At 71.9% G+C, this 44,351-nt stretch carries 38 protein-coding genes; 23 read left to right on the top strand and 15 right to left on the bottom strand.

The window, feature by feature from the left end; translation table 11 throughout:
* Positions 1-1,201, bottom strand: a 1,201-nt coding sequence (locus Q0741_RS18420; RefSeq protein WP_298234647.1) for a sigma-54-dependent Fis family transcriptional regulator, incomplete at its 3' end; no start/stop codon positions are given.
* Positions 1,202-1,459: 258 nt separating this feature from the next.
* On the opposite strand from Q0741_RS18420, the gene Q0741_RS18415 reads away from it, so the two are divergent.
* Positions 1,460-2,059 carry a hypothetical protein gene (locus tag Q0741_RS18415; RefSeq protein WP_298234646.1) on the top strand — a complete coding sequence of 200 codons (600 nt, stop codon included), beginning with the start codon at positions 1,460-1,462 and terminating at the stop codon, positions 2,057-2,059.
* A gap of 33 nt (positions 2,060-2,092) precedes the next feature.
* Here the strand turns inward: Q0741_RS18415 and Q0741_RS18410 are convergent, their stop codons facing one another.
* The 3 genes from Q0741_RS18410 to Q0741_RS18400 all read right to left on the bottom strand — a co-directional run bounded on the left by Q0741_RS18410 (position 2,093) and on the right by Q0741_RS18400 (position 3,668).
* A complete protein-coding gene (locus Q0741_RS18410; RefSeq protein WP_298234645.1) occupies positions 2,093-2,893 on the bottom strand; it encodes a hypothetical protein in 801 nt (266 codons plus the stop codon).
* A gap of 278 nt (positions 2,894-3,171) precedes the next feature.
* On the bottom strand, positions 3,172-3,360 hold the full coding sequence (locus Q0741_RS18405) for a hypothetical protein (protein ID WP_298234644.1): 189 nt from the start codon (positions 3,358-3,360) through the stop codon (positions 3,172-3,174).
* A 14-nt stretch (positions 3,361-3,374) separates the two neighbouring features.
* Positions 3,375-3,668, bottom strand: a complete 294-nt coding sequence (locus tag Q0741_RS18400) for a PqqD family protein (protein ID WP_298234643.1) — start codon at positions 3,666-3,668, stop codon at positions 3,375-3,377.
* A gap of 153 nt (positions 3,669-3,821) precedes the next feature.
* Between Q0741_RS18400 and Q0741_RS18395 the strand changes: the two genes are divergently transcribed.
* Positions 3,822-4,892 carry a nucleotidyltransferase family protein gene (locus Q0741_RS18395; RefSeq protein WP_298234642.1) on the top strand — a complete coding sequence of 357 codons (1,071 nt, stop codon included), beginning with the start codon at positions 3,822-3,824 and terminating at the stop codon, positions 4,890-4,892.
* A 263-nt stretch (positions 4,893-5,155) separates the two neighbouring features.
* Entirely contained in the window at positions 5,156-5,761 is a 606-nt protein-coding gene (gene petA, locus Q0741_RS18390) for a ubiquinol-cytochrome c reductase iron-sulfur subunit (RefSeq protein WP_298234641.1), read from the top strand.
* 249 nt (positions 5,762-6,010) lie between these two features.
* On the opposite strand, the gene Q0741_RS18385 is transcribed toward petA, so the two are convergent.
* On the bottom strand, positions 6,011-8,773 hold the full coding sequence (locus Q0741_RS18385) for a histidine kinase dimerization/phosphoacceptor domain -containing protein (protein WP_298234640.1): 2,763 nt from the start codon (positions 8,771-8,773) through the stop codon (positions 6,011-6,013).
* Between the two features lie 186 nt (positions 8,774-8,959).
* Positions 8,960-9,949 (bottom strand): zinc-dependent alcohol dehydrogenase family protein, encoded by a 990-nt coding sequence (locus Q0741_RS18380; protein WP_298234639.1) that lies wholly within the window; start codon positions 9,947-9,949, stop codon positions 8,960-8,962.
* Positions 9,950-10,239: 290 nt separating this feature from the next.
* On the opposite strand from Q0741_RS18380, the gene Q0741_RS18375 reads away from it, so the two are divergent.
* The 8 genes from Q0741_RS18375 (at position 10,240) to Q0741_RS18340 (ending at position 20,295) form a co-directional block, all read left to right on the top strand.
* Positions 10,240-10,545: a hypothetical protein gene (locus Q0741_RS18375; RefSeq protein WP_298234638.1), complete on the top strand. Its 306-nt coding sequence runs from the start codon at positions 10,240-10,242 to the stop codon at positions 10,543-10,545.
* A gap of 241 nt (positions 10,546-10,786) precedes the next feature.
* Positions 10,787-11,512 (top strand): ABC transporter ATP-binding protein, encoded by a 726-nt coding sequence (locus Q0741_RS18370; protein WP_298234649.1) that lies wholly within the window; start codon positions 10,787-10,789, stop codon positions 11,510-11,512.
* Positions 11,513-11,524: 12 nt separating this feature from the next.
* Positions 11,525-13,897, top strand: a complete 2,373-nt coding sequence (locus Q0741_RS18365; RefSeq protein ID WP_298234637.1) for an FtsX-like permease family protein — start codon at positions 11,525-11,527, stop codon at positions 13,895-13,897.
* A gap of 4 nt (positions 13,898-13,901) precedes the next feature.
* Positions 13,902-15,110, top strand: coding sequence for an HlyD family efflux transporter periplasmic adaptor subunit (locus Q0741_RS18360; RefSeq protein ID WP_298234636.1), 1,209 nt, complete (start codon positions 13,902-13,904; stop codon positions 15,108-15,110).
* A gap of 163 nt (positions 15,111-15,273) precedes the next feature.
* The gene (locus tag Q0741_RS18355; protein ID WP_298234635.1) at positions 15,274-15,585 is read left to right on the top strand and encodes a hypothetical protein; all 312 of its coding nucleotides are present in this window, start codon (positions 15,274-15,276) and stop codon (positions 15,583-15,585) included.
* A gap of 59 nt (positions 15,586-15,644) precedes the next feature.
* A complete protein-coding gene (locus Q0741_RS18350; RefSeq protein WP_298234634.1) occupies positions 15,645-16,700 on the top strand; it encodes an ATP-dependent 6-phosphofructokinase in 1,056 nt (351 codons plus the stop codon).
* Between the two features lie 127 nt (positions 16,701-16,827).
* Positions 16,828-17,640, top strand: coding sequence for an ABC transporter substrate-binding protein (locus tag Q0741_RS18345; protein WP_298234633.1), 813 nt, complete (start codon positions 16,828-16,830; stop codon positions 17,638-17,640).
* A gap of 30 nt (positions 17,641-17,670) precedes the next feature.
* Positions 17,671-20,295 carry a diguanylate cyclase gene (locus tag Q0741_RS18340; RefSeq protein WP_298234632.1) on the top strand — a complete coding sequence of 875 codons (2,625 nt, stop codon included), beginning with the start codon at positions 17,671-17,673 and terminating at the stop codon, positions 20,293-20,295.
* A 223-nt stretch (positions 20,296-20,518) separates the two neighbouring features.
* On the opposite strand, the gene Q0741_RS18335 is transcribed toward Q0741_RS18340, so the two are convergent.
* A complete protein-coding gene (locus Q0741_RS18335) occupies positions 20,519-21,430 on the bottom strand; it encodes a glycosyltransferase (protein WP_298234631.1) in 912 nt (303 codons plus the stop codon).
* Between Q0741_RS18335 and Q0741_RS18330 the strand changes: the two genes are divergently transcribed.
* Together Q0741_RS18330 and Q0741_RS18325 are read left to right on the top strand one after the other, a co-directional pair.
* Entirely contained in the window at positions 21,429-21,650 is a 222-nt protein-coding gene (locus tag Q0741_RS18330; RefSeq protein WP_298234630.1) for a hypothetical protein, read from the top strand. The genes Q0741_RS18335 and Q0741_RS18330 overlap by 2 nt on opposite strands.
* A 437-nt stretch (positions 21,651-22,087) precedes the next feature.
* The gene (locus Q0741_RS18325; protein WP_298234629.1) at positions 22,088-23,587 is read left to right on the top strand and encodes a sodium:alanine symporter family protein; all 1,500 of its coding nucleotides are present in this window, start codon (positions 22,088-22,090) and stop codon (positions 23,585-23,587) included.
* 163 nt (positions 23,588-23,750) lie between these two features.
* On the opposite strand, the gene Q0741_RS18320 is transcribed toward Q0741_RS18325, so the two are convergent.
* The 3 genes from Q0741_RS18320 to Q0741_RS18310 all read right to left on the bottom strand — a co-directional run bounded on the left by Q0741_RS18320 (position 23,751) and on the right by Q0741_RS18310 (position 27,869).
* Positions 23,751-25,910: an ATP-binding protein gene (locus Q0741_RS18320; protein WP_298234628.1), complete on the bottom strand. Its 2,160-nt coding sequence runs from the start codon at positions 25,908-25,910 to the stop codon at positions 23,751-23,753.
* 104 nt (positions 25,911-26,014) lie between these two features.
* Positions 26,015-26,728 (bottom strand): PEP-CTERM sorting domain-containing protein, encoded by a 714-nt coding sequence (locus tag Q0741_RS18315; RefSeq protein WP_298234627.1) that lies wholly within the window; start codon positions 26,726-26,728, stop codon positions 26,015-26,017.
* Positions 26,729-26,954: 226 nt separating this feature from the next.
* Entirely contained in the window at positions 26,955-27,869 is a 915-nt protein-coding gene (locus Q0741_RS18310; RefSeq protein ID WP_298234626.1) for an SDR family oxidoreductase, read from the bottom strand.
* 143 nt (positions 27,870-28,012) lie between these two features.
* On the opposite strand from Q0741_RS18310, the gene Q0741_RS18305 reads away from it, so the two are divergent.
* Positions 28,013-28,279, top strand: a complete 267-nt coding sequence (locus Q0741_RS18305; protein ID WP_298234625.1) for a type II toxin-antitoxin system Y4mF family antitoxin — start codon at positions 28,013-28,015, stop codon at positions 28,277-28,279.
* A gap of 32 nt (positions 28,280-28,311) precedes the next feature.
* Here Q0741_RS18305 and Q0741_RS18300 read toward each other — a convergent pair whose 3' ends face one another.
* The gene (locus Q0741_RS18300; protein WP_298234624.1) at positions 28,312-29,574 is read right to left on the bottom strand and encodes a putative zinc-binding peptidase; all 1,263 of its coding nucleotides are present in this window, start codon (positions 29,572-29,574) and stop codon (positions 28,312-28,314) included.
* A 251-nt stretch (positions 29,575-29,825) separates the two neighbouring features.
* On the opposite strand from Q0741_RS18300, the gene Q0741_RS18295 reads away from it, so the two are divergent.
* The 3 genes from Q0741_RS18295 to Q0741_RS18285 all read left to right on the top strand — a co-directional run bounded on the left by Q0741_RS18295 (position 29,826) and on the right by Q0741_RS18285 (position 32,072).
* Entirely contained in the window at positions 29,826-31,358 is a 1,533-nt protein-coding gene (locus tag Q0741_RS18295) for a bifunctional aminoglycoside phosphotransferase/ATP-binding protein (RefSeq protein ID WP_298234623.1), read from the top strand.
* Positions 31,359-31,517: 159 nt separating this feature from the next.
* On the top strand, positions 31,518-31,913 hold the full coding sequence (locus Q0741_RS18290; protein WP_298234622.1) for a ChaB family protein: 396 nt from the start codon (positions 31,518-31,520) through the stop codon (positions 31,911-31,913).
* Between the two features lie 12 nt (positions 31,914-31,925).
* The gene (locus tag Q0741_RS18285) at positions 31,926-32,072 is read left to right on the top strand and encodes a hypothetical protein (protein WP_298234621.1); all 147 of its coding nucleotides are present in this window, start codon (positions 31,926-31,928) and stop codon (positions 32,070-32,072) included.
* Between the two features lie 13 nt (positions 32,073-32,085).
* On the opposite strand, the gene Q0741_RS18280 is transcribed toward Q0741_RS18285, so the two are convergent.
* Both Q0741_RS18280 and Q0741_RS18275 read right to left on the bottom strand, forming a co-directional pair.
* Complete coding sequence (locus tag Q0741_RS18280; protein WP_298234620.1) at positions 32,086-33,183, bottom strand: hypothetical protein; 1,098 nt, start codon at positions 33,181-33,183, stop codon at positions 32,086-32,088.
* A 123-nt stretch (positions 33,184-33,306) separates the two neighbouring features.
* Positions 33,307-33,858, bottom strand: a complete 552-nt coding sequence (locus Q0741_RS18275; RefSeq protein WP_298234619.1) for a dihydrofolate reductase family protein — start codon at positions 33,856-33,858, stop codon at positions 33,307-33,309.
* A gap of 147 nt (positions 33,859-34,005) precedes the next feature.
* Between Q0741_RS18275 and Q0741_RS18270 the strand changes: the two genes are divergently transcribed.
* The 3 genes from Q0741_RS18270 (at position 34,006) to Q0741_RS18260 (ending at position 37,706) form a co-directional block, all read left to right on the top strand.
* Positions 34,006-34,482: a (2Fe-2S)-binding protein gene (locus tag Q0741_RS18270; RefSeq protein WP_298234618.1), complete on the top strand. Its 477-nt coding sequence runs from the start codon at positions 34,006-34,008 to the stop codon at positions 34,480-34,482.
* A gap of 1 nt (position 34,483) precedes the next feature.
* Positions 34,484-36,748, top strand: coding sequence for a xanthine dehydrogenase family protein molybdopterin-binding subunit (locus tag Q0741_RS18265; RefSeq protein WP_298234617.1), 2,265 nt, complete (start codon positions 34,484-34,486; stop codon positions 36,746-36,748).
* Between the two features lie 562 nt (positions 36,749-37,310).
* Entirely contained in the window at positions 37,311-37,706 is a 396-nt protein-coding gene (locus tag Q0741_RS18260) for a hypothetical protein (RefSeq protein WP_298234616.1), read from the top strand.
* Positions 37,707-37,982: 276 nt separating this feature from the next.
* Here the strand turns inward: Q0741_RS18260 and Q0741_RS18255 are convergent, their stop codons facing one another.
* Together Q0741_RS18255 and Q0741_RS18250 are read right to left on the bottom strand one after the other, a co-directional pair.
* On the bottom strand, positions 37,983-38,591 hold the full coding sequence (locus Q0741_RS18255; RefSeq protein WP_298234615.1) for a histidine phosphatase family protein: 609 nt from the start codon (positions 38,589-38,591) through the stop codon (positions 37,983-37,985).
* A gap of 41 nt (positions 38,592-38,632) precedes the next feature.
* A complete protein-coding gene (locus Q0741_RS18250; RefSeq protein WP_298234614.1) occupies positions 38,633-39,196 on the bottom strand; it encodes a hypothetical protein in 564 nt (187 codons plus the stop codon).
* A gap of 253 nt (positions 39,197-39,449) precedes the next feature.
* On the opposite strand from Q0741_RS18250, the gene Q0741_RS18245 reads away from it, so the two are divergent.
* From Q0741_RS18245 to Q0741_RS28910, 3 genes are all read left to right on the top strand, one after another.
* Complete coding sequence (locus Q0741_RS18245) at positions 39,450-40,802, top strand: SAF domain-containing protein (protein ID WP_298234613.1); 1,353 nt, start codon at positions 39,450-39,452, stop codon at positions 40,800-40,802.
* A 118-nt stretch (positions 40,803-40,920) separates the two neighbouring features.
* Entirely contained in the window at positions 40,921-42,213 is a 1,293-nt protein-coding gene (locus tag Q0741_RS18240) for a pitrilysin family protein (protein WP_298234612.1), read from the top strand.
* Between the two features lie 233 nt (positions 42,214-42,446).
* On the top strand, positions 42,447-44,129 hold the full coding sequence (locus tag Q0741_RS28910; RefSeq protein ID WP_367184138.1) for a pyrroloquinoline quinone-dependent dehydrogenase: 1,683 nt from the start codon (positions 42,447-42,449) through the stop codon (positions 44,127-44,129).
* Positions 44,130-44,351: the final 222 nt, after the last annotated feature.

Below are 44,351 nucleotides of genomic sequence, written 5' to 3'. Positions count from 1 at the left end.
GCTGGCTGCCGCGCCCGGACAGCGCCCGCGTCTCGGTCGGGGGCTGCACGCGCGCGGGCGGCGCGGCCTGGCGCCGGCCCACCGCCAGCGCCTGCTCGATCTGCGCCGCCTCGATGGCGTTGCCGTCGGTGAGCAGCGCCGCGCGCTCCAGCACGTTGCGCAGCTCGCGCACGTTGCCGGGGAAGTCGTGGGCCGCCAGCCGTGCCAGGGCTTCGCGCGAGAGCGTTAGCTTGCGCGGCGCCACCCGCTCCAGCAGCGACTTCGCCAGCAGCGGGATGTCCTCGCGCCGCTCGCGCAGCGCCGGCAGCCGGATCGGGAAGGTGCTGAGCCGGTAGTACAGGTCTTCGCGGAAGCGGCCGTCGGCCACCATCGCGTCCAGGTCGCGGTGCGTGGCCGAGACCACGCGCACGTCGGCGCGGCGCAGCTCGGTGCTGCCCACGCGGCGGTAGGTGCCGTTCTCCAGCAGCCGCAGCAGTTTGACTTGCATCAGCAACGGGATGTCGCCCACCTCGTCCAGGAACAGCGTGCCGCCGCTGGCGGCTTCCACCAGGCCGGGCTTGCTGGCATGCGCGCCGGTGAAGGCGCCGCGCTCGTGGCCGAAGAGCTCGCTCTCGAACAGCGTCTCCGGCAGGCTGGCGCAGTCCACCACCACCAGCGGCCGCGTGGCGCGCAGGCTGACCTCGTGCAGCGCGCGCGCCACGAGCTCCTTGCCGGTGCCGGACTCGCCCAGCAGCAGCACGCTGGCCTGCGACGGGCCCACGCGCGCCACCAGCGCCAGCATCTCCTGGAAGGCCGGGGCGCGGCCGATCATGCCCTTGGCCGACGGCGTGCCCTCGGCCACGCGCAGCGGCTCCATCTTCTCGACGTAGAAGGCGACCTCGGCCGAGGCGTCGAGCACCGGCGTGAGTTCGATGTTCACGTAGGCCTCGCCCTGCGGCGTGTGATGCAGGTGCAGCACGCGCTCGCGCTGGCCGCTCTGGCGCGAGCGCGCCAGCGGGCAGCTCTCGCCGGCCTGGTCGCAGGGCCGGTCGAAGTGGTGCGACACGTCGTAGCAGGTGCGTCCGATCACGGACCCGGCCGGGCTGAACTGGCGCCGGTAGGCCGCGTTGGCCGCCACGATGCGGTACTGCCGGTCGAACACGATGTGCGGCTCGGACAGGCTTTCGAGAAAGGAGACGAGCTCCGGCAGGACGCTGGACATGGGCAGCCTGAAAGTCAGTCGGGGCGCCGGACCGGTTTCGGGCGCCAGCGCAGCGCGCTGCAGTCTACTGCCAGCGTTGGCAGCCCAGGCTGGCAGCCTGGTGCCGGCCCTTGCCGGACCGGTGTGCCAAGTGGGCGTGCCGCAAGGAGTTTTGCTACGGAGCCGCCTTGGCCTGCTTCTTGATAGCCCGGGCGCATCACCAGCGATGCCTGAACGCCGCCGCCGCAACGCGGTTGGCCGAGCGGCATGGACTCCTCCATGTACTTCCGTTTGCTGCATGACGAGGCCAGCGGGGCGATGAGCTACCTGCTGGCCGACCTGGATGCCCGCGAGGCGGTGCTCGTGGATCCGCGCGGCGCCGACGTGGCGGTGCTGCGCGCGATGCTGGCGGAGCACCGGCTGCGGCTGCGCTGGCTGCTGCGCACGCACGAGCACGATGCCGCGCTGCCCGAAGCGGAGCGCCTGGCGCTCGACACGCTGGCCGCGCCGCGGGTGCAGGGACGGCCGCTGCCAGACGGCAGCGTCACCTTTGGCGGCGAGGCGGTGCGCACCCTGGCGACGCCGGGCCACACGGCGCATTGCCTGAGCTTCCTGTGGCGCGACCGCCTGTTCTGCGGCGGCCTGCTGGCGGTGGATGCCTGTCCCTTCCAGCCGCGGCCGGCCGTGCCCGAAGCCCTGTGGGACAGCGTCACGCGCGAGGTGTTCACGCTGCCGGCGGAGACGCTGCTGTTCTGCGGCCACGTGCGCGCGTCGCGTGCCGTGAGCCAGGTGCATGAGCAGCGGCGCACGCACCCGTGGTTTGCCGGTGCCAGCCGCGACGAGTTCCTGGCCCGGGTGGCGGCGCTGCCGCCCGCGTAGTGGCGGGTGCCGGCCGTGGCGGGCGTCGCGCCCTCAGGCCCGGCGGCGCTCGCGCATCAGGCCCTGCACGAGCTCGCAGCTGTCGGCCAGCCCGGCGCTGGCCAGCGACCAGGAGGGCAGGCGCTGCGCCAGGCAGGCCACGGCGTCGAGCCCGTGGCCGGAATGCGCCAGCGCGTTGAGCGTGGTCACGTACAGCCGCGCCCCGGCTTCGGCCGCCTGCAGCGGGCGCAGCACCGGCTTGTGCAGCAGCGGGTCGTGCCGCACGAAGATCAGCCCGGCCAGGGGGCAGGGGGCGTGCGCCGCGTCCGCGGGCAGGGCCGCCACCGGCACGTGCAGCGTGCGGCCCAAGTCCAGTACCTGGTCCTCGGGAAAGGCATAGGGGCCCGGCGGGCGGCGCTTGAGGCACAGCGCATGCGGATAGGGATGCACCGCCAGCGACTCCAGGTCCACCGGGCTGAGCTCGTCGCTGAGATAGCGCAGGCCGTGGTGCAGCAGGCCCCAGGTGGTGGTGGATTTGCCGGCGCCGGAGTCGCCGATCAGCAGCCAGGCCCGTCCTTCCCACGCCAGCGCCGCGGCATGCAGGTGCAGCAGATCCGGGCGGCGGGTCTGCAGCGTCACGATGAGGTCCTTCTCCAGGTGGAACAGCAGTTCGCACGGGTCGTCGGCCGCGATGGGCGTGCGGCCCTGGCGGTGCAGGAGGTAGGCGTCATGCCCCGGATGGCGCGCCGCTGCGTAGGCCAGGTCGGGGGCGGCGTTGTCCGGCGCTGCGGGCATGGCGGCGAAGTTGCCCGTCACGATGCGCGCGACGGTGGGATCGGCATAGGCGATGCGCACGGTCTGCCCCAGAAGCTGGAAGGTCAGTGCGGGAGGCGGCTCCCCGCGCGCGGGGCGGAACGAGTTCGGATGAGGGCTCGGCACAGGCGTCGCTCCGTGGCGGCTTCAGGGGCCGGATCACGCGCCACGCCGTCGCCCGGTGTTCGCGGTGTGCCGGCGTGTGCGGTGGTTCGTGGGGAAGGCGCCCGGTGCGTTGGCAGGGGCCGTGTCGCACGGCGGGCGCCTGGGAAAAGGAAAGACCGGCGCCGGAGGGCCCGGTCACGACGGTGGCGGTGGCGTCAGTGCCCGCCCTTGCCCGGCTTGCCTGGGTTGTCCGGCTTACCGGGTTTCTCGGGCTTGCCTGGAGGGGCGGGCTTGATGGAGCCGGGCTTGGCGAAGGCCGGCGCGGCGGCCAGGGTCAGGATGGCCGGCGCGACGTAGGCGCCGCGCTTGACGAAATCCCGCCTAGAGCGGTCGGGTACTGCCATGGGTTTGTCTCCTTTCACGCCAGGGGCTGCGTGGGCGTGCTCTCACACTCGTCCAGCAGGTTCAGGGATTCCAGGCGCTGCAGCGTGGTGTGCACGTCGGCAAGCGCCTGGACTTCATCGACCGCGAAGTCCGCGGCCAGGATCGCCGCAATGGCTTGCGGCGTTGCGCCGTCGCGGCGCATGCGCCAGACGATGCTGGCGGTCTCATTGAGTTGGTGGATGTGGTTGGAAGCCGTGTCCAGGATCAGCAACTCGCCATCCACTTCACGGACGATCATTCCCACGGATGTGGGGTCGGTTGTCTGCATCTCGCCCTCCCTTCCTTGCGCCGCGCGCCCTGGTGCTTGGGCATCGCGAGTCCCAACAGCGAAACTGTTGCGAATATTCATATCCGACGCGTTGCAATCGCCCCGAGGGAGGCCCCCGAAAGTGTGTGTGACTAGCTACAAAATGTGTATCGCATGCGGTCCACGCTGACCGGCCTGTTGCTGGCCCACGCGGCCACCGGAGCGCCGCTGCGCCTGGACGCGGCGGATCTTGCGAGCCAGCCCGAAGCGGTGCGGGAGAGGCAGTTCCGCTGGCTGATGCACGGCGGGCTCGGTCCGCTGCTGCACCACGCCCTGCGGGCGCAGCCCGAGGGCGTGCCCGCGCACTGGCGCGAGGAACTGCTGGCCGCGGAGCTGACGGCGCGGGTGCGGCAGTCGGCGCTGGTGCAATCGGCGGCGGAGCTGATCGACACCTGCGCCGGCCTGGGCGTGGAGCTGACGCTGCTCAAGGGCATCTCCGTCAGCGAGCAGCTCTGGCCCGCGCCGCACCTGCGGCCGATGTCGGACATCGACGTGCTGCTGCCGCGGCATTTGCTCGATCAGGTTGAGTCCGCACTCACCGCCCCGGACGGCGGCCACGAGCGCATGGAGTTCCCCGTGCGCCCCGGGCTGCACCATGACGCGCCGCTGCGCCATTGCCGCCACGGCACGGTGGTGGAGCTGCACAAGGCGCTCTTCCCCGAGGACTCGCCTTTCAGCGTGGGACGGCTGTTCGCGCCGCAAGAGGTGCTCGCGCGCACGGTGGCGTCGAGCTTCCAGGGCCGCGGTGTGCGGCGACTGCCGCCGGCGCTGCAGCTGCCCTACATCGCCGCGGCCTGGTTCAACGACCTCACCGAGCTCAAGGTCGATCCCAGCTTCCTGCCCTCGGCCTTCGACGCGGTGTTCCTGCTGCGCCATCACGGCGCGACGCTGGAGTGGGACGCGCTGCGCGGCTGGCTGGAGGACGACGACGGCATGGTGCGCGGCTGCCTGGCCGCGCTGCTGAGCTGGCTGCCGCGCTTTGGCGTGGCGCCCGCGCCCGCGGCCTTCATGGCCTGGCTGGCCGGCAGCCAGCGCGTGGTGGGCCCGCTGCAGCGCCGGCTCATCCACTGGATGCTGGACCGCCACCTCGTCGGCGCGCGGCCCTGGACGCTGCCGCTGCCGCCGCCGGTGCCCGGCCGCTACAGCCCGCGCTACCAGTGGCGCAAGCGGGTTGCGTCGGCCTGAAGCCCGCCGTCCCGCGTCGGGCCGCGCACTGCCGCCGCGCCACCCGGCTGCTGCCACGTTTGGCAGGCGTGGCAGCCTGCACGCGGCGCGTCCGTGCCGGCAGGAGGACGTCGTGGCCTGGGCGGCCGGGCGGGCCGGCGCTGCCGGCGCCTGGCCCGCATCTTGATAAGACAGGTCGTGACCCGCGGTACTTGCCGCGTGGCGCCACAGCCCTGCCGCCGTGACGGGCCGGGGAGTGCGCGCCAACCCTTTGAGGAACGACCATGACGCATCTGACCCTTGACGGCGCAACCACGCCGGACCCTCTGCGCCGCCAGTGGCTCATCGCCACCGCGGGCGCCGGCGGCGTGGCCGCGGCGGCCACCGCCGTGCCCTTCGCCTCCACCTTCGCGCCCAGCGAGCGCGCCAAGGCGATGGGCGCGGCCGTGGAGGTGGACATCGGCGACATCCCGCCCGGCGGCATGAAGACCGTGGAGTGGCGCGGCAAGCCGGTGTGGGTGGTGCGGCGCACGCCGGAGATGATCGCGGCGCTGCAGCGCAACACCGACGCGCTGGCCGACCCGGCCTCGGCCCGGGACCAGCAGCCCGATTACGCCCGCAACGGCAGCCGCTCGCTGCGCCCGGAGGTGTTCGTGGCCGTGGGCATCTGCACGCACCTGGGCTGCTCGCCCAGCGCGGTGCCGGCCCACAGCGCCAACCCGAGCCTGCCCGCGGACTGGGCGGGCGGCTATTTCTGTCCCTGCCACGGCTCCACCTTCGATGGCGCCGGCCGCGTGTTCAAGAACAAGCCCGCGCCGACCAACCTGGAGATCCCGCCACACCGCTACCTCAGCGACACGCGGCTGCTCATCGGCGAGGACAAGGCGTGATGCCGGGGCGCCGCATGGGCGCGCCGCGTCGCGTGGCAAGCTGGCCGGCGCTCAACGCCTGAGCCGCCGAACCTTCACGCTTTTCTTCGATGCCCGGGGCCGCCGCGTGGACGCGCACCTCGGCGCCCTCAACGCCGCCGCGCTGCAGGTGCGCCTGCAACGGCTGCGCCAACCTTGACTTCCAGGCGCGCAGGCTGCGCCTTGCCTTCGCCGAGCACCGCATCGGCGGCGCCAAGCTGGCGCCGCCGCTCACGCCGCCACGGTCGCCGGCGCCGCGCCGGTGTCGGCCACGGCGCTGCCCGGCGCCTCCAGCGGCACCGTCACCCGCCAGTGCGTGCCCGGCCCGGGGCCGATCTCCACCAGTGAGTCCAGCTGGCGCGACAGCAGCGTCACCAGCCGCATGCCCAGGCTGGTGGCGACGGCGGGATCGAAGCCCGGCGGCAGGCCGGGGCCGCTGTCGTGCACCTCCAGCACCACGCCGCGCGGCGCGGCCGGCTCGGCCTCCTGCGGCCGCAGCACCAGGCCCAGCACCCCTTCGCCGCCCGGACCGTAGGCGTACTTGAGCGTGTTGGTGATCAGCTCGGTGACGATCAGCCCCAGCGGGATGGCCGTGTTCACCGGCAGCGACAGCGGCTGCAGCTCGAAGGCCGGGCGCACCCGGCGCTCTGCGCCGAAGGAGCGGATGAGCTGGTCCGCCAGCGTGCGCAGGTAGTCGGCGAAGTTCAGCGCCGACAGCGTGGACTGCTGGTACAGCCGCTGGTGCACCAGCGCCATGGCGCGCACCCGGTGCTCGGTCTCGCTGAACACGGCCTCGATGGCCGGGTCCCGCAACTGGCGGCGCTGCAGCTGCAGCAGGCTGGAGACCACCTGCAGGTTGTTCTTCACCCGGTGGTGCACCTCCTGCAGCAGCACCTCCTTCTCCGCCAGCGCCGCCTTGAGCACGGCCTCGGCCTCGCGCCGGGCCGTGATGTCCATGTTGATGCCGATCTGGCGCAGCAGCTCCCCGGCGTCGGAGAAGCTGGCTTGCGCATGGTCGGCGATCCAGGCCCAGTGCCCCGCGGCCGTGTGAATCCGGTACTCCGCCGTGTAGCCCGGCTGCGCCGGGCTCACCCCGGCCATGCGCGACAGCAGCATCGCGCGGTCCTCGGGGTGCACGCGCTCGATGGTCTCCTCGCCGCGGCCGCGCGGCGCCAGCCCCAGGGACGTGTACAGCGTGCCGATGCGCTGCACCTCGCCGGTGGCCGGGTCGTGGTCGTAGGCGCCCATGTGCGCCGCCTCCAGCGCCAGGCGCAGCCGCTCCTCGCCCAGGCGCAGCGCCTGCTCGGCGCGCTTGCGCTCGGTGATGTCCATGGTGGTGCCGACGTAGACCTCATGCCCGCCCTCGTCGCGCGCCAGGTACGCGTCCACCAGCACCTCGAAGGGGCTGCCATCGCGCCGCCGCGCCGTGAGCTCGGTGCGGCAGGCGCCCCAGGCGTGCAGTTCTTCGTAAACGCGCTGCGCCTGTTCGGGCTGCGTGCAATGCAGCTCCACGGGCTCGCCCACCACCTCCTCCGGCCGCTCATAGCCGAACTGCAGGGCGTAGGCGTCGTTGGCATAGGCGATGTAGCCCCGCCTGTCCACGATGCTCACGCCGTTGAGCGAGTGCTTGATCGCGCCGGCCAGCAGCTGCACCTCGGCCGTGCGCTCGGCCACGCGGCGCTCCAGCGCGCGCAGCTGCATGCGCACCGCGATGGCCGCCAGCACCGACTGCGCGATGCGCTCCAGCGAGCTGCGCTCCAGCGCCGTCCACTGCCGCGGCTTGTTGTCCACGACGCAGAAGCTGCCCAGCACGTGGCCATCGGGCGTGGCCAGCGGCACGCCCAGGTAGGCCACGACGCCCTCGGGCACCGGCAGGGCGTAGCGCGGCGGCGGCGCGCGGCGCGCGTCCTCCACCACCAGCGCCTCGCCGGAGGTGACGACGAACTGGCAGAACGACTCCTGCACCGGCAGCTCGCGCTTGCCCGCCAGCGCTTCGGGCAGCCCGAAGGCGCTCTTGAAGAACTGGCGCCGATCGTCCACCAGGCTGATCAGGCACAGCGGCACCTGCAGCGTCAGCGCCGCCAGCCGCGTGAAGCGGTCGAAGTCCTCCTCCGGCGGCGTGTCCATCAGCTGTGTGCGCCGCAGCGCCTCCAGCCGCTCGGGCGCGTCCAGGCGCTGCGGCGACGGCGGCGCCAAGGGCCGCACCACGCCGTCGCCGATGGAGCGCCACAGCGCCGCGTTGAGCTCGGCCGCCTGCTCGGCCTGCGCCTGCAGCCGGGTGTTGGCCTGGCTCAGCGATGCCTGGGCCTGCTCCAGCGCCCGCACGGTGTCGCCCAGCCGGCACAGGCTGCGCTGCTGGCCCCAGCCCGCCCAGGCCACCAGCGCCAGCGACAGCAGGCTGCCCAGCGCCGTCACGGCGACGGTCAGGTCGGTGTTGCGCTGCACCGCCACGTCGCGCTCGCCCAGCAGCCGGAGCTCCTGTGCGTCCAGCGCATCGAACAGGTCCGACATCGCCGCCAGCTCCGCCGGGCCCGTGCTCGCGGCGATGCGCTCGCGCGCGGCCGGCAGGCCCTGCACCACGGCCGCGTGCAGCACCGCCTCGTCCAGCTCGATCAGCGCCTGCAGGTGCCGCCCCAGCGCCGTGAGCCGTTGCAGCTGCACCGGGTCGTGCTCGCTGAGCTGCCGCAGCCGCTGCAGCCGCCGCGGCGCCTGGCGCTGAGCCTCGCGCCCGGGCTCCAGCCAGTCCTCGCGCCCGGTGGCCACGTAGCCGCGCACCGCGCGCGAGAGCTCCAGCACGTCGTTGCGCAGCTCGGCCAGCTCCAGCCGCACCTGGTGCGTGAGGGCACGCCCGCGCACGGCTTCGCGCGCAACGTTCTGGAACCACAGCGCCACCACCGCCACCGCCAGCAGCAGCCCCAGCGCGATGCGGATCGCACGCGGAAACGGCAGTCCACCGGCGCGCGGCAACCTGAAAGCCGGTTCGGAATGTTGCAAGAAGCCCCCAATCGTCCGTCGTTGACACGGCACCCGGGAGGCGGCCCGCGCCCCCGCGGTAGCGCTGGCCGGCCAGAACAGCGCCGAGGCGCTCATTTTGTGTCAACCCGTGAATGAGGGTGGGCTCGTCTCCTCGCCGGGGGCGGGCGTGCTGCCGGCCGTGTTTTCCCGCTCGGCAGCGCGCCCTCAAGGCACCAGCACCGCCGCGCCCTGCAGCCGGCCGCGGCGCAGGTCGTCCAGCGCCTGGTTGGCCTGCTCCAGCGGGTAGACGCTGGCCTGCACTTCCAGCGGCCGGGCGGCCACCAGATCCAGGAACTCCAGGCCGTCGCGCCGCGTGAGGTTGGCCACCGACACCACCTGCCGCTCCTCCCACAGCAGCCGGTAGGCGAAGGCCGGGATGTCGCTCATGTGGATGCCGCCGCACACCACGCGCCCACCCTTGCGCAGTGCCCGCAGCGCCAGCGGCACCAGGGCGCCCACGGGGGCGAACAGGATCGCCGCGTCCAGCAGGCGCGGCGGCGGCTCCTCGGAGGCGCCGGCCCAGGTCACGCCCAGCCGCCGCGCGAAGTCCTGCGCCGCCGTGTCGCCCGCGCGCGTGAAGGCGTACACCTCGCGCCCCTGGCGCAACGCCACCTGCGCGATCAGGTGCGCCGCCGCGCCGAAGCCGTACAGCCCCAGCGCCCGGGCCTCGTCGCCGGCCGCGCGCAGGCAGCGCCAGCCGATGAGCCCGGCGCACAGCAGCGGCGCCAGGTGCACCGCGTCGGCCGCCTGGGAGCGCAGCGGCAGGCAGAACGCGGCCTCGGCGACCACGTGCGTGGCGAAGCCGCCGTCGCGGGTGTGGCCGGTGAAGCCCGGCGCGTCGCACAGGTTCTCGTGGCCGTGCGCGCAGTAGTCGCAATGGCCGCAGGCGTGGCCCAGCCACGGCACGCCCACGCGGTCCCCGGCGCGCAGCGCGTCCACGCCGGGCCCCAGCGCCTCGACCTCGCCCACGATCTCGTGGCCCGGTACGACGGGCAGCCGTGTGCCGGGCAGCTCGCCATCGACCACGTGCAGGTCGGTGCGGCACACCGCGCAGGCCAGCACCCGCAGCCGCACCTCGCCCGGGCCCGGCACCGGGTCGGCACGCTCCTGCAGCACCAGCGGCGTGCCGGGCCGCTGCAACACCATGGCTTTCATGGAGACACCTCCTCTTCAAGCGCGAGCCATTGTGAGCGTCGCCCCGAAGCCGGGATCTTGAGCGGGGTCAGGCGGTGCGATGCCGGTTGCGCCGGCAACCGAGCACCGAGTGAAGCCCCTGTTTGAAGGCCGCATGCGCGGACGTTGACCTGCGTCACGGCGGCGCCGCGTGGCCGCGCCGATGCTGTGCATGCGGAAGCCGAGCCCTGCCGGGCCACGACCCGGGGCCGGCCCTTCCGTACAGGCATGCGTCGGGGAGGCCGCATGCGACTCGACCCTGGAGGTGTCGCATGAACGCACGCAGGCCCTGGAGGCTGCCGGTCCGACTCCTGCCCGTGCTGGCGATCGCCGCGGGCGCGCTGGCGCTGCCCGCGCCGGGCCTGGCGGACACGCCGGCCGCCGCGGCCACGGCGCCGCGCATCGCGATCCAGGCCCCCGCGGACCTGCCGCCGCCGAGCCTGTCCCAGGCACCGAACCCCGCCCCGAGCGCGGCCGAGGCGGCGCCGCAAGGCGCGGCCCCCGAACCGGATGCGCTGTATGTCCTGGCGCTGGTGGTCGCGGGGCTGCTCGGAGGCTGGCGGCGCGCCTTCTCCTGAGGCGCCGCGGGGCCGATGCCCAGTGCGCCTGCGCGGGGATGATGAGGCGCGGTGCGAAGCGTCTTGGCCCACAGGATGCGATAGCGCGCTGGGTTTGCTGGGACAGCACTGAAGCTGACACGGGTCTGCCTGTCGCTTGAGCCGCGTCAAGCCGCGCCGTGAATCCAGGGGCAAAGATGCGTTCGTGCCTGCCACCGCCTTCACGTCCGGGCCGCCGGGAACGGCCCCTGCCGCTGCCGCGATCCCCGCAGCCACGGCGGCCGAAGCGCCGCTGTTCCACGCGCGCGGCCTGAGCAAGACCTACGGCAGCGGCGCCGCCGAGGTGCGCGCGCTGCGGGATGTGGACCTGGACGTCCGCCGCGGCGAGTTCATCGTGCTGCTGGGCCCCTCGGGCAGCGGCAAGTCCACGCTGCTCAACATCCTGGGCGGGCTGGACGTGCCCAGCGCCGGCGAACTGCGCTTCGGCGACCTGGACCTGGCGCGCGCCGACGAAGCCACGCTCACCGAGTACCGGCGCCGCCACGTGGGCTTCGTGTTCCAGTTCTACAACCTCATCCCCAGCCTCACGGTGCGCGAGAACGTGGCGCTGGTGACCGACATCGCCGAGCGGCCCATGTCCGTGGACGAGGCGGTGGACCGCGTGGGCCTGACGCCGCGGCGCGACCACTTCCCGGCGCAGCTCTCCGGCGGCGAGCAGCAGCGCGTGGCCATCGCGCGCGCCATCGCCAAGCGTCCCGAGGTGCTGCTGTGCGACGAGCCCACCGGCGCGCTGGACGTGCACACCGGCAAGCTGGTGCTGGAGGTCATCGGCGGCGTGCACCGCGACACCGGCACCACCACCATCGTCATCACGCACAACGCCGCCATCGCCGCCATGGCCGACCGCGTGCTGCACATGGGCGACGGACGGCTGCAGCGCGTGGAGGTGAACACGCGCAAGCTGCCGGCCTCGGCACTGGTCTGGTGAGCGGGGCGCGGCATGAAGGCGCTCGACGTGAAGCTCCTGCGCGACCTGCGGCTGATGTGGTCGCAGGCGCTGACCATCGCGCTGGTGGTGGCCAGCGGCGTGGGAGGCTTCCTCACCAGCCTGTCGGCGGTGGACTCGCTGGCCTGGGCCCGCGACGGCTACTACGCCGAAGGGCGCTTCGCCGACGTGTTCGCCGGCCTCAAGCGCGCGCCCGAAGGGCTGCAGGAGAGCCTGCGCGCGCTGCCCGGCGTGGCCGAGGTGCAGACCGGCGTCGAGGCCATGGTGCGCGTGACCATTCCCGGCTCGCCCGATCCCGTGATCGGCCAGCTCATCGGGCTGGACCTGCGCGCGCCGCAGCGCCTGAACCGCGTCACCGTCAGCGCCGGGCAGCCGCTGCAGGCCGAGGGCGGCGCGGCGCGGGACGATGCCATTCCCGCGCTGGTGTCCGAGGCCTTCGCGCAGGTGCGCCAGTTGAAATTCGGCGACACCGTGGGCGTGCTGGTGAACGGGCGCCAGCGCCAGCTGCGCATCGTCGGCACCGCGCTGTCGCCGGAGTTCATCTTTGCCGGGCTGTGGGGCATGCCCGATCAGCGCGGCTACGGCGTGTTCTGGATCGACCGCGAGGTGCTGGAGGCCGCCTACGACCTGCGCGGCGCCTTCAACCAGGTGCGCGTGCGGCTGGCGCCCGGCGCGTCCGAGCCCGCGGTGATCGCCGCGCTGCAGCAGCGCCTGGCGCCTTACGGCGGGCGCGACGTGCACGGCCGCGCCGACCAGGGCTCGCACGTGATGCTGGACAACGAGATCAAGTCGCAGCGCGTCATCGGCACCGTGCTGCCGGCGATCTTCCTGGGCGTGGCGGCCTTCCTGCTCAACGTCGTGGTCTCGCGCCTGGTGGGCACGCAGCGCGAGCAGATCGCCGCGCTCAAGGCGCTGGGCTACCCGGACGCCGCCATCGCGCTGCACTACCTGAAGCTGGTGCTGCTGATCGTGGCGCTGGGGCTGCTGCTGGGGCTGGCGCTGGGCCAGTGGCTGGGCGGCCAGCTCACCGGGCTGTACGCGGAGTTCCTGCGCTTCCCGCGCTTCGAGCACCGCGTGGCGCCGGGGCTGCTGGCGGTGGCCGCGGGCATCACCGCCGCCACCGCGGTGCTGGGCACGCTGGGGGCGATCCTGGCCACGGTGCGGCTGGCGCCGGCCGAGGCCATGCGTCCGCCCGCGCCCGGGCGCTACCGGCCCACGCTGCTGGAGCGGCTGGGCGTGCGCCGCCTGGCGCCGGCGCTGCGCATGGTGTTGCGCAACATGGAGCGCCGGCCGCTGCGCACGGCGCTGTCCATCGGCGGCATCGCCGCGGCGGTGGCCATCACCATCATGGGCAACTTCCTGCGCGACGCCATCGACGAGGTGGTGGACACGCAGTTCACGCTGTCGCTGCGCGGCGACGTGACGGTGTGGATGAACGACGCGGTGGACGACGCCGTGCGGCTGGAGCTGGCGCGGCTGCCGGGCGTGCTGGGCGTGGAGTCCACGCGCTTCGTGCCCGTGAACTTCAGCCACGGCCCGCGCCACGAGCGCGGACTGATCCGCGGCTACGCGCCGCGCGCCGAGCTCTACCGCGTGATCGACGTGCAGCGGCGCCAGCTGCTGCTGGAGGACCGCGGCCTGGTGCTCACCGACCGCCTGGCCGACAAGCTCGGCGTGCGCCCGGGCGACAGCGTGCGCGCCGAGGTGCTGGTGGGCCGGCCGCGCACGCTGGAGCTGAGGGTGTCGGCCACGGTCAGCGAGATGATGGGACTCAACGCCTACATGGACCGTCGCCAGCTCAACCGGTTGCTGGGCGACGGCGACGTCTCCACCGGCTTCGTGCTGTCGGTGCAGCGCGGCAGCGAGGAGGCGCTGCTGGCGGCCACGCAGCGCATGCCGCGCATCGCCGGGGCCTTCAGCAAGGCCACGATGCTGCGCAACATGCAGGAGATCAGCGCGCGCAACGTGCGCATCATGAGCACGGTGCTGACGGCCTTCGCGGTGGTGATCGCGGTGGGCGTGGTCTACAACAACGCGCGCATCGCGCTGGCCGAGCGCGGCTGGGAGCTGGCGAGCCTGCGCGTGCTGGGTTTCACGCGCGCGGAGGTGTCGGCGCTGCTGCTGGGCGAGCTGGCGCTGTCGATCGCGGTGGCGCTGCCCCTGGGGATGCTGCTGGGCTATGCGCTGATGCACGGCGTGGCGCAGGCGCTGCAGAGCGACCAGTTCATGTTCCTGGTGGTGGTGCGCGCGCGCACCTATGCCTGGGCCGCCCTGGCCGTGGTGGCCGCCGGCGTGGCCAGCGCGCTGGTGGTGCGCCGGCGCATCGACCGGCTGGACATGGTGGCGGTCTTGAAGACGAGGGATTGAAACCATGAAGCGAAAGACCTGGGCCTTCACCGCCGCCGGCGCGGTGCTGGCGGTGGCGCTGCTGGGCTGGGCCTTCGCGCCGCATCCGGTGCCGGTGGAGACCGCGGCGGTGACGCAGGGCACCTTCGAGGCCGTGATCGAGGAGGAGGGCAAGACCCGCGTGCGCGACCGCTACGTGGTGAGCGCGCCGCTGGCGGGGGTGCTGCAGCGCATCGCGCTGCGCGAGGGCGACGCGGTGCGGCCCGGCGACCCGGTGGCGCTGCTCACGCCGGTGCTGCCGGTGCTGCAGGACGAGCGCACGCTGCGCGAGCAGCAGGCGCGGCTGGAGATGGCGCTGGCCGGCCGCGAGCGCGCCGCGGCACGCGTGGCGCGCGCGCAGGTGAGCCTGCAGCAGGCCCGCGCCGAGGCCGCGCGCAGCGGCGAACTGGTGCGCCAGGGCTTCGTGTCGCTGTCGCGCTTCGACAACGACCAGCTCGCGGTGCAGGCCGCGCAGCGCGACGTGGAGGCTGCGGTGCAGGAGGCGCACGTGGCCGGCCACGACGTCGAGCAGGCGCGCGCGGCGCTGACGGCCGTGCAGCGTGGCCCGGCCGCGGCGCAGGGACGCGCCTTCGTGCTGCGCTCGCCCGTGGCCGCGCGCGTGCTGCGCGTGGCGCAGCAGAGCGAGAGCGCGGTGGCGGTGGGCACCCCGCTGCTGGAGCTGGGCGACACGGCGCAGCTGGAAGTGGTGGCGGAGTTGCTGACCACCGACGCGCTCAAGGCCGTGCCGGGCAGCCGGGTGCTGATCGAGCGCTGGGGCGGCGCGGGCGTGCTCGAAGGCCGGGTGCGGCTGGTGGAGCCCGCGGCCTTCACCAAGGTCTCGGCGCTGGGCGTGGAGGAGCAGCGCGTGCGCGTGCTCATCGACCTGGCCGGCGACCCCGCCGCCTGGCGCGCGCTGGGCGACGCCTACCGGGTGGGCGTGCGCATCGTCACCTTGTCGGTGGAAGGCGCGGTGCAGGTGCCGGTGGGCGCGGTGTTCCCGGTGGAGGACGGCGAGGCGATGGCGGTGTACCGCCTGGACGGCGAGCGCGCGGTGCTGCAGCCGGTGGAGGTGGCCGCGCGCAACGGCGCGCAGGCCTGGGTGAAGAGCGGGCTCAAGCCGGGACAGGAGGTGGTGGTGTACCCCTCCAGCGCGGTGCGCGACGGGCAGCGGGTGCAGCGGCGCCGGGTGTCGTGACGCCGGAACGCCTTGGGCTGCGACCGGATGCACGAAGCGGCGATGGGCGTGATGGAGAGCACAGCGACCCTTTGCGAGAGGTCAATCCACGCCGGCCAAGCCTTTCTAGAGTGGGGGCGTGACATCAGCGAGAACGGAGAGCGGCGCAAGCGCGCCGGGCACCATGAGCACGATCCAATACCTTGAGACCCTGGAACAGCCCTCGCTGCCCGAGCTGGGCGACGAACGCCTGCAGCGCGTGTTCGAACGGCCGGACGGCTACCACTGGATCGACGTCAACGGCCACCAGGAATTCGGCCCGTTCAGCACGCTGGCGCTGGCGCTGGCGGACATGGACGCCCCGGGCGAGCCCGCGCTGGACGAGGGCGAGTGCATCGAGGACGAGACCTCCTGGCTGGGCCTGGACCTGGAGACCGACGGCCCCGGCGACGACGGCTTCGAGCGCGCCGCCTGGGCCCTGGCCGACGCGGCCTGAAGTCCGCGCCGCGGCGCCGGCTGCACACTCCGGGGATGTGAATCCATCGGAGCATGTGCATGAGAGTGGGCGTATTGACCGGAGGGGGTGACGGCCCCGGCCTGAACGCGGTGATCCGCGCCGTCACCAAGTCGCTTATCCGCCAGTGCGGGGCGCAGGTGGTGGGCATCGAGGAAGGCTTCGGCGGGCTGCAGGAAGGCCGCGTGCGCCAGCTCGACTGGCGCGCGGTGAGCGGGCTGATCCACCTGGGCGGCACGGTGCTGGGCACCAGCAACCGCCGCAACCCGCTGCTCGAAGGCGAGGAGGGCGTGCAGCGCGTGGTCGAGAGCGCGCGGGCGCTGGGCCTGGACGCGGTGGTGGCCGTGGGCGGCGACGGCACCATGAGCATCGCGCAGGCGATGTGGCAGCGCGGGCTGCCGATGGTGGGCGTGCCCAAGACCATCGACAACGACATCGTGGGCTGCGAGCGCAGCTTCGGCTTCGACACCGCGGTGTCCATCGCCACCGAGGCGCTGGAGCGGCTGCAGACCACGGGACAGGCGCACGGGCGCGTGATGATCCTGGAGACCATGGGCCGCGACGCGGGCTGGATCGCGCTGGAGGCTGGCATCGCCGGCGCGGCCGACGTGATCCTGCTGCCCGAGATCCCTTACGACATCGAGGCCGTGGCCGCGGTGTGCCGCGAGCGCGAGGCGCGCCAGCGCTTCACCGTGATCTGCGTGGCCGAGGGCGCCAGGCCGCGCGATGGCGACGTGGTGGTGCAGGAGCGCATCGAGGGCCGCGACGAGCCGGTGCGGCTGGGCGGCGTGGCGCACGTGCTGGCGGCGCAGCTGCAGTCGCGGCTGCAGAGCGAAGTGCGCGCCACGGTGCTGGGCCACGTGCAGCGCGGCGGCGCGCCCACGGCCTTCGACCGCGTGCTGGCCACGCGCTACGGCAACGAGGTGTCGCGGCTGGTGTGCCGCGGCGAGTTCGGCCGCATGGTGACGCTGCAGGGCGGCGAGCTCACCAGCGTGGGGCTGGAGGCCGTGGCCACGGGGCGGCGCTGCATTCCGGCGCAGCACCCGCTGCTGGGCTGCGCGCGCGAGATCGGCGTGAGCCTGGGCGAGCCGGCCTGAGCCGCCGGGCCGCCGTCCGGCGGCCCGGGAGGACGCCGCGGTCAGCGGGCAAGCTGGCAGGAAACCTCAATATCGTGCCGGCCTGGCCGATAGAAGGGTTATCACTGAAACGCTCTGACGAGGCCCCATGCCGCCTTTCCTCAAACGCATTGCAGGAGCGTTGGCGTTCGCGCTGGTTCCGGCGCTGTGCGGCGCCGCCGCGGCCACCGAGACGGGCAGCCGCCTGGAGCGCGTGCGCCAGGCGGGCGAGCTGCGCGTGTGCATCTGGCCCGACTACTACAGCATCTCCTACCGCCATCCGGTGACGCGCCAGCTCGCCGGCATCGACATCGACCTGGCGCAGGAACTGGGCAAGGACCTGGGCGTGGAGGTGCGCTTCGTGGACAGCAGCTTCGCGCGGCTGTTCGACGACGTGCTGGGCGACCGCTGCGACGTGGCGATGTTCGCCATCGGCATCACGCCCGCGCGCCAGGAGAAGCTGCGCTTCACCTCGCCGCACCTGGCCAGCGACATCTACGCCATCACCACGCGCAGCAACCGCCGCATCCGTGGCTGGGACGACATCGACCGTCCCGGCGTGGTGGTGGCGGTGGCGCGCGGCACGCTGCACGAGCCGGTGATGCGCGAGCAGCTGCGCCAGGCGCAGCTCGCGGTGCTGGACACGCCGCATGCGCGGGAGCAGGAGGTCGAATCCGGCCGCGCCGACGTGTTCATGACCGACTTCCCCTACAGCCGCCGCATGCTCACCAGCACCGACTGGGCGCGGCTGGTGGCGCCCACCAGCACCTACCACGTCACGCCCTACGCCTGGGCCGTGGCGCCGGGCGACGATCGCTGGTGGCAGGAGGTCGAGGCCTTCGCGACCCGCATCCGGCGCGACGGGCGGCTGCTGGAGGCGGCGCGCCGCCATGAGCTGACGCCCATCGTCGTCAAGCCCTGAACGCCGATCCAACCCGGAAAAAGGCTGCCGATGCGCGTGGTGAAGTGGAGCCGTCTGGCGGACCTGTCCATCCTGGCGGCCATCGTCCTGTGCACGCTGGCGGCACTGGGCGCACTGCATTACCACGGCCAGCGCCTGGCGCAGGAGCAGGTGCAGTCGCACCGCCAGCTCGCGGTGCTGCAGGCGCGCCACAGCGGCCACCTCTTCGGCCAGACGCTGACGACGGTGGAGCTGGCGCTGCGCGGGCTGCTGCAGGCCGAGGCCCAGGACCGTGGCGCGCTGGGGCGCGAGCAGCGGCTGCGCCAGCTGCTGCTCGATGCGCCGCACCTGCGCTCGCTGTCGCTGCTGGACGAGCACGGCGTGGTGGTGGCGAGCTCCAACCCGGCCAACCAGGGCCGGCTCGTGGACCTGCGCGGCTTCCTGCCTCATGTCGATCACGGCGAGCCGCTGCTGCGCATCGGCAGCGCGCAGGCCGGGCGCGACCTGGCCGACGGCCGTCCGCTGAGCATCGACCCGTCAAGCGTCAGCGACCTGGGTTTCGTTCCCGTGGCGCTGGACGGCGGGCCGGGAGGCTGGAGCGTGGTGGCCACGCTCAACGCGGACTTCTTCCTCAACCGGTTGCAGGTGCGCGATGCCGAGGCGCCCGGCGCGGTGGAGGTGCTGCGCTGGGACGGCGCGCTGCTGCTGAGCACGCGCGAGGATCTGTCGCCGCCCTGGCGCGCGGCCAACCAGGTGCTGGTGCGGCGCTGGCAGGGCGGCACCGAGCTGGGCACGCTGGTGCAGCCGATCGAGGGCCTGGGCGAATGGATCACGGCCTGGCGCGGCGACCGCACGCGGCCCTTCACGGTGGTGGTGCGCGTGGAGCGGGCCCAGGCGCTGTCCCAGGCGCGCGCGGAGGCGCAGCGCCTGGCGCTGATCGCGGTGCCGCTGATCCTGTTGGCCGCCGTGACGCTGGTGCTGGGCTACGGGCTGCTGCGCCGCGCCACGCTGCGGCGCATGCGCAACCAGGCCGAACAGGTGCAGCAGCAGGCGCGGCTGCTCGATGCGCTGCCGGCGAGCGTGACGCTGTTCGGTCCCGACGGCCGGGCGCTGGTGCTCAACCAGGCCTGGCGCGACATGGCGCGCGACGCCGCGCTGCCGGCCGGGATGCTGGAGGACGTGCACTACGGCACGCTGGCTTCGCTGTTCCCTGCCGAGGACGGCGGCGGCGCCGGGCTGGAGGAGGGCATCGCGGCGGTACTGAGCGGGCGGCGCGACGAGTACGAAGGCCGCTTCCAGACCACCGGCGCGAAGGGGCCGCGCTGGTTCCACATCCTCGTGCGCCCGCTGCTGCGCGAGGGCCAGCGCTGCGCGCTGCTGCTGCAGCTGGACGTCACGGCGCAGCGCCGCAGCGACGAGGCGCTGCACCTGAACAGCCTCGTCTTCGCCATCAGCGCCGAGGCGATCATCATCACCGACGCCAGCAGCCGCATCGTGTCGGTGAACCCGGCCTTCACGCGCATCACCGGCTACGCCACCGAGGAGGTGCTGGGGCACACGCCGGCGCTGCTGTCCTCGGGCCAGCACGACGGCACTTTCTACGAGGCGATGTGGACGCAACTGCTGGCGCAGGGCGTGTGGGCCGGCGAGATCGTCAACCGGCGCAAGAGCGGCGAGGCCTACACCGAGTGGCTGACCATCACCGTGGACCGCGATGCCGAGGGGCGTCCGCGCCACTTCGTGGGCGTGTTCCAGGACATCACCGAGCGCAAGCGCGCCGAGGCGCGGCTGCGGCTGCTGGGCGCGGCGCTGGACGCGGCCGACAACGCGGTGATGATCACCGACGCCCACGCCGTGATCGAATGGGCCAACCCGGCCTTCAGCCGGCTCAGCGGCTACACGCTGGCCGAGGTGGTGGGGCGGCGGCCGCAGGAGCTGATGAGATCGGGGCAGCAGCGCCCCGAGGTGTACGCGCAGATGTGGCGCACCATCCTGGCCGGCGAGGTCTGGCGCGGAGAGATCGTCAACCGCCGTCCCGACGGCACGCCCTACCACGTGGCGCAGACCGTCACGCCGCTGGCCGACGATGAAGGGCACCCGCGCCACTTCATCGCCGTGATGGAGGACATCAGCGCGCGCAAGCGCCAGGAGCAGGAGCTGCAGCGCCTGGCCACCACCGACGCGCTCACCGGGCTGCTCAACCGGCGCGCCTTCCTGGAGGAGGTGGCGCAGGAGCTGCAGCGCTACCGCCGCCACGGGCATGAGGGTGCTCTGCTGATGCTGGACCTGGACCACTTCAAGCGCGTCAACGACCGCCACGGCCATGCCGTGGGCGACGCGGTGCTGGTGCAGGTGAGCGCCGCGCTGCGCGAGCGGCTGCGGCTGACGGACCGCATCGGGCGCCTGGGCGGCGAGGAGTTCGCGGTGCTGCTGCCCGAGACCGGGCCGCAGGGCGCGCTGGCGCTGGCGCAGGCGCTGCGCGAGGCGGTGAGAGCGCAGCGCATTCCCACCCCCGACGGGCCGCTGGGCGTGACGGTGAGCATTGGGCTCTCCGGCTTCGCGCCCGGCGAGACCGACGCCGTGCCGCTGCTGGGCCGCGCCGACCAGGCGCTCTACCAAGCCAAGGAGCAGGGCCGCAACCGGGTGGTGGTGGCGGAGGTGGTGCCGGCGGCCTGAGGCGCGGGCGCTTCCGGCCGTGGACCGACGTGTGCCAGCCCTGCGCGCAGGGGTGCCGGCGCTGCGCCGAGGGATGCCGCCGCATGGTCGTGGCGTGAGCCGGTTGTGGCGGTTTCGCCTGTACCAAGGGTTGCCTGGCCCACGCTGGAAGTGCTGGTCACCGGCTTGCTGTCCCGCCTCCGGCGGGCGTGCGCTCCCGAGAGCGGGCTGGCACTGATTCAGTTCAGTCGTAAATGCTGGGCCTTAACAGCAGTCTGCTGATTTGGTGGCGGCGCACGTAACGCACGACGGTTTCGTCCGCCAGCTTGGGTTTGCGTTCCAGATAAGCAAAAAAATAGCCGTACATCAATGCAACGGCCCCGAGCAGATAAGGTTTTCTGAAAGTCCGCTTCACGCACTTTGCCAGCAGGAACAGGGGATGGTAGCCCGTCAGATAATTGGCCTGACCGTTCTTGACGCCGTCCCGCCATTTTCCGGCCGCTGCTCCGGTCGGCTTGTGCTGGACCACCCTGGCTTCAGGCAGGGTGCGCGTGGTCCACTCGTACAGGTTGGCTTTGACTTCGTCGATCGTGTCCCAGCCCGGCCCGGGTACCAGAGGTTCAATGTCGTGCCAGCAGGCCCGGCTGTAGATTTTCGTGGCGCCGCGCACGTGAAACCTGGGGTCGCCGGGAGAATCCACGCGCAATCCATGTTTCCCTGTGGTGTAGACCGTGCCACCGACAATGCCCAGGCATGGGTCGATCAGGAATTCGGAGAGGCAGCGTTCGAAGTAGTCCGGTTCGAAGGAAAGATCGCCGTCGAGCTTGACGATGTAATCCCAGGCGCTGACCGTCAGGTACGACAGCCCATCCTTGAAAGCTTCGACCACCCCGCTGCCGGCCGCCCTGAAGCCCCGGTCCACCCGGTGCACGACCGTGATCCACGCGAACCCGGCTGTTTTGTGGTCCAGGATTTGAGAAGTGCCGTCCGTGGAGCCGTCATCCACGATGATCCATTGCTGCGGAAGTATTGTTTGAGCAGCCATCGAGGCAATGGTCTTCGCAATATGGTCGGCTTCGTCGCGCACGGGCGAGATGACGATGTAATTGAATGGAATGTTGAAGGCATCGTGCTCTGGGGCGATGGAAATGTGCATGGTGGATTTGATTTATGCGTGTGGAGACGATGGGGGTGAAATAACGGAAAGGCATCGAGAAAATGAAGGCTTCCAAACCGAATGGTTGAAGGTGTGGGGTTTTCAATCGGGCCTGAGTTCATCACGGGCCGGACTTTTCCCGTTCGCCCTGAGTCCTTCGACAATCTCAGGACAGGTTTTGTCGAAGGGCAGGCGTTCGGTGGCCGTCACAGGGCTGTGACAAGCTCAGTCCGGGTGGATTTCTGGAGCCAATGAATTACTTGGGGTCCGTATCAGGATGCTTATTTTTCCGCAGATCCTTGTGACGGCAGTCAAGCTATCAGGGGTGCACGAGGTCCGGAATAGTCAACTGCTCCTGCCCGAGCGGGACTTTTCTCCCATTGCTGCCCGGGACCAGCCCGTAGCTGGTGGCCAAGCCGGCTTACCGACGCGCTGCTGGCCAACCCCTGCGACACCGAGGCCACGGCCGAAGCGATACGGCGCGCGCCGCGGATGCCGCTGCGGGAGCGGCAGGCGGCCGGGATCCGGCGCCACGACGTGCACTGGTCGCGCCAGAGCATCGTTGGCACCCTGATGGAGAGGAGACGATGCATGACCGGCGAACGGCCGCAGGCTGGCCGATTGCTCCGGGGGCGCCTGCGAGCACAGGAGCGTGGCATGGCTGAGATCGTGAGCGTCCTCAACGGCCTGGTCTGGAGCAAGGCGCTGATCTTTCTGTGCCTGGCCGTGGGCCTGTACTTCTCCATCCGCACCCGCTTCATGCAGTTGCGCGGCATCCCGGAGATGGTGAGGTTGATGTTCGGCGGCCGAGCTTCCGAGGCCGGCGTGTCCTCGTTCCAGGCGCTGGCGATGTCGCTGTCGGGCCGTGTGGGTACCGGCAACATCGCCGGCGTGGCCACGGCCATCACCTTCGGCGGGCCCGGCGCGATTTTCTGGATGTGGATGATGGCCTTCCTGGGTGCCTCCACCTCCTTCGTGGAGTGCACGCTGGCGCAGGTCTACAAGGAGGTGGACGACCGCGGCCAGTACCGCGGCGGGCCGGCCTTCTACATCGAGAAGGCCATGGGCCAGCGCTGGTACGCCTGGATCTTCGCCGTGGCCACCATCATCGCCATGGGGCTGCTGCTGCCGGGGGTGCAGGCCAACAGCATCGCCGCGGGCGTGAACAACGCCTGGGGCGTGGCGCCTTCGGTGAGCGCGGCGGTGATCGTGGTGGCGCTGGGCTTCATCATCTTTGGCGGCGTCAAGCGCATCGCGCGCTTCGCCGAGATCGTGGTGCCGTTCATGGCGCTGGCCTACATCCTGGTGGCGGTGGTGATCGTGCTGCTCAACATCGAGCAGGTGCCCGCCATGGTGGGCCTCATCCTGGGCAGCGCCTTCGGGCTGGAGGCCGGCTTCGGCGCCGTGCTGGGGCTGGCGGTGGAGTGGGGCGTCAAGCGCGGGGTGTATTCCAACGAGGCCGGCCAGGGCAGCGGCCCGCACGCGGCGGCGGCGGCAGAGGTGAAGCACCCGGCGCAGCAGGGCTACGTGCAGGCCTTCTCGGTCTACATCGACACGTTGTTCGTGTGCAGCGCCACTGCTTTCATGGTGCTGGTGACGGGCCGCTACAACGTGCAGGCGCCCGGAGGCGGCTTCCTGGTGGAGCGGCTGCCGGGCATGGAAACCGGGCCGGGCTACACGCAGGCCGCGGTGGAGTCGGTGATGCCGGGCTTCGGCGCGAGCTTCGTGGCGCTGGCGCTGATGTTCTTCGCCTTCACCACCATCGTGGCCTATTACTACATCGCCGAGACCAACGTTGCCTACATCAACCGCCGCGTGCACCGGCCGTGGCTGAGCCTGGTGCTCAAGGCCGCGATGCTGGTGTCGGTGACCTACGGCGCGGTGCGCTCCGCCGGCGTGGCCTGGGACCTGGGCGATCTGGGCGTGGGCCTGATGGCCTGGCTCAACATCGTGGCCATCCTCATCCTGCAAAAGCCCGCGCTGCTGTGCCTGCGCGACTACGAGGCGCAGAAGCGTGCCGGCGTGGAGCCGGTGTTCGACCCCGGAAAGCTCGGCATACGCAACGCCGACTGGTGGAGCGCGCCGCGCGGGGCCCCCGCCACGGTGCGGAACGCATCGGGGCAACCACTGCCGCCGCAGGCGGAGCGCGGCACCTGATTCCAGTTTCACTTTGGTCGTGAAATGACCCGTTCGTACTGAGGTATCGAAGTACGAATCCGACAGGCTGCGATGGCGGCGCTACGGCAGGGGCCGTTCATCCTTCGATACCTCAGGACGAACGGAATACTTCACTAGCAAGCGAGAACTGGAATGAGGCCGGTCAGGCCGTCCTGACGGCGGCCCAGGCTTCGAGCACGGCCTGCTCGAAGCTGTGCAGGTCGAAGGGCTTCTGCAGGTAGGCGTCGAAGCCCGCGGCGGCGGCGGCCTCACGGGTGCGCCCGTCGCCATAGCCGGTGAGCGCGACCAGCACCACCGCTGCCGGGTCGCGCAGCGCACGGATGCGCCGCGCCACCTCCAGCCCGTCGATGCCCGGCAGCCCGATGTCCACCAGCGCCACCTCCGCCTGCTGCCCCTGCACCAGCGCCACGGCGCTCTCGCCGTCCACCGCACACGCCACCTGGTGCCCGGCCAGGCGCAGCAGCGAGGCGGTCATCTCCTCCACGTCGCGGTTGTCCTCCACCAGCGCGATGCGCAGCGGCTTCAGGCGCGTCGCGGCTTCGGGGCCGGCGCGGTCCTCGTCCTGCACCGGCGCGGCCGGCAGCCGCACGACGAAGGTGGCGCCACGGTCGCGCCCCTCGCTCAGCGCCTGCACGGTGCCGCCGTGCAGCTCCACCAGGCGCCGCACCACGTGAAGGCCCAGCCCCAGCCCGCCCTGGGCCCGGTCCATGCGGCGCTCGCCCTGCGAGAAAGGCTCGAAGATGCGCGGCAGCAGCTCAGCGTCCAGCCCGCAGCCGTTGTCGCTGAAGCTCAGCTCGGCCCAGCCCTGTTGCTCGCGCAACCGGATGTGCAGCTGTCCCTCGGCGCGTCCGTACTTGACGGCGTTGTCCACCAGGTTGGAGACGATCTGCTCGATGCGCGTCTCGTCCGCTTGCACGCGCACCGGCGCGAGCTCGGTGGTGACGCGCAGCGCCGCCGTGCGCCCGGACTGCTCGAAGAGCTGCAGCACGCGCAGCACCGCCTGCGCCAAGTCCAGCGCGCGCAGCTCCAGGTTGACGTGGCCGCTGGTCAGCCGCGCCGCGTCCAGCAGCTCGTCGACCATGCGCACCATGTGGCCCACCTGGCGCTCCAGCACCGCGCGCGCGCGCTTCTCCATCTCGGGGTCCGCGCGCGGGTTGCCCAGCACCGCGGTGGCGGAGCGGATGGCCGCCAGCGGGTTGCGCAGCTCGTGCGCGAGCATGGCCAGGAACTCGTCCTTGGCCTTGTCCAGCCGCTGCGCCTGCGCCAGCGCGTCGGCCTGGTCCGCCAGCGCGCGGCGCAGCGCGCGCCGCGCGGCCTCGGCTTCGCGGATGGGCAGCGGCGCGGCGGCGGGCTGCGCGTGCGCGTCCGAATGCGCCAGCGCCGCCAGCGGCTCCAGCGAGTCGGTGATGCGCCGCCCCAGCAGCAGCGCGATGCCCATCGCCACGGCCATCGCCACCGCCAGCCCGCCGGCCGTCAGCAGCGCGGGCAGCTGCAGCGCCTTCTCCACCGTCTCCACCGGCACGCCCGTGCCCAGCACCCAGCCCGAGGTGCGCAGCTGGCTGAAGGCAATGAAAAAGCGCTGGCCCTCCAGGCCCACGCTCTCGAACGTGCCTTCCTGGCGCCCGCGGGCGCGCTCCCAGAAGGGCGCTCCCGAAGGCTTGCCCACCCACTGCCCGGGGTTGAGCGTGCGAGCGATGACCAGCCCCTGGCGGTCGTTGAGCGTGAGCGTCGCGCTCTCTGCCACCGGGTAGCTGCGCAGGAATTCGAGCCAGGCGCGGTGGTCGATGCCCACGTACAGCGCCCGCTGCGCGCGGCCGTCGCGCACCACCGGCGTGACGATGAAGGTGTGGAAACTGTCCACCCCGGGGCCGGGCACGAGGTCGGAAACCGCGCTGGCGCGCTCGGCCAGCGCCCGCTGCAGCGTCTGCCGGTCCGGCACCGGGTGCTGCGGCTGCCCGGCGCGGTGGACGGCCAGCAGCTCGCGGCCTTCGGCGTCGACCACGCCCAGCGTCATCCAGCTCGGAAAGCTCCTGAGCATCGTCTCCAGCTCGGACTGCGCCGTGGCGTCCTGGCCCGGCTGGTCGGCGATGCCGCCCGCGAAGGCCAGGCCTTCGAGCACGCGCGAGGTGCTGCGGATCTCGTTGTCCAGCGCCAGCCGCAGGGCGCTCACGCGCTCCAGGTAGCGCTGCGCGTGGACCTCGCGCTGCGCCTGGTCCAGCGCGACGATGGACGCGCCCGCCAGCAGCGCCACCGGCGCCACCACCGCGGACATCATCAACACGAGCTGGGGACGGATGCGCATGCAGGCTGCTCTAGGGGTGCCGGACCGGCTCGGCAGACTATCACCGCGGTGCGCATGGAACGGGGCGGAGGGGGCCGTCGCGGCCTAATCCGTCCCAGGCCGAATCAGGCCGGCACGTGCCTACGATGCCGGGCCATGGCGGCCTCGCGGCGCCGGCGCACGCTCACCCAGCCGCTCAGGCCCAGGGCCAGGCCGGCCAGCGCCAGCGTGCTGGGCTCGGGCACCGGCTCCACCGGCGGCGTGGCAACCACCTGGCCGTCCTGGAGGCTGAACCAGACCGGCGTGGCGTTGTTGAGCGAGGTGCCGGGCACGTAGGCCTGGAACTGGTCGTTGATCAGGAAGCCCACCTCGGCGATGTCGGGATTGGTGATGTCGCCGTAGAAGAAGCCGAACTGCCCCTCGCCCGGCGCGGGGCTGTACTGGTCGGACCGCAGCACGAGCTGGAAGGTGCTGCGCACGGAATAGTCGTGGTCGAAGCTGCCCATCCCTTGCCAGGTGATGACCATCTGGCCCGCCGTGGCGGTGTTGACGTAGACGTTGGACAGCAGATCGTCCCGGGAGTCCAGGTCGGCGTGCAGGACGCTGAACTGGTCGAAGTCGACGAAGGAGGCGAAGCCGTTGCTGTGGACGAAGATGTCCGACACGGCCAGGCCCGCGATGGTCTGCCCGGCGCCGGGGAAGGCCACGTCGATACCGCAGTCGTCGCAGTTGCTCAGCGTGGCGTTGGCCGTGCCGAAATCGCTGGTGTAGAGCGCCGCCTGGGCGGCATGCGCGCCGAGCAGCGCCGCGGCCAGAACCAATGGCTTGATCAGGTTCATCGAGGCTTCCCCATCAGGTTGTTGAGACGGACCGCCCGGGTGAGATGCCCGGGCGGCAACGTTTAGCAACTGATATGCCTCAAGAATCCAGTTCAAGAACTCGTTGCGTGACAGTGGCTTACCGCTGACGGCGTGACGTTTTTCGCGTTGCCGGGCTTGAGGTGTAAAAAAACCCGACAGTGCCCCGGCGGTGTCCGGGGCGGTCATGGCGCCAGGGCGTGACGGTTCAGACCGTCACGTGCCCGCGCCGCGAGGCTGGGCCACGCAGCAGCCACCAGGCGCTCAGCAGCGCGATGCCGCCCACTGCGCCGGCCAAGGCCTTGGCCTTGTTGGCCTGGTGCACCTGGGCCGTGCCCGGCGCGGCCTGCTTGGCGTGCTGGCGCGCCAGCGCCGTGCCGGGCGTCACCGTGGCCGCGGCCACTTGCAGCTTGTTCTTGAGCCCGGTCACCACGCCCGGCTTGCCGGCCAGCATGGCCTCGAAGCCCTGGCGCGCCACCATGGCCGCCTCGTCCTTCTTCATCGTGCCGACCTTGGTGTCGAGCAGGTCGGCGCGCTCGAAGAACTTCGTGTCGGTCGGCCCCGGCATCAGGCAGGTCACGCTGACGCCGCTGTCCTTGAGCTCCTCGCGCAGCGCGTAGGCGAAGGAGTCCAGGAAGGCCTTGCTGCCGTTGTAGACCGCCTGGTAGGTGCCAGGCATGTAGCCGGCGATGGAGCCGGTGATGAGGATGCGGCCGCTGCGGCGCTCGCGCATCTGGCGCCCGACCTTCTGCAGCAGCAGCAGCGTGCCGGTGATGTTGGTGTCGAGCACGTGGCGGGCGGCGCCGAAGTCCTGGTCCAGGAAGCCCTTGCCCAGGCCGTGCCCGGCATTGGCCAGCAGCGCGTCCACCGCGCGCCCCTCGGCGGCGGCGAAGAGCTTTTCCACGCCTTCGGTGGTGGCCAGGTCGGCCTCGACGGCGTGCACTTCGGTGCCGTGGGCGCGCAGCTCCTGCGCCCGCTCGTGGACCTGCGCCTCGTCCGCGGCGATGAGCAGGTCGTAGCCGCGCTGCGCGGCGCAGCGCGCGAGCTCAAGGCCGATGCCCGACGAGGCCCCGGTGACGATGGCGAAAGGACGGGAGGCGGTGGTGGACAGCGGGGTGTTCATGCGGGCGGCTCCTTGAAGCTGAAGGGTGGATGTCATTCAGCCGCCCTTCGGCAAGTGCCGCGCCCGTGAATTAGCAACGGTGAATCCAGGCGCTTTGGCCCACGCCGCCCCATGAATGCAACAGTGGTGCAACAATAAGTAACATGAATACGTTGCAGGAGGTCAAGGCGGACGGCACTGAAGGCTCCACGGAGTCGGTGGTGCGCTCGTCCGCCACGTTGGGGGCGGTGGTACGGGCCCGGCGCAAGCGCTTGTCGCTGCGCCAGCTCGATCTGGCGGGGCTGGGGCAAACCGGCAACCGCTTCATCGTCGAGTTGGAAGGCGGCAAGCCCACGCTGCAGTTGCAGAAGGTGCTGGACGTCGTGGACTTGCTGGGGCTGGAACTGGTGGTGCGGGCCAAGCAGCGCTGAGCGCTTGCCCGGCCCGCGCGTGATGGGCTTTCTCAGGCCACCGGCTCGGCCGGTGCGGTGGGCTCTTCGGGTTCCTCGGGCTCCGGTGCCGCCGCCGCGGCCGGCATGGCCTTCGGGGCCGCCGGCGCGGGCACCGGCGCACCGGCGCCGCGCACGATGGCATGGATCAGCTGCAGCTTGGCCACCGCCGGCCGGGGCAGGACGAAGGGATAGAAGTCCGGCTGCCCCATGCTGCGCGCCATCTCGTTGAGCACGGCCGTGAGTTCCGTCCAGGCGTTGAGGAAGCCCAGGAAGGCTTCGGCGTCCGGGTCCTCGGGGCGCCACAGCGCCTCCTTGGTCCAGGGCTCGGCCTCGATCTCCACGTCGTCGGCGTCGATGCCGAAGGACAGCGCCGTGTCCACCGTGTCCACCATGTGCAGGTAGTGAGCCCAGGTCTCGGCCCAGTCCTCCCAGGGGTGGCAGCTGGCGTAGGTACTGACGAATCGGTCCTTCCAGTCCGCGGGCGGGCCCTCGTCGTAGTTCTTCTTCAGCGCCGCGGCGTAGTCGATGCGGTCGTCGCCGAAGAGCTCGCGCACGGGATCGATCCACTCGGTGTCCTTCACCAGGCGGTCCCAGTAGTAGTGGCCGACCTCGTGCCGGAAATGCCCCAGCAGCGTGCGGTAGGGTTCGTGCAGTTGCGCGCGCAGCTTCTCGCGCCTGGCGTCGTCGGCCTCCTCGACGTTGATGGTGATGAGGCCGTTGTCGTGGCCCGTCATCACCGGCGGCCCGCCCTCGGGTGCGCGCAGGAAGTCGAAGCTCAGGCCGCGCTCCGGGTCCTCGCTCCTGGGCACCACGGGCAGTCCCAGCCCGATGAGCTGCGACACCAGGCGGCGCTTGGCCATTTCGATGCGGCTCCAGTAGAGCGCGTTGTCCGGCACCGAGAGGTCGGGAATGGTGTGGTTGAGCCGGCAGGCCATGCACAGCGGCTTGAGCTGCCCCTGGGCGTCCTTCTCGTCGGCGGGCAGCAGCCAGTTGCAGGCCGCCGCGGCGTCGAAGTTCTGGCAGCGCCTGTAGGCGGTGGCGTTGAGTCCGGCGCCGTACTCGCGCCACAGGTGCTCGCCCACGGGTTCCAGCGGCATCACGCGCGCCTGCAGCGGCTCGTAGCCCAGCGGCGTGTCGCAGGCCAGGCACCTGCTGTTGCGGAAGAACACCGGCCGCCCGCACTGGCAGCGGAAGGCACGCGGCGTCGTGGCCTGCTTGTGGGGTTTCCAGGCGGCGCGCAGGCGCGCGGACATCTTCTCGAAGGCGGAGGACATGGAAGGCTCCAGAGGCAATGCGGGCGCCGCGGCCCGCGGGAGCGGCCTTCGGCGCGTGACGCCGGCTCGCAGGGCAGGTGGCGTGCCGGCCGCGGGCGACCCGGGCCGATCCTGGCTTCCTTGTCCGGGTCTTGAGAACGAAGCGCGCCCGCCGCTGGGCGGGACCGCGGTTGGCGTTCAAGGGCACTGCGCATGCCCGCGGTACGCGAGCGCGCCACGGCGGCGCCTTCAGGCCCGCGCATACTCCCGCCATGGATGCCGCCCCCGATTTCGAGCTCGACGCCGAGTCGCTGCGCGCGCAACTGCAGGCCCGCACCGGGCTGCCGGTGGCGCTGTTGCAGACGCACATCTCCTGGGTGCTGCTGACGCAGCGCCTGGCCTTCAAGCTCAAGAAGCCGGTGCGGTTGCCGTTCCTGGACTTCAGCAGCACGGCCCGGCGCGGGCAGGCCTGCCTGGAGGAGCTGCGGCTGAACCGGCGCCTGGCGCCCGCGCTGTACCTGGGCGTGGTGCCGGTGCGCGGCACGCCGGCGGCGCCGCGCCTGGGTGGTGAAGGGCCGGTGATCGACCACGCGGTGGTGATGCGCCGCTTCGCCGACGAGGCGCTGATGAGCGAGCGGCTGCGGCGGGGGCTGCTGTCGCCGCGCGCCATCGAGTGCCTGGCGCAGCGGCTGGCGGACTTCCATGCCGCCGCGCCCGCCGCCGGGCCGGACGGTCCCTTCGGACAGCCGATGCAGGTGCAACAGTCCGTGCGGCAGGTGCTGGCGCAGCTGGAGGCCGCGCGCCCCTGCGATGCCCGGCTGGCGCCGCTGCGCGCCTGGTGCGAGGCGCGGCTGCGGACGCTGGAGCCCGAGTTGCGCCGCCGCCTGGAAAGTGGCGCCGTGCGCGAGGGCCATGGCGACCTGCACCTGGCCAACCTCATCGTGCCGGGCGGGGACGAGGAGGCCACGGCCTTCGATTGCATCGAGTTCGATCCGGCGCTGCGCTGGATCGACGCCATGAGCGACATCGGCTTCGCCACCATGGACCTGCAGGCGCGCGGCCGGCGCGACCTGGCCTTCCGCTTCCTGGACGCCTATTTGCAGCGCGGCGGCGACTACGCCGGCATGCGCGTGCTGCGCCTGTACGAGGTGTACCGGGCGCTGGTGCGCGCCCTGGTGCAGGCGCTGTCGCCGGGCCACGCCGCGGGGCCGGACTACCTGGCCTGCGCGCAAGCCCTGGTGGACGCCGGCGCGGCGCCGCGCCTGTTGATCACCTACGGGCCCTCGGGCAGCGGCAAGTCCACCGTGGCCGAGGCGCTGGCGGCGCGGGCCGGGGCGGTGCGCGTCCGCTCGGACGTGGAGCGCAAGCGCCTGTTCGGGCTGCGGGCGCTGCAGCGCTCGGCCGAGCACGGGCTGGACCTCTACACCCCCGAGGCCGGCCGCCGCACCTTCGAGCATCTGGCGGCCTGCGCGCGTGCCGCGCTGCTGGGCGGCTACCCGGTGATCGTGGACGCCGCCTTCCTCAGCCGCGCGACGCGGCAGGACTTCGAACACCTGGCCTGGCAGCTGCGCGTGCCCTTCACCATCCTGGCCTGCACGGCCGACGCCGAAACGCTGCGCCGCCGCGTGGCCGCGCGCGGCACCGCCGGCAACGACCCATCCGAGGCCGGCGTGGACGTGCTGGAAAAGCAGCTGGCAACGGGAGAACCGCTGGACGCGGCGGAGCGGGCGCGCGCCATCGGCGTGGACACCACCGGGGAGGTAGACGTCGCGGCGCTGGCGCGGCGCTGGCTGGCGGCTGGCTGAATTGCCCGGTAGGACTGAAGTTCAGCTTCGGCCAGGGCGGCCTGCCCGCCGCGGGCCGTGCCGGCGCCTGGTGCCGGGAATGGCGGTTGCCGTGTCCGCAGGCATGCAGACACGCAGGGCGCTGCCGCCGTCGTCGGCGCCAAACCGCAGGAGAGCCGCATGAGCAAGCAGAAATTGGGCGTCGAGCTGCCGAGCACCCTGCAGCGCTCGCCGGCCAAGGCGCAGCGCACCTATGCCAAGACCTTGCGCAACGCCGAGCGCGAATACGGCCGCGGCGAGCGCGCCAGCCGCACGGCGCTGGCCTCGCTCAAGCACGGCTTCGAGAAGGTGGGCGACCACTGGGAGCCCAAGGAGCACAAGGGCCCGTCGGACCCGCAGGCCGCCGCCGGCGGGGCCCAGGCGCGCGAGCGTCCGCGCGAGACCTTCGGCGGCGTGGACCTGCTGGGCCACACGCGCCAGGAGCTCTACGCGCGCGCCCAGGAACTGGGCATCGCCGGGCGCTCGCGGATGAACAAGGAAGCGCTGGCACGTGAAATCGCGAAGAAGCAGCGCTGAAGGGCGGACGACATGAGCCACAGGCTGCACGACATCCCGCCCGACCCCTTCGTGCCCGAGCCCCCGCCGGCACCGCCGCCGGATGCGGAGCCGCATGTGGAAGACCCCCCGGCGCCCAGCCAGACGCCGCCGGTGAAGGACCCGCCGAAGTTCACGTGAGGCGAGGCGGCGCTCACCCGGCGCTGCACCCGCCCCTGAAGCTCGACGGGCAGGCGGTCGCCAGTCCGCCCGTGAGCGTCGAGGCTTGCGGATGGGTCTTGAGGAAATTCAGCACGTCCGGCCAGACGTTCTTCAGCCCCTTCTGCGGCCGGGTCCAGTACAGGTAGTTGGCGCGCAATTGGTTGCGCGCGAAGTTGTACAGGTCCTCGATCGGCACCGTGGTGCGCTGGCCCTGGTGGCGCAACGCCACGTAATTCTCGAACTGCACCGACGGCGCCAGCGGCACCACGCCGGCCAGGCGCGGGTACTGGGTATAGACGTTGTCGCGCAGCGAGCGGTCGTCCAGGAACACGTCCGGCCCGCCCAGGCCGATGCCGTACTCGGGCATCTGTCCCACCAGCGTCTGGATCGCCTGCTTGGGGAAGTTCACGAACTGGATCGCCACCGTGGTGGGAAACGCCTTGCGCAGCGTGCGGTTGGCGGAGGCCAGGTTCTTGAAGAAGCGATCCCGGTCGTCGTCGCTGATGGAGCGGTTCGCCCGGCCCAGCGCCGTCTCGTTGAAGGCCACGCTTTCCAGCGCCGGGTGCGAATCCACTGCCTTGCCGAGCGCGAACAGGAATTTCTCCAGGTGTTCCAGCACCGCCGGCTCCCACAGCGCGACGTTCTGCCCGGTGCGCGCCCGAGGTCCGCCCGGCGCCTGCTTTTCCTCGATGCCGATGCTGTAGGTGCTGCGTCCCGAGCCGGCCTTTTGCTCCAGGTACTCGGGCACCGGCCGCGCGCCGCCGGCAAAGGACTTGAGCATCAGCAGCACGTGCAGCCGCTTCTTGTGGGCGGCGACGCGGTCCAGGTCCTGGTGGAGGCGGTCGAAGTCGAAGCGGCCCTCGCTGGGTTCGAGCTCGGCCCAGGTGTAGCGCAACTGCAGGCCCCGGGCGGACTGGACGTTGCGGATCTGGTCCAGCGTGTCCTGGATCATCTCCATGCCGCCGCGGCTGGGAATGTGGATGTACTGGCCGGGGTGCCATTTCATGCCCGCGCCCTGGGCCCAGGGCAGGCCGGGAGCACAGGCGGCGGCCGTGGCGGTGAGCAGCTGGCGGCGGTTCAGGTTCGGCATGGAGCTTCGTTCCTTTCTGGACGGGGCGACAGGGGCAGGCTCGGGGCCTGCAGCCCAGCAGCAGGCCGCGGGCCCGGCGCCGCGGCGGGCGCTTGTCACGCTCCCGCCGCGGGAGCCTGGGCCTCAGCGCACGGCGTAGCGCAGCTCGGCGAACACGTCGCCGTAGGCCTGTACCGATTCGAGCCGCAGCGCCGGCGGCACCGTGAGCGCGCGCGGGAACAGCGGCGCGCCGCGGCCCAGGGTGACCGGTGCGACGGTGACGATGATCTCGTCCAGCAGCCCCGCGTCGTGGAACCGCGCGGCCAGCTCGCCGCCGCCGACGATCCAGACGTTCCTGCCGTTGGCGGCGCGCGCCATCTCGGCATGCACCGGGGCGACGTCGCCCGAGGCGAAGCGGATGTCGGCGCCGGCCACGCCCGGCAGGGTGCGGGTGCTGAACACCCAGGCGGGCTGCGCGTAGGGCCAGGGCTGCGGGCCGCGGCCCTCGGGACGGACTTGATGGCGCAGCAACCACTCGTAGGTGTGCGCGCCCATGGCGATGGCGCCCACCTCGGCGATGAAGCGCTCGTAGCTGCCGCCGGGCGCCTCGCCGAACTGCAGCAGCCAGTCCAGCGAGTGCTCCTCGGTGGCGATGAAGCCGTCGAGGGTGGAGGCGGTGTAGTACTGGGTTTTCATGGGTGTGAGTGTCGGCCACGGGCGTCACGTCAAGGTCGGCGTGGCGCGGGCGCAGTCTCTGTAACGGCAACCCCAATCGCTTGAGGCATGCTCCTTGCCTTTGGCCGGGGCTGCCGTCCCGGTGGTCTTCTAAAGAGAGGGTGCGCGATGCCGAACTTCACGCTCAACGGCCAGCCCACGGCGCTGGACCTTCCCGCGGACATGCCGCTGCTCTGGGCGCTGCGCGACGTGGCTGGCCTCACCGGCACCAAGTTCGGCTGCGGCATCGGCGCCTGCGGTGCCTGCACCGTGCACCTCGACGGGCAGGCGGTGCGCTCGTGCATCACGCCGCTGTCGGCGGTGGAGGGCAAGCGCGTGGTGACCATCGAGCGCATCGACCAGGACCCGGTGGGCCGCCGCGTGCAGGCCGCCTGGCGCGAGCTCGACGTGGTGCAGTGCGGCTACTGCCAGAGCGGCCAGGTGATGTCCGCCTGCGCGCTGCTGCGCGCCAACCCCGCGCCCGACGACGCCGCCATCGACGGCGCCATGGCCGGCAACCTGTGCCGCTGCGGCACCTACCAGCGCATCCGCGCCGCCATCAGGCTGGCGGCCTCGCAGATCGCCGCGCCGAACCGGGGAGCCTGAGATGCGCCCCATCGAGCACGTCGAAGAAAGCCTGGGCCTGTCGCGCCGCGCCTTCATCCGCGCCGGCGCCGCTGCCGGAGGCGGGCTGCTGATCGGCATCGCGCTGCCGGGCTGCGCCGTGGTGCCGCTGGAGACGCCGGCGCCGCGCGACACCAAGCCGCCGGAGGCCGCCGTGGGCCAGGCCACCACCGCGCTGTCGCAGGACTCGGCCGGGCTGGCCTACAGCGGTTTCATCCGCATCGACCGGCAGGGCGCCGTGACCTTCATCGTCCACAAGGTGGAGATGGGGCAGGGCACCTTCACGTCCATCCCCATGCTGCTGGCCGAGGAGCTGGAGGTGGACCCCGCGCGCGTCAAGCTGGAGCAGGCGCCGCCGGACAACGCCCTCTATGCCGACCCGCTGCTGGGCGGGCAGGTCACGGGCGGCTCCACCTCCATCCGCGGCGCCTGGGAGCCGCTGCGCCGCGCCGGCGCCACCGCGCGCGTGATGCTGCTGCAGGCCGCGGCGCGCCAATGGAACGTGGACGTGAAGGAGTGCGGCGCCGCGCTCGGCGTGGTCACGCACGGCCCCAGCGGCCGGCGGCTGCACTACGGCCAGCTGGTGGACGCCGCGGCCAGGCTGCCCGTGCCGCAGGACGTGCCGCTGAAGCAGCCGGCCGACTTCAAGCTCATCGGCAAGCCCGTCAAGCGGCTGGACTCGCCCGACAAGACCAACGGCCGCGCGCTGTTCGGCATCGACGCCAAGGTGCCGGGCATGCGTGTGGCCACCGTGGCGGCCTGCCCCATCGTGGGCGGCAAGCTGGCGGGCCTCAACGAGCGCGCCGCGCTGGCCGTGCCCGGCGTGCGCCAGGTGCTGCGGCTGGACAACGCCGTGGCCGTGGTGGGGGACCACATGTGGGCCGCCAAGCAGGGCCTGGCGGCGCTGGCGCCCACCTGGAGCGGCGGGCCGCACGGCGCGCTGACCACCGCGGCCATCGTGGCCGAGATGGAGGCCGCCTCGCGCCGGGAAGGCGCCGTGGCGCGCAGCGACGGCGACGCGATGGCCGTGCTCGCGGCCACGCCGGCGGCCAACGGCGTCAGCGCGCTCTACCAGATGCCCTTCCTGGCCCACGCCACCATGGAGCCGATGAACTGCACCGTCTCGCTCACGCCGCAGGGCTGTGAGCTGTGGGTGGGCACGCAGGTGCCGGTGCTGGCGCGCACCGCGGCGGCCAAGGCCGCCGGACTGCCGGAGGAGAAGGTGCAGGTGCACAACCACTACCTCGGCGGCGGCTTCGGACGGCGGCTGGAGGTGGATTTCATCGTGCAGGCGGTGTCCTTCGCGCGCCAGGCGACCTCGCCGGTGAAGTTCGTGTGGTCGCGCGAGGAGGACATCCAGCACGACATGTTCCGGCCCTACTACCTGGACCGCATCGCCGCCGCGCTGGACGAACAGGCCCGCCCCAAGGCCTGGCTGCACCGCATCACGGGCTCGTCGATCCTCTCCCGCTTCGCGCCCGAGGCGGTGAAGGACGGCATCGACAGCGACGCGGTCGAGGGCGCGCGCGACATCCCCTACGACATCCCGGTGCAGCGCGTGGAGTACGTGCGCCACGAGCCGCCCATCCCGACCGCCTTCTGGCGCGGCGTGGGCGCCACGCACAACGTATGGGTGGTGGAGAGCTTCATCGACGAACTCGCGGCCAAGGCGCAGCGCGACCCGGTGCAGTACCGGCTGGCGCTGCTGGACAAGCAGCCCCGGCTGCAGGCGGTGTTGCGGCTCGCGGCCGAGAAGGCCGGCTGGGACAGCCCGCTGCGCATGGGCACCGACGAGCGCGCGGGGCGCGGCGTGTCGGTGCAGTACGCCTTCGGCAGCTACATGGCGATGGTGGCCGAGGTGGCGGTGGACGCGCAGGGCCAGGTGCGCGTGCGGCGCGTGGTGTGCGCGGTGGACTGCGGGCAGGTGGTCAACCCCGACACGGTGCGGGCGCAGCTGGAGAGCGGCGTGGTGTTCGGCCTGTCGGCGGCGCTGTGGAACGAGATCACGCTGGACCAGGGCCGGGTGCAGCAGGCCAACTTCGGCGATTACCGCGTGATGCGCATGGGCGAGGCACCGCGCATCGAGGTGCACCTGGTGCCCAGCAGCGACAAGCCCGGCGGCATCGGCGAGCCTGGCACTTCCGGCATCGCGCCGGCGCTGACCAACGCGCTGTACTGGGCCACGGGCACGCGCATCCGCAAGCTGCCGGTGGGCGAGCAGCTCAAGGGGGGACGGGGCGCGGCCTGACGCGATCCGGGGCGCCGCGTTCCACCGCCGGAGCGCGACGCCCCGCGCTTCCTGCCCGGATGAAGAACTTCTCCACGCAAGTCCCTGCGGGCCTGGATGTATCGCCCTGTTACCATCGGACGCATGCAGGGTGGTTGGGCATGAAAGGCCAGTTTGGTGCAGTTGCCTCAGCGGACAGTCAGTGAAGCAGCCGGGTTGAGTTTCAGCACGCAGAACCTTCAGCGTATCCCCGGATATTTGAAGGCCCGCCCGTGCTGGGCCATCGAAGCGCGGACGGGCACTGCGGGCTGCCGCGCCGCCGGGGCCGTGCATGCGCCAATACCTCGGAACGGACGGAAGTCAGGGGGCCAGGACTTGCCGCGCTCATGGAATGGGACATTCAGGGCAAGACTCCTGACATTCCCGGCCAGCCCGTCGCTGCAGGCCGTCAATTGGCCTCTGCCCCGACACCGCGCCCCATTTCATGGCGCATGGTGGACGCCGATGGTTTTCAAACATGGCCTGAGCTCCGGTTGGTTCGGCAGGAAGATTCGGCGCCCGCTCCAGCAAAAACATTTCGTTCATGAGAAAGAGCATCCTGGAAATTTATGCGCTGACGGTATGTTTCTTTGCCGTCGTGTGCTTCGTGTTCGTTTCGGCGCTGGCCATTCATGACGTCGTCCAGATCATGAGCCCGCAATTCACGCTGGACCGGCATCAGTACGAGCGCTACCTGTCCAACGATTCGTACATCCGTGCCGCGCACCAGGGCTCGGCGCAGGCCGAGGCCGCCTTGAGAGCGCTGCCCCGCGAGGAGCTCACGCGCCTGCGGGTGAGCGAGCTCAAGCGGACGTTGCGCGTGGAGCGCCATGAGGGCCAGTTGAACCTGTTCAAGATGCTGATCGTGCTGGTGGTGGATGCCGTCGCCTTCGCCATCCACTGGAAAATCGGCCACGTCGCCCGGTGCGAGATGGCCTGAATTCGCGCCACCCCGGCCGGGTCATGAGGCTCGTGGCCTCGATTTGCCCTGCGGCGCAATTCTGACGACGAGCTGACTTTTTTGGTGGCGGCCCTGAAGAAATTCAGGGCCGCACTGGTTTTGGCTGCAAATCCGTCGGTTGATTTTCAGATCGGCCAAGCGGCCGGCTGGATTCACGGCCTTGGGAATGGCGCGACTCGAAGGCCACGAGCCGGGCATCGGCGACCACGCCGCCGTGCTGCCCATGGTGGCGTCCTCCCGTTGACCGCCCCATATTTACCGCGGCGGCGCGATACGCCCGGTGACGGCCAGCGCGCCGCCGCGCCGCTGCAGCACGATGCCCTCGGCCGAGGCCACGCCCAGCCCGGTGAGCGCGGTGATGTTGACCTGGTGCGTCACCACCACCAGCGCGCCGGGGCCGCGCCAGTCCAGCAGCTTGCGGCGCGCGGCGGCCGTCCGTGCCGCCCGGTCGCCGTGCTCGCCGAAGAAGGAGTTGAAGGCGGGTTCATCGCGCACCGGCCCCAGGGCCATCAGCGCCGCGGTGTCCCGGGTGCGGCACCACTGCGAGCTCCACACGGCCCCGACCGGGATGCGTTGGCGCCGCAGCTCTTCGCCGCTGCGCCGCGCCTGCTCGCGGCCGGCCTCGCTGAGGTTGCGCTGCGTCGCGCAGTCCCCCAGCCTGAATCCGGTCGGATCGCCGATGCCCGGCGCCTCGGCGTGGCGGAACAGCACGATGGCGCCGTCCTCGCGCAGCGCCGGCCAGGGGCCGGCGGGAGCGGGCTGGGCAACGGCGGGGAGGGCGTTCACGAAACCCGCGGCCAGGATGGCCGTGGCCGATGTCGCCAGGAACAACAGGCGGCGACGGACAGGGATGGCGGTGTGCATGCCGGGCTCCTGGGGGTGCGCCCGCTGTGGCTGCGTACCGCTCACTCCACCTTCAACGGCGCGGCCAATTCCACCGAGCGCCTGGCGACGCGGTCGGTCACCTTGGCGAGCACACGCAGTTGCGCGCCGCGGTCCGGCGCGCCGAAGGCCAGCTTCAGCGAGGTGCTGCCGAGCATGAAGCGCGGCGTGTGCGGCGGCTGCGACCACAGCACGCCGCTGCCCAGCGTCGCGCGCGTGCCGTCGCGCTTCTGCAGTGCGTATTCCACGGCCACGTCGCAGTGGCCCGCGGCGCCGGGGGCGCAGCCAGTGAAGACCACCACCGCGCTGACGCCCCGGCCCGGCGCCGCCGTGTCGGTGATCTCCAGGCGCGGCTCCACGCCCGCGCCGGCCGCGGCGGCCTCGGCCCAGCCGCGGCGCAGCGCCGCCTCGTCCGGCGTGAGCAGCAGGTGCGCCATGAAGGGGCCGTCCTGGCGCAGGGACTCGGCGCCCGGCCCCTGGGGCCCATCCTCCGCGACGGGAGCAGCGCCGGCGGCGGCCAGCGGCAACGCCAGGCTCAGGGCGGCGCCGAGGCGGGAGGTCCAGGTGTGAATGTGGCTCGGTGTCATGAGGTCTTCCTCCACGGTTCGCGTGCAGGTGCAGCAATCCGTTGACCCGAACGGCTCAGGGTAGGCCCCGGGTCCGGGCGCCGGAAAGGGCTGCCAATGCCGAAATGCGCGTTGGCGGGCGAGGCATTGGCGCGGAGGAAGGGATCGACGGGCAGGCCGCCGAGCCGCCGCCGGCCGCGCTGCCGGCTTGGCTTAAGGTGTCTCCCGGCGGGGCGCAGAGACCCCGCTTCGATAAGCAAGGAGACACCACCTCATGTCGTTGTTCCAGAAACTTCAGGCCCGTGCCGCGGCCGGCCGGCCGGTGCGCGTGGGCCTGATCGGCGCCGGCAAGTTCGGCTCCATGTACCTGTCGCAAGTGCCGCGCACGCCGGGCATCCATCTGGTGGGCGTGGCGGACCTCTCGCCCGCGCGCGCCCATGCCGCGCTGGCGCGCGTGGGCTGGGAGCCGGCGCGCCATGCCGCCGCGTCGCTGGACGAGGCGCTGCGCCAGGGCAGCACCTGCGTCACCGACGACGCCCAGGCGCTGATCGCCAGCGACGCGGTGGACGTCGTGATCGAGGCCACCGGCCACCCCGCGGCCGGCATCCGCCACGCGCTGCACTGCTTCGAGCATCGCAAGCACGTGGTGATGGTCAACGTCGAGGCCGACGTGCTGGCCGGCCCGCTGCTGGCGCGGCGCGCGGCCGAGGCCGGCGTGCTCTATTCCATGGCCTCGGGCGACCAGCCGGCGCTGATCGCCGAGATGGTGGACTGGGCACGCAGCATCGGGCTGGAGGTGGTGTGCGCGGGCAAGGGCACCAAGTACCTGCCCGGCTACCACCAGTCCACGCCCGAGACGGTGTGGGGCCACTACGGCTTCAGCGCGGAGCAGGTGGCCGGCGGCGACTTCAACGCCCAGATGTTCAATTCCTTCCTCGACGGCACCAAGTCCGCGCTGGAGATGGCGGCGGTGGCCAATGCCTGCGACCTCACGCCGCCCAGCGCCGGCCTGGCCTTCCCGCCCTGCGGCGTGGACGACCTGCCCACCGTGCTGCGCCCCGTGGCCGACGGCGGGATGCTGGAGCGGCGCGGCAGCGTGGAGGTGGTGTCCTCGCTGGAGCGCGACGGACGGCCCGTGTTCCGCGACCTGCGCTGGGGCGTGTACGTGGTGTTCGAGGCGCCGACCGATTACGTGCGCGACTGCTTCGCGCAGTACGGGCTCAAGACCGACGCCAGCGGGCGCTACGCCGCGATGTACAAGCCCTACCACCTCATCGGACTGGAGCTGGGCATTTCGGTGGCGAGCATCGCGCTGCGCGGCGAGGCCACCGGTGCCACGGGGGCTTGGCGCGGCGACGTGGCCGCCACCGCCAAGCGGCTGCTCAAGGCGGGCGAGCGGCTGGACGGCGAGGGCGGTTTCACGGTCTACGGCCGGCTGTTGCCCGCGGCGGACGCGCTGCGCCAGGGCCTGCTGCCCATCGGGCTGGCGCACGGCATGGTGTTGCGGCGCGACGTCCCCGCGGGCGAGCCGGTGCGCTGGAGCGACGTGAGCTTCGATGCCGCGCGCGAGGACGTGCGCGTGCGCCAGGAAATGGAAAGCCTGTTCCGCCGGGAGCCAGGCTGCTGAGGTGGCGCCGCCGCTCCAGGCGCTTGCGGCACGTGGGGCGGCCGGGTGCCCATCCCGTGCCTCCGGCGAGAGTCACGCCGTCCGCGGCGGGCAGCGGCGCGCTGCAACAATCGGCGCCGTGAGCAATACCCCCGACATCATTTCCCGCCCCGCCGCGGTCCCGGTGCTGAGCACCCTGGACAACGGCGTGCGCGTCGTCACCATCCCCATGTCGCACCTGCGCAGCGCCAGCGTCGCGGTGTTCGTGCGCACGGGCTCGCGCAACGAGAGCGCCAAGCTCAACGGCATCTCCCACTTCCTGGAGCACATGGCCTTCAAGGGCACGGCCACGCGCGACGTGCAGGCCATCAACCTCGACGCCGAGCGCATCGGCGCCGACATGAACGCCTACACCTCCAAGGACACCACCGTCTACTACCTCAACGGCCTGGGCCGCGATGCGCCGCGCATGCTGGAGATGCTGGCCGACGTGGTGCTGCACAGCATCTTTCCCGAGGCCGAGATCGAGCGCGAGCGCGAGGTGCTGCTGCAGGAGCTCATCGAGTACGAGGAGGACCCGCAGTCCGTCGTGTCGCAGCTGCTGGACGTGGCGGCCTACGGCAAGCAGCCGCTGGCGCGGCCCATCATCGGCACCCGGCGCCACATCGAGCGCATCACGCGCGACGATCTGGTGGACTACGTGCGGCGCCACTACGCCGGCGCCAACATCGTGGTCGCCGCCGGCGGCGCGGTGGACGCGGCGCAAGTCGAGGCGGCGGCCGGGCGGCTCTTCGGCGCGCTGCCGCGCGGCGAGGAGAACCGCGGCGAGGCCGTGGCGCACCTGGGCGGGCTGCAGTCGCGCCGGCGCGCGGGCATCTCGCAGGTCTACAGCTCCATCGGGCTGCCGCTGCCCACGCTGAAGCAGGGCCACCAGGCCGGCGCGCTGGCCGCCACGCTCTTCGGCGGCGGCATGAGCGCGCCGCTGGTGGACGAGGTGCGCGAGCGCCGCGGCCTGGCCTACCACGTGGCCAGCGAGGCCGAGCTCAGCGACGTGCACGGGCTGCTGGTCATCGACGCCATCACGCAGCCCGACAAGCTGCTGGAGTACATGCGCACCGTGGGCGCGCTGCTGCGGCAGCAGGCCGAGGGCATCGCGCCGCAGCACCTGGAGCGCGCGCGCAACCAGTTGCTGGTGCAGGCGGTGCACAAGCAGGAACGGCCCTTCAGCGCCATCGAGGCCGCGGCGGAGCAGCTGTTCGTGCACGGCCGGCTCATCGATGCGCAGGAGACCGTGCGGCAGATCGAGGCCGTCACGGCCGAGGAGGTGCGCGCGGTGTTCGAAACCGTGCTGAAAGCCAAGCCCGCCGTGGGCCTGGCCAGCCGCGGCGCGGTGGGCGAGGTGCTGCAGGCGCTGGAGACGGCGCTGGCCTGAGGCCGCGCCCGTGCGGGTGCCTGTCGCAGCGACAGCTGTAGCGCGGGCGCCACCGTTGCATGCGACACCTGTCGCCGCCCGGCGGTCCCGCGCCGGGCGCACCCGTCCAGTCTCGCCGGGTGCCGGTGGCCTTTCACGCCCGCGCCGGCCCATGGCATGGAAGCTGCGGATCTCTTCACGGCGACTGCGGTCGCCTGCGATTCCGCAAACAACGAGCTTCCAGGAGACGAGCCGTGAAGAACCTGTTCGGCAGCATCAAGGGGTGGAGTCCCGCGGGCGCGCTGTGCGCCATCGGTTTGCTGGTCGGCATGCCGGCCGGCGCGGCGGGCAGCGGTCCGGGCTTCGATGACCCCGACAACTGGCCGCAGTACCACCGCAGCCACAACGCCTGGCGCTTCAGCCCGCTCGCGCAGATCGACAAGCGCAGCGTCGCGCGGCTGCGCGTGGCCTGGATCCACCAGCCCGGCGTGATCACGCACGGCCTGCAGGCCACGCCCATCGTGGTGGACGGGGTGCTCTACACCATTGCCGCCGACAACAACGTCTTCGCGCTGGACGCGGCCAGCGGCCGCATCCTGTGGCGCTACGCGCCCAAGCTGGACCCGATCGTCAAGGAGGTGTTCTACGGCTCGGCCAGCCGCGGCGTGACCGTCGGCCGGGGGAAAGTGTTCATCGGCACGCTGGACGGGCGCTTCATCGCGCTGGACCAGAAGAGCGGCAAGCCGCTGTGGTCCACGCAGCTCAGCAACCTGAAGGACGAGTACGGCGCGCTGTTCTCCTCGCCGCCGCAACTCGCCGGGGACATCCTCTTCGGCGGCACCACGGGCGGCGACCAGCCCACCATCGGCAAGATCTACGCCGTCAAGGCCGACACCGGCGAGCGCGCCTGGACCTTCGAGGTGCCGCGCGACGACCCCAAGAGCTGGCCCGGCGACAGCCGGAAGAAAGGCGGCGGCTCGGCCTGGCTGCCCGGCACCTACGACCCGTCGACCGACACCATCTACATCGGCACCAGCAACGCCGCGCCGGACTTCAACCGCGACGACCGCCTGGGCGACAACCTCTACACCGCCACGCTGCTGGCGCTGGACCCGAAGACGGGCCAGGTGAAGTGGCACCGCCAGGAGGTGCCCAACGACACCTGGGACTTCGATGCAGCCTACGAGGCGCTGCTGGTGCCCGACGGCAAGGGAAAACAGGCGCTGGTGCACCTGAACAAGAACGGTTTTGTTTATGTGATGAGCCCGGCGGATGGCTCGATCCGCAACGTCTGGCAGTACACCGAGAACATGAACTGGGCCAAGGGCGTGGACCCGAAGACCGGGTTGCCCATCGACCCCGTGTACCCCGAGACCGGCAAGCAGAAGCTGCACTGCCCGAACCTGCTGGGCGCGCGCAGCTGGAACCACGGCGCCTACAACCCGCACACGAAGCTCTGGTACTCGCACGGCATGGAGGTGTGCAACACCGTCACCAGCGAGAAGCAGGGCGAGGTGCCGGGCATCGGCATGCTGTCGCTGGGGCTGTCGGAGATCACGCTGACCGATCCGCCGGGCAAGAAAGCCGACGGCTGGCTGGGCGCCTTCGACCCGCTCACCGGCAAGCAGGCCTGGAAGGTGCGTTTCGAGCTGCCGCCGCTGAGCTCGGCGCTGGCCACCGCCGGCGGGCTGGTGTTCACCGGCGACATGCAGGGCCGGCTCTACGCCTTCGACGCCGACAACGGCAAGGAGCTGTGGCGGTTCAACGCCGGCTCGGGCGTGCGTGGCGGCCCCATCAGTTACGCCGTCAACGGCAAGCAGTACGTCGTGATCCCCACCGGGCTGGGGTCGCATGCGCCGGGCTTCCTCACCGGGGCCTTCCCGCAGATCCGCGACCTGCCTGGCGGTGCCGCGCTGATCGCCTTCACGGTCGATTGAGCGGCCGCTTCCCCTTGCGCATGGCGGTGGCCGGGTGAGTGCGGCCACCGCTTGGGGAGGGCGGCCGTCCGCGGCCGTCCTCCGCTTTTCCCCATCCCCGCAATGAGCATTTCCATGGTTGGAACCACGTTCGTGACCCGGGCCCTGCCGGCCACCCTGGCGGCCGCGGCGGCCCTGATGCCGCTGCTGGCACCGGCTGCCGCGCCGCCGGCCGGCGCCGCC

The organism is uncultured Azohydromonas sp. (assembly GCF_937926365.1).
Classification (GTDB): domain Bacteria; phylum Pseudomonadota; class Gammaproteobacteria; order Burkholderiales; family Burkholderiaceae_C; genus Azohydromonas.
Note: the sequence above shows the minus strand (reverse complement) of the source record. Positions and strands in the feature narration are given on the sequence as shown.

Coding starts and splice junctions, on each gene's coding strand:
- petA (WP_298234641.1), top strand. CDS start 5,156: ATGACGCATCTGACCCTTGACGGCGCAACCACGCCGGACCCTCTGCGC.
- Q0741_RS18280 (WP_298234620.1), bottom strand. CDS start 33,183: ATGCCGAACCTGAACCGCCGCCAGCTGCTCACCGCCACGGCCGCCGCC.
- Q0741_RS18265 (WP_298234617.1), top strand. CDS start 34,484: ATGCGCCCCATCGAGCACGTCGAAGAAAGCCTGGGCCTGTCGCGCCGC.
- Q0741_RS18355 (WP_298234635.1), top strand. CDS start 15,274: ATGAGCACGATCCAATACCTTGAGACCCTGGAACAGCCCTCGCTGCCC.
- Q0741_RS18380 (WP_298234639.1), bottom strand. CDS start 9,949: ATGAAAGCCATGGTGTTGCAGCGGCCCGGCACGCCGCTGGTGCTGCAG.
- Q0741_RS18295 (WP_298234623.1), top strand. CDS start 29,826: ATGGATGCCGCCCCCGATTTCGAGCTCGACGCCGAGTCGCTGCGCGCG.
- Q0741_RS18320 (WP_298234628.1), bottom strand. CDS start 25,910: ATGCGCATCCGTCCCCAGCTCGTGTTGATGATGTCCGCGGTGGTGGCG.
- Q0741_RS18340 (WP_298234632.1), top strand. CDS start 17,671: ATGCGCGTGGTGAAGTGGAGCCGTCTGGCGGACCTGTCCATCCTGGCG.
- Q0741_RS18260 (WP_298234616.1), top strand. CDS start 37,311: ATGAGAAAGAGCATCCTGGAAATTTATGCGCTGACGGTATGTTTCTTT.
- Q0741_RS18310 (WP_298234626.1), bottom strand. CDS start 27,869: ATGAACACCCCGCTGTCCACCACCGCCTCCCGTCCTTTCGCCATCGTC.
- Q0741_RS18395 (WP_298234642.1), top strand. CDS start 3,822: ATGCGGTCCACGCTGACCGGCCTGTTGCTGGCCCACGCGGCCACCGGA.
- Q0741_RS18335 (WP_298234631.1), bottom strand. CDS start 21,430: ATGCACATTTCCATCGCCCCAGAGCACGATGCCTTCAACATTCCATTC.
- Q0741_RS18250 (WP_298234614.1), bottom strand. CDS start 39,196: ATGACACCGAGCCACATTCACACCTGGACCTCCCGCCTCGGCGCCGCC.
- Q0741_RS18300 (WP_298234624.1), bottom strand. CDS start 29,574: ATGTCCTCCGCCTTCGAGAAGATGTCCGCGCGCCTGCGCGCCGCCTGG.
- Q0741_RS18350 (WP_298234634.1), top strand. CDS start 15,645: ATGAGAGTGGGCGTATTGACCGGAGGGGGTGACGGCCCCGGCCTGAAC.
- Q0741_RS18415 (WP_298234646.1), top strand. CDS start 1,460: ATGTACTTCCGTTTGCTGCATGACGAGGCCAGCGGGGCGATGAGCTAC.
- Q0741_RS18325 (WP_298234629.1), top strand. CDS start 22,088: ATGGCTGAGATCGTGAGCGTCCTCAACGGCCTGGTCTGGAGCAAGGCG.
- Q0741_RS18275 (WP_298234619.1), bottom strand. CDS start 33,858: ATGAAAACCCAGTACTACACCGCCTCCACCCTCGACGGCTTCATCGCC.
- Q0741_RS18315 (WP_298234627.1), bottom strand. CDS start 26,728: ATGAACCTGATCAAGCCATTGGTTCTGGCCGCGGCGCTGCTCGGCGCG.
- Q0741_RS18330 (WP_298234630.1), top strand. CDS start 21,429: ATGGTGGATTTGATTTATGCGTGTGGAGACGATGGGGGTGAAATAACG.
- Q0741_RS18245 (WP_298234613.1), top strand. CDS start 39,450: ATGTCGTTGTTCCAGAAACTTCAGGCCCGTGCCGCGGCCGGCCGGCCG.
- Q0741_RS18290 (WP_298234622.1), top strand. CDS start 31,518: ATGAGCAAGCAGAAATTGGGCGTCGAGCTGCCGAGCACCCTGCAGCGC.
- Q0741_RS18305 (WP_298234625.1), top strand. CDS start 28,013: ATGAATACGTTGCAGGAGGTCAAGGCGGACGGCACTGAAGGCTCCACG.
- Q0741_RS18375 (WP_298234638.1), top strand. CDS start 10,240: ATGAACGCACGCAGGCCCTGGAGGCTGCCGGTCCGACTCCTGCCCGTG.
- Q0741_RS18285 (WP_298234621.1), top strand. CDS start 31,926: ATGAGCCACAGGCTGCACGACATCCCGCCCGACCCCTTCGTGCCCGAG.
- Q0741_RS18360 (WP_298234636.1), top strand. CDS start 13,902: ATGAAGCGAAAGACCTGGGCCTTCACCGCCGCCGGCGCGGTGCTGGCG.
- Q0741_RS18270 (WP_298234618.1), top strand. CDS start 34,006: ATGCCGAACTTCACGCTCAACGGCCAGCCCACGGCGCTGGACCTTCCC.
- Q0741_RS18405 (WP_298234644.1), bottom strand. CDS start 3,360: ATGGCAGTACCCGACCGCTCTAGGCGGGATTTCGTCAAGCGCGGCGCC.
- Q0741_RS18345 (WP_298234633.1), top strand. CDS start 16,828: ATGCCGCCTTTCCTCAAACGCATTGCAGGAGCGTTGGCGTTCGCGCTG.
- Q0741_RS18365 (WP_298234637.1), top strand. CDS start 11,525: ATGAAGGCGCTCGACGTGAAGCTCCTGCGCGACCTGCGGCTGATGTGG.
- Q0741_RS18255 (WP_298234615.1), bottom strand. CDS start 38,591: ATGCACACCGCCATCCCTGTCCGTCGCCGCCTGTTGTTCCTGGCGACA.
- Q0741_RS18400 (WP_298234643.1), bottom strand. CDS start 3,668: ATGCAGACAACCGACCCCACATCCGTGGGAATGATCGTCCGTGAAGTG.